Below are 57,671 nucleotides of genomic sequence, written 5' to 3' on the forward strand. Positions count from 1 at the left end.
GCTCACCGGCGCGCTCGGCGACACCCCGGCCGGCCTCGGCGAGCACCTGCACGCGCGCCTGGCCGCCCGCGCGGCGATCGTCGGACTCGACGACGCGGCGCTGCTGCGCATCCGCTTCGCCCGGGCGGTGGACGTCACGGAGGAGCGGCACTACTGGCCGGGCGAGCCCGACCCGACCGTGCTCCTGCTGCGCCAGGGCGGCGGCTTCGCCCGCACGATCGAGGCCGGGACCGGCCTCGCCGCGCTCGTCGGCGCGAGCGACGGCGAGCTCGCGCTCGGTCAGCTCACGGCCGCCATCGCCGCCCTGCTCGAGGCGGACCCCGCAGCGCTCGCCGCGGAGCTCGCGGAGCAGGTGCGCGAGCTCGTGACCGCCGGCCTCCTCGATCCGCTCGTCGAGATCGCAGCCGGGGAACCGGCGTGAACGCGACGACGGCGCCCCTGGCCGGCATCGCCGCCGGGGCGGGCGACGCGGAGGCGGTGCTCGACGGCTTCATCGCGTGGAGCGCCGGTCGCGGCATGCCCCTCTACCCGGCGCAGGAGGAGGCCGTGCTCGCGCTCGTCAGCGGCGAGCACGTGGTGCTGAGCACCCCCACCGGCACCGGCAAGTCGCTGGTGGCCGCCGCCGCGCACCTCGCGGCGCTCGCCGAGGGCGCCGCAGCGTCTACACCGCGCCGATCAAGGCGCTCGTGAGCGAGAAGTTCTTCGCCCTCGTCGAGCTCTTCGGCGCCGAGAACGTCGGCATGATAACCGGCGACAGCGCGGTGAACGCGGACGCGCCGATCCTCTGCTGCACCGCGGAGATCCTCGCCAACCTGGCGCTGCGCCAGGGACCGGACGCGCCGGCCGACCTTGTGATCATGGACGAGTTCCACTTCTACGGCGAGCCCGAGCGCGGCTGGGCCTGGCAGGTGCCGCTGCTCGTGCTCGAGCGCAGCCAGTTCCTGCTGCTCTCGGCGACGCTCGGCGACGTCACGTGGCTGCGCGAGGACCTCGAGCGCCGCACCGGCCGGGGCGTCACCCTCGTCACCGGCGTCGACCGTCCCGTGCCGCTGCACTTCCGCTGGGCGCTCACCCCCGTGCACGAGACGGTCGAGGAGCTGCTCGAGACCCGCGAGGCGCCCGTCTACGTCGTGCACTTCGCGCAGGCGGCGGCCGTCGAGCGGGCCCAGGCGCTCCTCAGCGCCAGGGTGGCCAGCCGCGAGCAGCGCGATCGCATCGGCGAGGCCATCGCCGGCTTCCGCTTCGGGCCCGGCTTCGGGCAGATCCTCGGCAAGCTGCTGCGCGCCGGCATCGGCGTGCACCACGCCGGCATGCTGCCGAAGTACCGCCGCCTCGTCGAGCAGCTCGCGCAGCAGGGCCTGCTGCGGGTGATCTGCGGCACCGACACGCTGGGCGTGGGCATCAACGTGCCCATCCGCACCGTGCTCTTCACGGCGCTCACGAAGTTCGACGGGCAGCGGATGCGCCGCCTGAACGCCCGCGAGTTCCATCAGATCGCGGGGCGCGCCGGCCGCGCCGGCTTCGACACCGCGGGCACGGTGGTGGCGCAGGCGCCCGATCACGAGGTGGAGAACGCCCGCCTGGTGGCGAAGGCGGGTGACGACCCCAAGAAGCTCAAGCGGGTGCAGCGGAAGAAGGCCCCCGAGGGGTTCGTGTCGTGGAGCGAGGCGACCTTCGAGAAGCTGCAGGGGGCCGAGCCCGAGGCGCTGACGAGCCGGATGACCATCTCGCACGCGATGCTGCTGAACATCATCGGCCGCGGCGGCGACGTCGTCGCGAACGTGCGCACGATCGTCGAGGGCAACCACGAGCCGCGCCGGAGGCAGCTGGCCCTGGCCCGCCGCGCGCTCGAGCTCTACCGCTCGCTGCGGGCCGCGGGCGTCGTGGAGCAGGTGCCGGACGGCTCGGGCGGCACCTCCATCCGCCTCACCGTCGACCTGCAGCCGAACTTCGCGCTCAACCAGCCGCTCTCGCCGCTCGCCTACGCCGCCTTCGAGCTGCTCGACCCGGAGAGCTCGACTTACGCGCTCGACATGATCTCGATCGTCGAGGCGACCCTCGACGACCCGCGCGCGGTCCTGAGCCAGCAGGAGTTCAAGGCCCGCGGCGAAGCCGTCGCGGCGATGAAGGCCGAGGGCATCGAGTACGAGGAGCGCATGGCGCTGCTCGACGAGGTCACCCACCCGAAGCCCCTCGACGAGCTGCTGACGGCGGCCTACGAGGAGTTCAAGTCCGTGCAGCCGTGGGTCGGCGACTACGCGATCAGCCCCAAGAGCGTCGTGCGCGACATGGTCGAGCGGGCCATGAACTTCTCCCAGTACGTGCAGTACTACCAGCTCGCCCGCTCCGAGGGCCTCGTGCTGCGCTACCTCTCCGACGCCTACCGCACCATGCGGCAGACGATCCCGGAGGACGCGAAGACCGAGCCGCTGCACGAGCTCATCGACTGGCTCGGCGAGCTGGTGCGCCAGGTCGACTCGAGCCTGCTCGACGAATGGGAGCAGCTCGCGAACCCGACCGAGGCAGCGGCGCAGCAGCAGGAGGCCGCGCCGCCGAGCGCCCGCGGCGTCACCGGCAACGTGCGCGCCTTCCGCGTGCTCGTGCGCAACGAGCTCTTCCGCAGGGTCATCCTGCTGTCGCGCGGCGACGTGGACGCGCTCGGCGCCCTCGACGGGGCCGACGGCTTCGACGCCGACGCCTGGGACCGCTTCCTCGACGACTACGAGGGGAGTACGACGCGGCGGTGCCGGACGGACCGGCCGCGCGCGGCCCCGGCCTGCTGCTCCTGGAGGAGGGCCGCGACCGCTGGACCGCCCGACAGGTCATCGACGACCCCGCGGGCGACCGCGACTGGGGCTTCAGCGCCGAGGTCGACCTGGCCGAGAGCGACGAGCAGGGCGTCGCCGTGGTGCGCGTGACGGCCTTGGGGCGGCTGTGAGGCGCGCCGCCGCTGCGCTCGTCGCCGCGGCGGCGCTGCTGGCGGGCGCTCCGGCCGCCGGGGCTCCGGCCGCTGGCGGCCCCGAGCTGGGGCTGCCGGAGGACGGCCGCGCCCTGGACGCCGCCGAACGGCTCGCCGCGATGACGACCGAGGAGAAGGTGCGCTCGCTCCTCGTCTTCCACGTGCCGGGCACCGACCCCGCGGCGATCACCGCCGCGATCGACGCCCAGGGGCTCGCCGGCGTCATGCTCATGGGCGACAACGTGCCCGAGGGCGGCGCGCCGGGCCTCGCGGCGATGACCGAGCGCATCCGCCCGGCCGACGGCCTGCCGCCGATCGTCGCCATCGACCAGGAGGGCGGCCCGGTCGCCCGCCTGCGGCCCGACCCCGGGCGGGCACCGGCCGAGCTGCGCGGGGAGCGGCCGCCGACGTGCGCGAGTCGTCCCTGCGACGCGCGGCGGCGCTCGAGACGGCCGGCGTCGACCTCAACTTCGGCATCGTGGCCGACGCGACGGCCGACGAGTCCTCGTTCATCCGCTCGCGCGTGCTCGGCGATACGGGCGCGCAGGCGGCACCGCTGGTGGCCGCGGCCGTCGAGGGCGAGCGCGGCACGGTGCTCAGCACGCTCAAGCACTTCCCCGGCCACGGCGTCGTGTCGGGCGACTCGCACGTGAGCGTGCCCGTCTCGCCGCTCGATCTGGACGGCTGGCGAGCGGATGCGGCCCTGCCGTTCGCCGCGGGCGTGGACGCGGGTGCGGAGGCGGTCATGACCGGCCACCTGCGCTTCCCCGCGGTCGACGCGGCCCCGGCGAGCCTCTCGCCGGTCTGGCACGACCTGCTGCGCGAGGAGCTCGGCTTCTCCGGCCTGATCGTCACCGACGACCTGCTCATGCTGCAGGCGAGCGGCGACGCCGAGTTCGCCGATCCGACGGAGAACGCGGTGCGGGCGCTCGCAGCGGGTGCCGGGCTGCTGCTCTACGCGATGCCCGCCGACCCGGCTGCTGCCGGCGTCGATGTGCCGGCGCTCGTCGCGGGGGTCGTGGACGAGGTCGGCGGCCGGATCGATCCCGCAGCGCTCGACCTGGCGGTGCTCAGGGTGCTGCTGCTGCGCGCCTCGCTGGAGGCGTGAGGCGAGCCGCGTCAGTCGTCGAGCGGGAGCGTGGGCAGCTCGCCGTCGACGGCCGCGCCGCCGGAGACGAGCGAGTGCTCCGCCGCGGGAGCTGGCGCCTGCTCGGCGGGCAGGGCGGCCGCCGTGCTGGCGAAGGCGGTGCCGGCGAGCAGCGCGAGGGCTGCCGCGGGGAGGGCGAATCGCTTCATGCGGTGTTCCGTTTCGGGTATGGAACGCTGCGCGGCCGGGTGGACGCGCGGGGTGGGACCGGTGCGGAGCGGGTACTCGCGCATCGGCGTGGGCCGTGTCGGGGAACACGGAGGCATCCTGGGCGGGATGCGGCTCGGGTAAGCTCCCCGAACCTAGCAGCGGGGGCTGCCGGGCGAACCCCTCGGGCGCACCCCAGTGCGGGGGAGCGGTGCGACCCGCCGCGTGAGGACTCCCTCATGGCCCGCGCGCCCGAGCTGGTGTTGACTGGGTGGATGGACAGCGATGCGGAGCTCCTCGCGCAGCCGCGGTCCGCTCTCGATGCGGCGCTCGCGGGCAGCGGACGCTCGCTGCGCGAGTGGCGGCTGAACCGCGTGGAGGCCTCCGGCGGCGGCCGGCTCATGGGCTTCGACGTCGACCTGGACCTCGAGGGCGGCGGCACCGAGACCGCGCTCGTCTTCCTCGACACCGGCGAGCGGCCCGTCGACACCGACCGCGTCCGCCTGCTGCAGCGCCCCGAGGGCGGCCCGCCCGTGCGCGCCTGGGTCTACCCGCAGGACCCGTACCTGCCCGCACTGCCCGCCGCGACCGTGCCCGAGGCCGCGGCGGTGCTCCTGGCCCGGCTCGGCGCCCCGCTGCCGGGAACGCCCGCGCTCGAGGTGCTCTCGTACCGACCCGGCAAGCGCGCCGTCGTCAGGGTGGCGGAGGGCGGCCGCGATCGCGGTTACCTCAAGATCGTGCAGCCGGAGCTCGCCTCGCACATCGCGGCGCTGCACGAGGCCTTCCTCGGGGCCGGGGTGCCGGTGCCCCGGGTGCTGGCGTGGAGTCGCGACGGCCTGCTGCTGCTCGAGGCGCTGCCGGGGGCGCCCGCGGCCAGCGTCATCGACCGGGTCTGCGGCAGCGACGCGTTCATCGACGAGCTCGACGGTCTGCGCCGGCTCGTGGAGCGGGTGCCCTGGGTCGAAGCCGCGCGGCCCGGCGCCGTGGAACGCCGCGACTGGTACCGCGACGCGCTCTGCGAGGCGCTGCCGGCCCGTGCAGCGCGCGTCGAGGCGGTCTTCGCGCGCCTCGAGCGGTCGCTCGCCCGCCATCCGGAGCCCGCGCCCACGACCGTGCACCGCGACCTGCACCTCGACCAGGTGCTCGTCGACCGCGACCATCCCGACCGCATCGTCGGGCTCATCGACATCGACACCGCGGGGCTCGGCGACCCGCGCAGCGACACCGGCGGGCTGCTGGCGCACCTCGCCGTGCTCGCGCACTGGCATCGCGACCACGACCGTGCGGAGGCGGAGTCGGCCGTGCGGCTGGGCGAGGCCATCCTGGCCAGGAGCGCGACCCGAGGGCGCTCGCACCCGTGCTCGCGGCGAACCTGCTCGCGCACGCCCTGAGCGCCGCGCTCGGCGGCGCCGACGGCGACGAGCGCGCGCTCGCGCTCATCGAGGACGCGGAGGGTGCGCTGCGCGTGGATGAGAGTCCTCTCATCCCGGTCTCCTCCGCGGCTCACCTGGCGCCGTGACGATGGTGGTCGAGCGGGGCACCATCCCCGTCACCCGAACCTCGCCCACCATCTGGACGTCATCAGGAGAACCCGCATGAACAGGAAGCAGTGGATCGCCGTCGGCAGCGCCTCGGTGCTCGGCCTCGGCATCTTCAGCACGGGCGCCGTCGCGACGGCCAGCACCCTGCGCTTCGACGACGTGCCCGGCCAGCGACTCGACCTCGAGGGCGTGCAGCCGGCCGGCGCGAGCACCCCGGCGACCGGGGAGCGGCCGGCGAGCGCGAGCGGACCCTCCGCCTCGCCGACGACCGAGCCGACCGACCCGGCCGCGACGCAGGTGCCGTCCGTCGTCGAGCCGGAGCCCGCGCCCGCCCAGCCGGCGCCAGCCCAGCCGGCGCCCGCCCAGCCGGCGCCGGCCCAGCCCGCGCCCGCCCCCGCGCCGCAGCACGTCTCGGCCGACAGCCCCGTCACGGCGGCGTCCCCGGCCAGCGCCGACTGAGCCCATCCGCTCCGGCGCATCCGAGCGGACGCCCCGACCGACGCCATCCCCTCCGTCGGCCGGGGCGTCCGCGCGTTCGCGCCCGCGCGCCTCAGCGCAGCCGGTAGCCCATGCCGCGGACGGTCTCGATCCGCTCGCTGCCGATCTTGCCGCGCAGGTAGCGCACGTAGACGTCGACCACGTTCGAGCCGGGGTCGAAGTCGTAGCCCCACACGCGGCTGAGCAGCTGCTCGCGGCTGAGCACCTGCTCGGGATGCCGCAGGAACTCCTCGGCGAGCGCGAACTCGCGCGCCGAGAGGTCGACGCTGAGATCGCCGACGGTGGCGCGGCGCGTGCGCAGGTCGAGACTGAGCCCGTCGTGCTCCAGGGCGGTCTCGCTGCGCCCGCCGGCGTCGCGCAGACGCGAGCGGATGCGGGCCAGCAGCTCGTCGAAGCGGAACGGCTTGGCCACGTAGTCGGCCGCTCCGCCGTCGAGCCCCGCCACCGTGTCGGCCGCGGAGTCGCGCGCCGTCAGCATGATGACGACGAGGTCGCTGCCCTCGGCCCGCAGCCGCCGCAGCACCTCGAACCCGTCGATGCCCGGCAGGCCGACGTCCAGCAGCAGCAGGTCGAAGGCCTCGCTGCGCGCGAGCTCGAGCGCCTCCAGGCCGTGACCGACCGTGCGCGTCGAGTAGCCTTCGGCGCGCAGCCCCTTGTCGACGAACGCGGCGATGCGCGACTCGTCCTCGGCGATGAGGATGCTCGTCATCCCTCGGTCCTCTCCTCGGCACCCGTGCGGACGGGCACCACGATCGTGAAGCGCGAGCCCAGGCCGGGCACGCTCTCGAGCTCGACCCGGCCGCCGTGCGAGGCGGCGATCGCCGCGACGATCGGCAGGCCGAGCCCGGAGCCCCGCACCCCGCGGCCGGTATCCACCCTGCCGAAGCGCTCGAAGATGCGCTCGCGGGCCTCCGGCGGGATGCCCTGGCCCTCGTCCTGCACCCAGCAGTGCAGCTCGCCGCCCTGCACCTGCGAGCCCAGGGTGATGGTGGTGCACTCGTCGGAGTACTTGGCCGCGTTGTCGGCCAGCTGCAGCCAGGCCTGCGTGATGCGGTGCGGATCGAGCAGCGCGCTGCCGGTGGCGCGCAGCTGCTGCGCCCACTGCCGGCACGGCACCACCGAGACCTTGGCGAGCACCTGCGCACCGAGCTCCTCGAGGTCGACCTCCTCGACCTGCGCCAGGTCCGCGTGGTCGGCGCGGGCGAGGGCCTCGATGTCCTTGACGAGCCGGGCCATGCGATCGAGCTCGTCGAGCGCGAGGTCGCGGGTCGCGCGCACGTCGTCGGGCTGCTCCGGGTCGAGCAGCTCCAGGTGCCCCTGCAGGATGGTGATCGGCGTGCGCAGCTCGTGCCGCACGTCGTCGAGCAGCTGGCGCTGCGCGGTCATCGCGCCGTCGAGGCGGTCGAACATGCCGTTCATGGTCCGGGTGAGCCCGGAGACGTCGTCGTTGCCGACCACCGGGATCCGCTCGCCGAGGTCGCTGGCGGTGATCCGCGCCGCCGTGCGCTCGAGTCGTCGGATGGGGCGCAGCAGCCGTCCGGAGACGAACCAGCCGACGATGGCGATCAGGGCGAGCGCGCCGATCGAGATGAGGGCGTAGATCGTGAACGCCGTGTCCACGTCGTTGAGCTCGGCGTCGAGGTCGACCGCGGTGACGTAGAGGCCGACCGCGGGGTCGCCCTCCACGCCGACGCGCATCGCGAGGTAGCGCAGCGAGCCGAGCTCCGGCGAGACGACCGTGCCGATCACCGCGCCGTCGGCCTCGGTCTCGACGAGCATCCGCGCGAGCATGTCCTCGTCCCGGCTGAGGTCGATGTCGGGTGCGGTCGGCGGCTTCCAGCGGATCGCCGCGTCGACGAGCGCGATCGAGCCGTCGTGCTGCAGCGGCGGGATGCGGGTCATGATCGACTCGAGCAGCTTCACCGTCGACTCGGCGGCGGGCGGCTGCTCGGCCGCGGAGTCGCCTGCCGCATCGGCGACGGGCATCCGCGTGACGATGCCCTCGACGCGCTGCGCGGTGGTGCGGAGGTGGTCGTCGACCTCCTGCAGCTCCACCTCGCGCTGCACGAAGAACGCGGTGCCGCTGGCGATGGCCATGCCGAGCGCCGTGACCACCAGGATCGATGCCAGGATGCGGACCCGCACCGACGCACGGCGCTGCGGCCGTCGGGTGGCGGGCTCGTCGGACATCACCTCAGTATCCCGGCGCGTCCGATGGGATGCGGTGCGGATGAGAGCACTCTCATCCGCTCGGCTCAGGCGGTCTCCCGAGGGTCGAGCAGGTCGATCTCGACGAGCTGCTCGGCCAGGCCGGCCCCGTCGGGCGCGGAGATCCACGGCACGCCGTCGCCGTGCTCGTCCGGTCGGGCGCGTCCTCCCGCCCACACGGCCTCGCCGATCGAGAGGTTCCGGATCGCGATCGCGGCCACGTTCTCGGGGTGCTGCTCGGCGAACTCCCCGTACAGCCCGGGGTCGTGCTGGCCGTCGTCGCCCACGAGCAGCCAGCGCACGTGCGGGAACTCCTCGGCGAGTCGCGCGAGGCTCGTGCGCTTGTGCTCCTGGCCGCTGCGGAACCAGCGGTCGGTAGTGGGGCCCCAGTCGGTGAGCAGCAGGGTGCCCGGCGGGTAGAGGTGGCGGCCGAGGAAGCGGTCGAGCGTCGGCGCGACGTTCCAGGCACCGGTGGAGAGGTAGACGAGGGGCGCGCCCGGGTGCGCGTGCTGCAGGCGGTCGTAGAGCACGTTGACGCCCGGCACGGGACGGCGGGCGTGCTCGTCGAGCACGAAGGTGTTCCACGCCGCGAGGAAGGGGCGGGGCAGGGCGGTGACCATGACCGTGTCGTCGATGTCGCTGACGATGCCGAACCGGGTGGCCGGGTCGACGACGAAGATCCGCGCGACGACCGGCTCGGAGCCCTCGCTGCTCAGCGTGATGTCGTTCCAGCCCGGGGGCAGGTCGGCGTCGACGACCGCGTCGACGACGCCGCCGCGGTCGGCGATCAGGGTGCGCTCGACCTCGCCGATGCGCACGACGACCTCGGCGCCGGCGACCGGCACGCTCGTGAAGCTGCGCCAGCCGCGGATGGAGGAGGGTCGGGGTCGCTCGTCGCGCTGCGGACGCGCGAGCAGTACCCGGCAGAGCACGCGCACCCAGCGGCCGTCGCCGTAGCCGGTGTACGGGACGACGACGGGCAGCTTGCCCCCGCGCCGCGCCCAGGCTTCGCGCCACCCGTGAATGCGGTCCTCGATGCGCGCCGCCCGATGCAGGATGGGCGCCGCGGCCCCGCGGGTCCGGCTCGAAGGAGTCATCGAGGCCATTCTGACACGGGGCGCCCCTCCCCGAACGGGGCATGCCCCAGAACGGGGTCGCATGTAGTGTGATCATCGAACTATCGAATCCAGCAGAAGGAGCGACGTGGTACCGGGTCTTGAAACGGGGATCTCGGGGGTTGCAAGAACGTTGAGGAACGAGCCGGTTCAGGCTCGCAGCGCCGCCAGGCTCAAGGCGCTGCTGGATGCGACGGCGGAGGTGCTCGACGAGGTCGGGTACGAGCGCTTGACGACGGCCATGATCGCCGAGCGCGCGGGGGCGTCGATCGGCACGGTGTACCGGTACTTCCCGGATCGCCTGGCCGTGCTGCAGGCGCTCGGGCGGCGCAATCTGGCGTCGTTCCAGTCGTCGCTGGCCGAGCGCTTCGCGGAGCGCGCACCTCAGCACTGGTCGGCGGTGTTCGACGCGCTGCTCGAGCTGCTCGAGCAGCGCTTCGCCGAGGTGGCCGGGTTCCGCTCCATCCGCTTCGGCGACGTGATCGATCTCGGCCTGACGGGTGACCGGGCGCAGGGCGGCGATGCGCTGGGGGCGCAGCTCGCCGAGCTCCTGGCCGCATCGGGGCTGGCCGACGGCCCCGAGCTGCGCTTCCGCTCGCGCTTCGCGCTGCAGATCGCCGAGGCGGGACTGACGCTGGCCTTCAGCGGGCCGGAGGAGCGGCGCGCCGAGGCGATCCGCACCACCGGCGCGACGCTCACGGGTTACTTCACGCACTTCCACCCCTGACCGGGGCGACGAGGGCGGCCGTCGTCAGCGCGACGAGCCGCCCTCGGGTGCCTGTGGGTCCGCATCAGCTGCATCGTGCATGTGCCGCGCGCTGAGCCTGCCGAGCAGGATCTTGAGCAGCCACGCGAGCACGAGGAACGCCGCGATGATGCCGACGAAGACGTAGCCCGCGCCGTGGATGCGGTCGCTCAGCTCCTCGTAGGTGCCCGCGGCCGCCCAGCCGATGGAGGCGTAGGCGAAGGCCCACACGAGGCAGGCCGGCACGGTCCACGTCATGAAGCGCCGATAGGGCATCGGGCTCATCCCCACCGTCACCGGGGTGAGCGCATGGAAGACCGGCAGGAAGCGGGATGCGAACACCGCGATGCCGCCGCGGCGCGCCACGAAACGCTCGGCGCGACCCCAGTTCTCGCCGCCGATGCGGCGCCCGAGCCGGCTGGCGCGGATGCGCGGGCCGAACCAGCGCCCGATGGCGAAGCCGACGCTCTGCCCGCCGAGGGAGCCGGCGATGACCACGGCGACGAGCCACCAGTACTCGACGGGCGAGGCGATCGCCGTGCTCGCCACGATGACCACGGTGTCGCCCGGCACGACGAGTCCGACGAGCAGCGAGGTCTCGAGGAAGATCGCGAGCCCTGCGACGATCGTGCGCAGCACGGGGTCGACGCCCTGCACGAAGCCGATCACGCCGTCGAGGATCTCGTTCACGCGCCGAGCCTAACGACGCTCGGGTGGACGCGGCCTGACCAGCGTTCTACCGGATGTAGAAAAAGTTCTACGTCGAGTAGAAACGACCTTCTACTTTCCGTAGAATCGGAGCGCGCCACCACCCCGGCGACGCTCGACCACCTCTCGAGAGGCACCCCCTTGAACGAGCTCCTCGACCCGCTGATCCTCGCCCGCTGGCAGTTCGGCCTCACCACGCTGTACCACTTCCTCTTCGTACCGCTCACCATCGGCATGGCCTTCCTCGTCGCCATCCTGCAGACCGCGTGGGTGCGCACCGACAACCCCGCCTACCTGCGCCTGGTGAAGCTGTTTGGCAAGATCTTCCTCATCAACTTCGCCATGGGCGTCGTCACCGGCATCGTGCAGGAGTTCCAGTTCGGCATGAACTGGTCCGAGTACTCGCGCTTCGTCGGCGACGTCTTCGGCGCCCCGCTCGCCATCGAGGGGCTCGCAGCCTTCTTCGTCGAGGCGACCTTCATCGGACTGTGGATCTTCGGATGGGACCGGCTGCCCCGCCTGCTGCACCTCGCCAGCATCTGGATGGTCTCGCTCGCGACCATCGCCTCGGCCTACTTCATCCTCGCCGCGAACGCCTTCATGCAGAACCCGGTCGGCTACGCGATGAACGCGGAGCGCGGCCGCGCCGAGCTGACCGACCTCGGCGCCGTGCTCACGAACCCCGTCGCCCTCGCGGCCTTCCCGCACACCATCTTCGCTTCGCTCATGTTCGCCGCGACCGTCATCGTCGCCGTGGCGGCCTGGCACCTGAAGCGCGGCCAGCACCTCGAGGTCATGCGCAAGGCCCTGCGGTTCGGGCTCTGGAGCAACATCGTCGCCTTCGTCGGCACCGCGATCTCGGGCGATCAGCTCAGCCTCGCCATGGTCGACGCGCAGCCGATGAAGATGGCCGCCGCGGAGGGGCTCTACGAGACGAGCGCCCCCGCGAGCTTCTCGATCTTCACCCTCGGCACCCCCGACGGTGCGAGCGAGCTGTTCTCCATCCGGATCCCCTACCTGCTGTCGTTCCTGTCGACCCACACGCTCGACGGCGAGGTGGAGGGCATCAACGACCTGCAGGCGCAGTACGCCGCGCAGTGGGGCCCGGGCGACTACACCCCCATCATCTGGGTCACCTACTGGTCGTTCCGCTGGATGATCGCGCTCGGCGGCCTGGCCGCGCTCGTCTCGGTCGTCGGCCTCTGGCTGACGCGCAAGGGGGCGAAGCGGCCCGTGCATCCGCTCGCCTGGAAGATCGCGATCTGGACGGCGCCGCTGCCCATGATCGCCGCGCTCGTCGGCTGGATCTTCACCGAGATGGGCCGGCAGCCGTGGATCGTGTTCGGGCTGCTCAAGACCGAGGCGGCCGTGTCGCCGAACGTCGCGGGCTGGCAGGTGCTCGTCTCGCTCGCGGTGTTCACCATCGTCTACGGCTCGCTGGCCGTGGTCGAGTTCAAGCTCATCACGAAGGCCGCCCAGGAGGGGCCGCCCGAGATCGAGGTGGACACGGACGCGGACGGCAGACCGCGCGTCGACCCCGACAAGCTCGCGATCGTCTACTAGGAGGACGTCATGGACCTCGCATACCTCTGGTTCGGCATCGTCGGCTTCTTCTTCATCGGGTACTTCGTGCTCGACGGCTTCGACTTCGGCGTCGGCATGAGCATCCCCTTCCTCGCGAAGGACGACACCGACAAGCGCCAGATCATCAACACCATCGGTCCGATCTGGGACCTCAACGAGACCTGGGTCATCGTCGCCGGCGCCTGCCTCTTCGCGGCGTTCCCCGAGTGGTACGCCACCCTCTTCAGCGGCTTCTACCTGCCGCTGCTGCTCATCCTGGTCGCCCTGATCCTGCGCGGCGTCAGCTTCGAGTACCGGCACCAGAAGGCGGAGTGGGCCGGGCGCTTCGACCGCATGATCGTGATCGGCTCGGCGCTGCCCGCCCTCCTCTGGGGCGTCGCCTTCGCCAACATCGTGCAGGGCGTCGCCCTCGACGAGGGCAGCAACTACACCGGCACCGTGCTCGACCTGCTCAACCCCTACGGCCTGCTCGGCGGCCTCACCACGCTCGTGCTGTTCTTCACCCACGGCGTCGTCTTCGTGGCCTTGAAGACGGATGGGGAGTGCGCGAACGCGCCCGCCGCCTCGCCGGGCGGGCCGGCCTCGTCACCGTGGCGCTGGCCGCCGCGTTCCTGGGCTGGACCGTGCTCGGTGCGACCGATGCGCCGCACTTCGCGCTGATCGCCGGCCTCGCCGCCGCGGCCGCGGGAGCGCTCGTGCTCGGCCTCATCGCCAACGCGGCCGGCCGCGAGGGCTGGGCCTTCGCCGGCCTCGCCGCGACGACCGCCCTCGCCGTCGGCACCCTGCTCGCAGCGCTCTTCCCGAACGTCATGCCCTCGACCAGCGGCGTCGGCGGCCTGACCATCGAGAACGCATCGAGCAGCGCCTACACGCTGCAGGTCATGAGCTGGGTCGCGCTCGGCATCTCGCCGATCGTGCTCGGCTACCAGGTGTGGACCTACTGGGTCTTCCGCAAGCGGGTCACCCGCGACCGCATCCTCGCGGCTGCGCACTGAACCGCCTCGATAGCCTGAAGCCATGAAACCGCTGGACCCCCGGCTGCTCCGCCACGCCGCCGGGGCCCGGCGCTTCCTCCTCCTGGGGGCCGCGCTCGGCCTCGCGCAGACGCTCGTCATCCTGGCCTTCGCCTGGCTGCTGGCGGATGCGATCACCGGCGCCATCGAGGGACGACCCGTCACCGCCTCGCTCGCGGCGCTCGCCGCGGTCGTGGTGCTGCGCGCCTCCATCGTCTGGGCGCTCGAGGCGGCCTCGGCGCGGGCGGCCGCGGTGGTGAAGAGCGAGCTGCGCGCGAAGGTCGCGGACGCCGTCGTGCGGCTCGGACCGGACTGGGCGGCGCGGCAGGGCTCGGCGAGGCTGCTCACGATCGCGGGCAGCGGGCTCGACGCGCTCGACGGGTACTTCGCCCGCTACCTGCCGCAGCTGCTGCTCACGGCCATCGCCACGCCCATCCTGGTGCTCGCGCTGCTGTCGCAGGACGTCGCCACCGCCGTGATCGTCATCGTGACGCTGCCGCTCATCCCCGTCTTCATGATCCTCATCGGGCTCGCCACGCAGGCGGTGCAGCGGCGGCAGTGGCGCCTGCTGAACCAGCTCGCGACCGCCTACCTCGACCTCGTCGAGGGGCTCGCGACCCTCAAGATCTTCGGCCGGGAGCGCCGGCAGGCCGGCACCGTGCGGGCCATCACCGACCGGTACCGCGGCTCGACGATGTCGGTGCTGCGGGTCACCTTCGTGTCGGGCTTCGTGCTCGAGCTCGCGGGCACGCTCTCGGTGGCGCTCGTCGCCGTGTCGATCGGCATCCGCCTCATCGAGGGCGACATCGGGCTGCTCGCCGGCCTCTTCGTGCTGCTCGTCACGCCCGAGGCGTTCCTGCCGCTGCGGCAGGTGGGCGCCCAGTTCCACGCGGCGGCCGACGGCGTCGCCGCCGCGGAGGACGTGTTCCAGGTGCTCGAGGAGGCGGAGTCGGCGCCCGCGGCGCCCGCAGCGCAGCCCACCGGTCGCGGGGATCTGCTCTTCGCCGGCTTCTCCGTGCGCCGCGGCGGGGAGCGCGTCGTGGAGGGCTTCGACGCGACCGTCGAGGCCGGAATGCTCACGGTGCTGGCGGGCCCCTCCGGCGCGGGAAAGTCGAGCATCGTCGCCGCGCTGCTCGGCTGGGCGCCGTCCGCCGGCACCGCCACGCTGGGCGGGGCGCCCGTCGGACCCGCGCAGCTCGCCTGGGCCGGACAGCGCCCCGGCCTGATCTCGGGCAGCGTCGCGGACAACGTCGCCCTGGGCGACCCGGAACCTGACGCCGGTCTGATCCGCCGCGCGCTGGACGAGGCCGGCCTCGACCTGGACCCCGGCATCGAGCTCGGCGCGGGCGGCTCCGGGCTCTCCGGCGGGCAGTCGCAGCGCGTCGCCATCGCCCGCTCCCTCTACCGGCTGCGCCGCCGCGACCTGCCGGCGCTGATCCTCGACGAGCCGAGCGCCGCGCTCGACGCCGGCACGGAGGCGGCGCTCGTGGCGCGGCTGCGCGCGGTCGCGGCGGAGGGACGGGTCGTGCTGGTCGTCAGCCACCGGCCCGACGTGCTGGCCGCCGCCGATCGCGTCGTCCTGCTCGAACCCCGGGCGGTGACCGCGTGAGCGCGCCGCTGAGCCCGCGGGCGAAGGCCGTCCTCCGCCTCGCCCAGCCCGCGCCGCGCCGGGCGTGGCCGGGCATCGCCCTCGGCGCCCTCAGCGCGGTCTGCGCGGTCGCGCTCATGGCTGCGAGCGCCTACCTCATCACCCGCGCGGCCGAGCAGCCGCCCATCCTCTACCTCTCCCTGCTCGTCGTCGGGGTGCGGGCCTTCGCGCTCGGCCGCGCGTTCCTGCGCTACCTCGAGCGGCTCGCGAGCCACGACGCCGCCTTCCGCAGCCTCGCCGACCTGCGCGTCGGCGTGCTGGAGCGGCTCATCCCGCTCGCGCCCGCCGGGCTCGCCCGCCGGCGTCGCGGCGATCTGCTCACGCGGCTCGTCGCCGACGTCGACCAGCTGCAGGACCTGCCGCTGCGCATCGTGCAGCCGCTGGTCGTCGCCGGGCTCGTCTCGCTGCTCGCCGTCGCGGGCGTCGCCTTCGTCTCGCCGCTCGCCGCCGCGGGGCTCGTCACGGCCCTCGCCCTCGCGCTCGTCATCGGCGGGCTGCTCAGCCGGGTGCTCGCGGCGCGCGCCGAGCGCGCCGTGGCGCCCCTGCGCGCCGACCTCGCCGACCGCCTGCTCGACCTCGTGCAGAACCTCGAGACCCTGCTGGCCTTCGACGCGGCCCCCGCCGCCCTCGCCCGGGTGCGCGACGCCGACGCCGCCCTGCGCACCGCGACGCTGCGCCGAGCCGCCGGAGCCGGGCTCACCGCCGGGGTCGTCTCGCTCGCGGCCGGAGCGGCCACCCTCGCCGCGCTGCTCGCCGGCATCCCCGCGCTGCAGCCCAGCGCACCGCTCGGCCCGGAGTTCGCGCCGTCGCCGGGCGTCGTCGACGGTCCCATGCTCGCGCTCATCGCGCTCACGCCCATCGCCGTCTTCGAGGTCTTCGCGAGCGTGCCGCTCGCGCTGGCCTCCTGGCGTCAGGTGCGCGTCGCGGCCGAGCGGGTCGCCGAGACCGTTCCCGACGCGGTGCCGGCCGGGATCCCGCTCGACCGGGGCACGGCGGCCGCGCCGGCCGATGCGACCATCGTGCTGCGGGACTTCGCGGTGACCTGGCCCGGTGCATCCGCCGCCGCCCTCGCCCCCGTCGACCTCGTGCTGCGCCCGGGGGAGCGGATGCTCGTGACCGGGCCCAGCGGCGTCGGCAAGACGAGCCTGGCGAACGGCCTGGTGCGCTTCCTCGAGCACAGCGGCGAGTACACGATCGGCGGCGTGCCCGCCCGCGAGCTCACGTTCGAGGCGGTCCGCTCCACGGTCGGGCTCATCGAGCAGCGGCCGCACCTCTTCGCCGGCAGCCTGCGCAGCAACCTGTCGTTCGCCGACGACGAGGCCGACGACGAGCGGCTGCTCGACGCCCTCGATCGCGTCGGACTGCGCACCTGGGCCGAGTCGAGGGGCGGACTGGATGCGGAGCTCGGCGAGCGGGGCGCCCTCGTCTCCGGCGGCCAGGGCCAGCGCATCGCCCTCGCCCGCGCGCTGCTCGCGGGCTTCCCGGTGCTCGTGCTCGACGAGCCCACCGCGAACGTCGACCCGGACCGTGCGGACGCGCTGCTGCGCGAGCTGCTCGGCGCCGTCGGCGACGAGCGCGCCGTGCTGCTCATCGCGCACACGGCGGTGCCCGACGAGCTGGTCGACACGCGGCTGCACCTGACCCCAGTAGGCTGAACCACCGGGTGGAGGCGCCCTCGCGCCCGCCCGCAGACCCCCCAGCGACGAAGTGTGAGCACCCCAGTGTCAGAAGAGCAGCGCGACGCCATCGAGTACGACGTCCACGCCCTCCAGGTGAAGTGGCAGTCGTACTGGGACGAGCACGGCACGTTCCGCACCGACGACCCCGCCGACACGCGGCCGCGCAAGTACGTGCTCGACATGTTCCCGTACCCCTCCGGTGACCTGCACATGGGCCACGCCGAGGCCTTCGCCTTCGGCGACATCGTCGCGCGCTACTGGCGCCAGCAGGGCTTCAACGTGCTGCACCCGATCGGCTGGGACAGCTTCGGCCTGCCCGCCGAGAACGCGGCCATCAAGCGCGGCGTCGACCCGCGCGACTGGACCTACGCGAACATCGAGCAGCAGAAGACGAGCTTCCGCCGCTACGGCACCAGCTTCGACTGGAGCCGCGAACTGCACACGAGCGACCCCGAGTACTACAAGTGGAACCAGTGGCTGTTCCTCGAGATGTTCAAGAAGGGCCTCGCGTACCGCAAGGCGAGCTGGGTCAACTGGTGCCCGAACGACCAGACCGTGCTCGCCAACGAGCAGGTCGTCGAGGGTCGCTGCGAGCGCTGCGGCGCCGTCGTCGAGAAGCAGAAGAAGACCCAGTGGTACTTCAAGATCACCGACTACGCCGACCGCCTGCTCGACGACCTCAAGCAGCTCGAGGGCAGCTGGCCGGCCAAGGTCATCGCGATGCAGCGCAACTGGATCGGGCGCTCCACGGGCGCGGAGGTCGACTTCGCCATCGAGGGCCGTGATGAGAAGGTCTCGGTCTTCACCACCCGCCCCGACACGCTCTTCGGTGCGACGTTCATGGTCGTCGCCCCCGAGAGCGATCTCGCCGCCGAGCTCGCCGAGGGCAGCACGGATGCGGTCAGGGCCGCCTTCGCGGACTACCGCCAGCAGGTGCAGCAGTCGACCGAGATCGAGCGGCAGGACGCCAGCCGCCCGAAGACCGGTGTGTTCCTAGACCGCTTCGCGATCAACCCGGTCAACGGCGAGCGCCTGCCCGTCTGGGCCGCCGACTACGTGCTCGCCGACTACGGCACCGGCGCCGTCATGGCCGTGCCGGCGCACGACCAGCGCGACCTCGACTTCGCCCGCGCCTTCGACCTGCCGGTGCGCGTGGTCGTCGACGTCAACGCGCCCGTCACCGGCGCGATCCCGGTCATCGAGCTCGATGAGCAGGGCGACCCGATCCTGCCGGAGCTGCCGGACCTGAACCCCGCCGCGACCGGCGAGGCGCTGGCCGGCGAGGGCCGCCTGATGAACTCCGGCCCGCTCGACGGGCTCAGCAAGCAGCACGCCATCAAGCGCATCATCGAGCAGCTCACCGCCGACGGCACCGGCCGCGCCGCGAAGAGCTACCGGCTGCGCGACTGGCTCATCTCGCGGCAGCGGTACTGGGGCACCCCCATCCCGATCGTCCACGGCGCCGACGGCTCGCTGCACCCCGTGCCCCTCGAGCAGCTGCCGGTCGAGCTGCCCCGCACCGAGGGCCTTGACCTGCAGCCGAAGGGCCAGTCGCCGCTCGGCGCGGCGACCGAGTGGGTCGAGACCGTGAACCCGGTCGACGGCTCGCCCGCGCTGCGCGACACCGACACGATGGACACCTTCGTCGACAGCTCCTGGTACCCGCTGCGGTTCCTCAGCGCGAACGACGAGACCCGCGCCTTCGACCCGGCCGAGGCCGAGAAGTGGTCGCCCGTCGACCAGTACGTCGGCGGCGTCGAGCACGCGATCCTGCACCTGCTCTACTCGCGCTTCATCACCAAGGTGCTCTACGACCTCGGGCACATCACGTTCACCGAGCCGTTCAAGGCGCTGCTGAATCAGGGCATGGTGCTCATGGACGGCGCGAAGATGTCGAAGTCGAAGGGCAACCTCGTCGAGTTCGTCGAGCAGCTCGACCAGTACGGCGCCGACGCGATCCGCGTCACCATGGCCTTCGCGGGCCCGCCCGAGGACGACATCGACTGGGCCGACGTGTCGGCCAACGGCAGCGCCAAGTTCCTGGCCCGCGCCTTCCGTCTGGCCAAGGACGTCACGAGCGAGCGCGACGTCGTCTGGAAGGGCGGCGACGAGAAGCTGCGCCGCCAGACCCACCGCCTGCTCGCCGACGCGCCCGGCCTCACCGAGGCGTTCAAGTTCAACGTCGTCGTCGCGCGCCTCATGGAGCTCGTCAACGCGACGCGCAAGACGATCGACTCGGGCGCCGGCGCGGGCGACCCCGCCGTGCGCGAGGCGACCGAGGCGATCGCCCTCGTGCTCAGCATCTACGCGCCCTACACGGCCGAGGAGATGTGGAGCGTGCTCGGTTACGAGGGCTCCATCACGTCCTTCGGCTGGCGCAAGGCCGACCCGACGCTGCTCGTCGAGCAGAGCGTCACCGCGGTCGTGCAGGTCGACGGCAAGGTGCGCGATCGCGTCGACGTGCCCCCGACGATCGACCCCGACGCGCTGCAGGCGCTCGCGCTCGAGACCGCGGGCGCCAAGCGCGCCATCGGCGACAAGGCGATCGTGAACGTGGTGGTGCGCGCCCCGCGCATCGTGAGCATCAGCACCAAGTAGCGCCCGGGCGGCCGGTTCGGCCGCTCCCGCATCCCGCCCTCCACCGGCGCCGGGCCCCGCGCTCGGCACCGATGGAGGGCGGTGCCGTTCCCGCATCCGCCCCGCTGCCTAGCGTGGCCGCCATGTCGACGGATGCACGGAGCCTGCTGGCGGCGCCCGGCGCCCCCGCGGGCGGTCGCGGGCGCAGCGCCCTGCGGCGCATCGGCCTCGGCGCGCTGGTGCTGCTCGGGCTGGCGGCCGCGGTCGGTGCGGTGCTCGTCGGCGCGCTGCGCGGCGGGGGCGCCGCGAGCTCGGTGCCGTTGGCGCCGGCGACCAGCAGCCCGGCTCCCGCCGCCCCGTCGCTCGTGCTCGTGCACGTGCTCGGCGCCGTGGCGCGGCCCGGCCTCTACGAGCTCGCCGAGGGCGACCGCGTGGTCGACGCCGTCGCGGCGGCCGGCGGCTTCACCGCGGAGGCCGATCAGGCGGCGCTGAACCTGGCGCAGGTGCTCGCCGACGCGCAGCAGGTGCAGGTGCCGCGGGTCGGGGAGGCGCCGCCGGCCCCTCCCGGCGGCGCGGCTGCGGGCACCGCCGCGGGCGGGCTCGTGAACCTCAACACGGCGGATCTCGCGGCGCTCGACACCCTGCCGCGCGTCGGCCCGTCGACGGCGCAGAAGATCCTCGACTGGCGCGAGTCGAACGGGCCGTTCACGAGCGTCGACGATCTGCTCGCGGTGAGCGGCATCGGCGAGGCGACGCTCGAGGGACTGCGCGACCTGGTGACGGTCTGACGTGCTGGACCGCTTGCGCCCGGAACCCGCGCAGCTGCGGGTGGCGTTGCCCGCCGGCCTCGCCTGGGGCGGGGCGGCGCTGCTCATCGGAGCGCCGTCCCTCGTGCCCGCCGTGGTCGTCGGCGCGACGGTCCTGGCCGCCGGCGCCGTGCTGCTCCTTCACCGCGGCAGACGTGCGCCCGGGTCGCGCTGGGGCGCGCCGGCCGCCCAGACCGTGCTCGAGCACGCCGCGCTGACGTTCGCGCTGCTGGCCGCCATCGCCATCGCCACCGGATTCGGCGCCGCCCGGCGCTGGCCGCCGGCCCTCGACGACGCGGCGGACCGGCCGGTCGAGCTCGTCCTGCGTACGGAGGAGACCCTCCACCCCGGCGACCAGGCGCCCTGGGCCGCGATGGTCGTGCTGCTGGACGGCGCCCCGGCCGAGGTGCCGGCGCTCGTGCTCGACACGCGTCCTTCGCTGGATCGCGCGGTGCCGATCGGCGCGGAGATCGCGCTGCGCGCCCGGGCCGTCCCCACGGAGCCGGGGGAGGAGCGGGCCGTGCTGCTCGACGTGCTCGGCGACGCGATCGTGGCCGCCGAGCCCGGCGGCGTCGCGGGGCTGCGCACGCCCTCCGCGAAGGCTTCCGAGCCGCCGCGGCAGACCTGCCCGGCGACGGCGGCATGCTGCTGCCCGGACTCGCCATCGGCGACACCGCCGGGCTCGACGCGGAGCTGGAGGAGGCGATGCGGGTCTCGTCGCTCTCGCATCTCACCGCGGTCTCCGGGGCGAACTGCGCGGTCGTGGTCGCGCTGATCATGCTGCTGGGCGGCGCGCTCCGGTTGCCCCGTGCGGTGCGCATCCTGCTGTCGCTCGCCGCCCTCGGCGGCTTCGTGGTGCTCGTCACCCCCGAGCCCAGCGTGCAGCGGGCGGCGGCGATGGCGGCGCTCGTGCTGCTCGCCCTCGCCCGAGGGCGGCCAGCGGGTGGCCTGCCGATGCTCGGGGCGGCGGTGGCGCTGCTCCTGCTGTTCGACCCCTGGCTCGCCCGCAGCTACGCCTTCGCCCTGTCCGTGCTCGCGACCGCCGGGCTGCTGCTGCTCACGGGCCCCCTGACCGCGCTGCTGTCGCGCGTCCTGCCGACCGCCCTCGCCGCCGGCCTCGCGGTGCCCGCGGCGGCCCAGGTCGCCTGCCAGCCGGTGCTGCTGCTGCTCGATCCGGTCATCCCCGTCTACGGTGTGCCCGCCAACCTGCTCGCCGCCCCCGCCGCGCCGATCGCCACCGTCGTCGGGCTGCTCGGCTGCCTGGCGCTGCCGCTGCTGCCGGCCGTGGGCGTCGCGCTGCTCCACCTCGCCTGGGCCCCGGCGGCATGGATCGGCTCGGTGGCGCGCACGGCCGCCGCAGCGCCTTCGCCGTCGCTGCCGTGGCTCGACGGTGGGCTCGGGGTGCTGCTCTTCGTGCTCGCGGCCGTCGCAGGCCTCGCGCTGCTGCTCGGCCGGCACCGTCGACGCGAGCGCTGGTACCGGGCACTGCTCGGCGGCAGTGCCGGACTGCTCGCGCTCGCCGTGTCGGTCGCCGCGGGCGGCGCCCTGGGTCGCGCCGTCACCCGACCCGCCGACTGGTCGATCGCGCTCTGCGACATCGGACAGGGCGACGCGGTGCTGCTGCGCAGCGAGGGCGCGGTGGCGCTCGTCGACACCGGCCCCGATCCGGAGCCGCTCGCGGACTGCCTGGACGAGCTCGGCATCCAGCGCATCGACCTGCTCGTGCTCACACACTTCGACGCCGACCACGTGGGCGGTGCCGAGGCCGTGCTCGGCCGGGTGGAGCGGGTGGTCAACGGCCCGCCGTTGGAGGCGGATCACCATGCCCTGCTCGAGCGGCTCGCGGCCGGCGGGGCGGCGGTGCAGCAGGGTGCCAGCGGCGACACGGGTGCGCTGGGCGCGCTCGACTGGCTGGCGCTCTGGCCGCCCCCGGGCGGTCTCGGCATGCACGAGGGCAACGACCTCAGCCTGGTGCTGCGCTTCGCACCCCGCCCCGGTGCGGCGGGCGCAAGCGTGCTCCTGCTGGGCGACCTCGGCGAGCTCGCGCAGCGGCTGATGCTCGGTCGCGCCCCGCCCGGTTCGCTCGACGTCGACGTGGTCAAGGTGTCGCACCACGGCTCCGCCGATCAGGCGCCGCCGCTCTACGCCGCGGCGAGCCCGAGCCTGGCGCTCATCGGCGTGGGCGAGAACGACTACGGCCATCCTGCGCCGTCGATCCTCGACGAGCTCGACGCCCTCGGCGCGGAGGTGCTGCGCAGCGACACCGACGGCCTGGCGGTGGTCGCGGTCGAGGACGGCGTGCTGCGCCTCTGGACCGAGCGGGGCGGATGAGCGGACGAGCGGATGCGGCGTGCCGCGCCCCTGGACCGAGCGGGGCGGCCGAGCGGGGCGGCGTGCCGCGCCGTCGACGTCCGGGCGCCGGTCCGACGCGCGGGTGCCGGTCCGATGCGCGGGCGCCGGTCCGACGCGCGGGTGCCGGTCCGATGCGCGGGCGCCGGTCCGATGCGCGGGCGCTGGCCGGACGCGCGGGCGCCGGCTCGATGTCCGGGCGTCCGGCTCGACGCCCGGTGTCGGCTCGATGCCCGTGCACCGGCTCGACGCCCGGTGTCGGCGGAGCCCCGTAGGCTGGACGCACCGGCGCGGCGCCGGTCGGAACGGAGGCCCGCGTGGCGGCGACAGCAGCTCGGTCGGGTGCGCGGGGCGGTAGGGCGACGGCGGCGAAGGCCGCCGCGAAGATCCCGCAGCTCGCCTGGAACGAGGCGCGCAGCGCTCCGGTCGTGCTGGTCTCGGGCGGCGAGTCGTTCTTCGCCGACCGTGCGATCCGTCGCATCCTCGACGCCCAGCGCGCCGCCGACCCCAGCCTCGAGGTGCACCGCATCGACGCGGACGCGTACGGGCCGGGCGAGCTGCTCACCCTGGCCAGCCCCTCGCTCTTCGCCGAGCCCCGGCTCATCCGCGTCGACAAGGTCGAGCAATGCACCGACGCGTTCCTCGAGGAGATGATCGCCTACCTCGAGGCGCCCGCCGATGAGGTCGTCGTCGTGCTGCGTCACGGGGGCGGCGTGCGCGGCAAGCGCCTGCTCGATGCCGTGCGCTCAGGCCGCGGCGGCGGCGTGGAGGTCGTCTGCGCCGAGCTGAAGAAGGACGACGAGCGCCACGCCTTCGCGGCAGCCGAGTTCCGCGACGCCGGTCGCCGCATCCAGCCCGGCGCCCTGCGCGCGCTGCTCTCCGCGTTCACCGGCGACCTCGCCGAGCTGGCCGCAGCCTGCCAGCAGCTGCTCGCGGACGCCGCGGAGGAGATCTCCGAGGCCACGGTCGAGCGCTACTACGGGGGCGCGTCGAGACGAACGCCTTCAAGGTGGCCGACGCCGCGGTCGCGGGTCGCTCCGGCGAGGCGCTGATCCTGCTGCGCCACGCGCTCGCGAGCGGCGCGGATCCCGTGCCGATGGTCGCGGCCTTCGCGATGAAGCTGCGCGTCATGGCCAAGCTCTGGGGCGCGCACGGCAGCGGCGGCGAGCTCGCCAGACGCTTCGGTGTGGCCCCGTGGCAGGTCGACCGCGCCCGCCGCGACAGCCAGGGCTGGTCGGAGGAGGGCCTCGGCCGCGCCGTGCAGTGCATCGCCGCCACCGACGCCGCCGTCAAAGGCGCCTCCCGCGACGCCGTCTACGCCCTGGAGCGCATGATCGTCCTCGTCGCCCGCCGGGGCCGCTGACCCGCCCGCCCGACGCGCACCCGCCGACCCGAGCCCACCCCCCGCCCATCGCGAGGAATGCAGGCGTTCAGCACGCTCATCCGCTCGTCCGGGCGCCGCACGGCCGGCCCCTCCGACGAACCTCCTGCGTTCCTCGCCTCGAGCCCCGACCCCAGCGCCGATGCGAGGAACGCAGGATGAGCGCGCTCGCGCTGCCGAGTGACCGGGCAGGTCGGGGGAGCACCGTGACGAGGCTCCTGCGTTTCTCGCCCCGGGGCGTGTTCCCGTTGACGGAGAAAGGGCCCCGTCCGAATGGACGGGGCCCTTCCTGGAAGCGCTGAGCTCAGAGCGCGGCGGTCTGCTTCGCGAGCGCCGACTTGCGGTTCGCGGCCTGGTTCTGGTGGATGACGCCCTTGCTCACGGCCTTGTCGAGCTTCTTCGAGGCGTTCTTGAGGGCGGCCACGGCCTTGTCCTTGTCGCCCGAGGCGATGGCCTCGCGGCTGGCGCGGACGGCGGTCTTGAGCTCGCTCTTGACGGCCTTGTTGCGCTCCTGCGCCTTCTTGTTGGTGAGGATGCGCTTGATCTGCGACTTGATGTTCGCCATGCGGATGACTTCCTAATGCTTCGAGTGGATGTGTGTTCTGCGGCCGGGCACCGGGTGTGACGTGGGGACTCCCGGCCGCGATCCGCGTCGACGGCCGAGAGGGGACCGGACGCGCAAGCCAACAGGAGACGATACCAGGGACGACGCAGGCGGGGCAATCCCGCCGCTCGGCAGGCCGTCGAGGGTGCGTGGCGGGACGGCGCGCCCATCGCATCCGCTCCCACCTACGCTCGTGCCATGCCCTCGCTCTCGCCGCACATCGGCTCGGTGCCGCCCTCCGGCATCCGCCGCATCTTCGAGCTCGCGCAGCATGTCGACGACGTCGTGCTGCTGGCGGTGGGGGAGCCCGACGTGCCGGTCGCCCCGCACATCATCGCCGCCGCGCGTCAGGCGTGGGCGCGGGACGACACCGACTATTCGCCGAACGGCGGCATCGCCCCGCTGCGCCGCGCGATCCAGGGCAAGCTCGCGCGCGAGAACGGCACCGAGGTCGACGTCGAGCAGATCTGGGCCACCGCCGGCGCCACGCAGGGCCTGCACCAGGCGATGGGGCTGCTGCTCGATCCGGGCGACGAGGTGCTCGTGCCCGATCCCGGCTACACGACCTTCACCATGAACGCGCGCATGCTCGGCGCCGTGCCGGTGCCGTACGCGCTGCGCCCGGAGCTCGGCTTCCTGCCGGACCTCGCTGAGCTCGAGCGGCTCGTCACGGCCCGCACCCGGGTGCTCATCGTCAACTCGCCGTCGAACCCGCTCGGCCGGGTGTTCCCCGAGGCGACCCTGCGCGCCCTGCTCGCTTTCGCGAGCGCCCGCGACCTCTGGGTGATCAGCGACGAGGTCTACGAAGCGTTCACGGGGTCCGAGCGGCACGTCTCGCTCGCCGCGCTCGACGTCGAGGACCGGGTCTTCACCGTGTTCTCCCTGTCGAAGACCTACGCGATGACGGGCATCCGGGTCGGCTACCTGGTGACGCCGCCCGGCCTGACCCGGGTGATGAGCACCGTGCAGGAGGCGGCGATCAGCTGCGTGAGCATGCCGGGCCAGTACGCCGCCCTCGCCGCGATCGAGGGCGAGCAGTCGCACGTCGCGGCGGCCGCGGAGCACTACCGCGCCAATCGCGTGCTCGCGGAGGGCCTGCTCGACGAGCGCGGCATCGCCTACCTGCGCGCCGAGGGCGCCTTCTACCTGTGGCTGGACGCCTCGCCGTTCAGCGATGGCGACGTGAGCGGATGGGCGGAGCGGCTGCTCCTGCAGCAGCGCGTCGCGCTCGCCCCGGGTCGGGCCTTCGGCGTGCAGGGCGAGGGGTGGGCGCGCGTCTGCCTCGCCGCCCATCCGGCCGCGCTGCGCACCGGCCTCGGACGCCTCCCGTCCCTCCGCTGACTTCCTCGCCCCCGCGCCGTGCGAGGAATGCAGGCGCCTCGCATCCGTCCTCGTGCGATCGCGGCGTCCAGCGGCGCGGGCGCGCGCATCCGTCCTGCATTCCTCGACCTCGCGTCGATGCCCAGCCCCGTGCGAGGAATGCAGGCGCCTCGCACGTGCATCCGCTCCACCGCGATGGAGACGAGCGGATGCGGGCGCACGGCACCTGCATTCCTCGCACCGCACCCGCCACGGGTCGCACCGCACCCGCCACGAGTCGCACCGCACCCGCCACGAGTCGCGCGGGATTCGCCGCCGACCCGAGGGGATGGGAGAATGGCTCGATCCCGCGCCACCGTGCGCATCCGCTCCGCCATCGATAGGTCCCCGTGAGCCCCAGAGCCGCCCGTCCCCTCGAGCCCGCCCGCACCGCGCCCGAGGCGATCCGCAACTTCTGCATCATCGCCCACATCGACCACGGCAAGTCGACGCTCGCCGACCGCATGCTGCAGATCACCGGCGTCGTCGCCGATCGCGACATGCGCGCGCAGTACCTCGACCGCATGGACATCGAGCGCGAGCGGGGCATCACGATCAAGAGCCAGGCCGTGCGCATGCCGTGGGAGGTCGATGGCCGGACCTTCGCGCTCAACATGATCGACACCCCCGGCCACGTCGACTTCACCTACGAGGTCAGCCGGTCGCTCGCCGCGTGCGAGGGCGCCATCCTGCTCGTCGACGCGGCGCAGGGCATCGAGGCGCAGACCCTCGCCAACCTGTACCTGGCGATGGAGAACGACCTCGAGATCATCCCGGTGCTCAACAAGATCGACCTGCCCGCGGCCGATCCGGAGAAGTACGCGGCCGAGATCGCGGGCCTGATCGGCGGCGATCCCGAGGACGTGCTGCGCGTCTCGGGCAAGACCGGCATGGGCGTCGAGGCACTGCTCGACCGCGTGGTGCAGCGCATCCCGAACCCGGTCGGCGATGCCGACGCGCCCGCCCGCGCGATGATCTTCGACTCCGTCTACGACCCCTACCGGGGCGTCGTCACCTACGTGCGGATGAAGGACGGCCGGCTCAGCCCGCGCGAGAAGGTGCGGATGATGAGCACCGCCGCCACCCACGAGCTGCTCGAGATCGGCGTGAGCGCGCCCGAGCCGAAGCCCAGCCAGGGCCTCTCGGTCGGCGAGGTCGGCTACCTCATCACGGGCGTGAAGGACGTGCGCCAGTCGAAGGTCGGCGACACCATCACCAACGCCGCGAAGCCCGCCGAGGATGCGCTGCCGGGCTACACCGAGCCCAAGCCCATGGTCTTCAGCGGCCTGTACCCGATCGACGGCGCCGACTACCCCGACCTGCGCGAGGCGCTCGACAAGCTCAAGCTGAGCGACGCGGCGCTCGTCTACGAGCCCGAGACCTCCGTCGCCCTCGGCTTCGGCTTCCGCTGCGGCTTCCTCGGCCTGCTGCACCTCGAGATCATCACCGAGCGCCTGCAGCGCGAGTTCGGCCTCGACCTCATCGCGACCGCGCCGAGCGTGTTCTACGAGGTGCGCGCCGAGAACAAGGACCTCATCCACGTCACCAACCCGAGCGAGTTCCCCGAGGGCAAGATCGACGCGGTGATCGAGCCGATCGTCAAGGCGACGATCCTCGCGCCGAAGGACTACGTCGGCACGATCATGGAGCTCTGCCAGAGCCGCCGCGGCGTCATGGAGGGCATGGACTACCTCAGCGAGGACCGCGTCGAGCTGCGCTACACCCTGCCGCTCGGCGAGATCGTCTTCGACTTCTTCGACTCGCTCAAGAGCCGCACCCAGGGCTACGCGTCCTTCGACTACGACGTGAACGGCTCGCAGGAGGCCGATCTGGTGAAGGTCGACATCCTGCTGCAGGGCGAGAAGGTCGACGCGTTCAGCGCGATCGTGCACCGCGACAAGGCCTACGCCTACGGGGTGCTCATGGCCGGCAAGCTGCGCGAGCTCATCCCGCGCCAGCAGTTCGAGGTGCCCATCCAGGCGGCGATCGGCGCGCGGATCATCGCCCGCGAGACGATCCGCGCCATCCGCAAGGACGTCCTCGCCAAGTGCTACGGCGGCGACATCACCCGCAAGCGCAAGCTGCTCGAGAAGCAGAAGGAGGGCAAGAAGCGGATGAAGATGGTCGGCCGCGTCGAGGTCCCCCAGGAGGCCTTCATCGCCGCGCTCTCCTCCGGCGAGCCGACCAAGGAGAGCAAGAAGTAGTGGAACCGATCCGACGACGCTCCGGTGGCGAGCCGGCGGGCGAGCCGACGACCTACGCGGCCGTCGGCGGCACCCAGGCGGCCGATCTGCTCACCTACCCGCCGGCCGGATTCCGTCCGATCGAGCGCCGGGTGCGCATCGGCCACGGCCCGGAGCGCTTCGAGGCCGCGAGCCTCGCGGTCCTCTCCTGGCAGGTGCAGCTGCGCAGCGGCATGACCGTCGAGATCGAGAGCCGACCGGATGCGGAGCAACGCGGCTACCGTCCCGTCGGCTTCGACGAGGACGGCGCCGCTGTCGAGCCCGCCTCGCTCGAGCGCAGCGAGGTGCAGTACGGGCCCGATGGCTCCGAGCTGCTGGTCGCCGGCGAGACCGTGCGCCTCGGCATCCCGTTCCTGCTGTGGCGGGTCGGGGCCAGGGCGCGCGTGGTCTACGTGATCGACGAGCCGACCGTGCGCGGCTTCGCCTACGGCACGCTGCAGGGCCACCCGGAGAGCGGCGAGGAGGCCTTCCTCGTCGAGCTGCACGACGACGGATCGGTGTGGTTCGTCGTACGCGCCTTCTCGCGCGGCGCGACCCGCTTCTACCGTTTCGTCGGACCCGTCCTGCGCATCACCCAGTGGCACTACACGCGCCGCTACCTGCGCGCCCTGCTCGGCCCCACCGAGGAGCGCGGCCCGGGCACCGAGGTCGTCCGCGCCGGCTGATCCACGCCGCCGCGTGCTCCGAGCGCGCCCCTCCACGCCGTTGCGAGAAACGCAGGAGCATCGCGGCACGGCACCCGCGGATCGAGTCCGTCCGCGCCGGCGCGCAGGCGTCCGTCCTGCATTCCTCGCACGCGCGCTCGAGACGGGCCCCTGCGAGAAACGCAGGGGCATCGACCCGTGTCGGGGCCCCTGCGAGAAACGCAGGAGCATCGACCCGTGGCGCCCGCACGACCGGCCCGAGCGCGTCCGAGCGGATGCGTGTGTCCTGCATTCCTCGTAACGAGCGGATGCGGGGTCGCTATCAGGGTGCGCGTCACGCCGCGCGGGCGCCGGGTGGGAGAATGGTCTGATGCCCTCCGCCCTGCCGCTCGCCGATCCCGCGCCCGCCGACGGGGCGCTGCCCGCGAGCGTCGTGGAGGGCGCGGCCGAGCGCGACTTCGGCGTCTACCTGCACGTGCCCTTCTGCCGGGTGCGCTGCGGCTACTGCGACTTCAATACCTACACGGGCGACGAGCTGCGCGGCGCGAAGCGCGAGGACTACGCCGACGAGGCCGCCCGCGAGGTGCGCCTCGGGGGACGGGTGCTCGAGGCCGCCGGCCTGCCGCCGCGCGCGGCCCGCACCGTGTTCTTCGGCGGCGGCACGCCGACGCTGCTGCCCGCATCCGACCTCGTCCGCATGCTCGACGCGGTGCGCGGCACGTGGGGCCTCGAGAGCGGCGCCGAGATCACCACGGAGGCGAACCCCGACAGCGTCGACGAGCGCTACCTCGCGACCCTCGCCGAGGCCGGCTTCACCCGGGTGAGCTTCGGCATGCAGTCGGCGGTGCCGTCGACGCTGGCGACGCTGGAGCGCACGCACGACCCGGCGCGCATCCCGCTCGTGGTTCGCTGGGCGCGCGAGGCGGGCCTCGACTGCAGCCTCGACCTCATCTACGGCAGCCCCGGCGAGACCCTCGACGAGTGGCGCACCTCGCTCGAGGCGGCGATCGCCGAGCAGCCTGACCACCTCTCCGCCTACGCGCTCATCGTGGAGGACGGCACGAAGCTGGCTCGCCAGATCCGGCGCGGCGAGGTGCCCGAGCCCGACGACGACCTGCACGCCGAGATGTACGAGCTGGCCGACCGGATGCTCGCCGACGCCGGCTACGACTGGTACGAGGTGAGCAACTGGTCCCGTGGCCGCGAGCACCGCAGCCGGCACAACCTCGCCTACTGGCGCGGCGCGGACTGGTGGGGCGTCGGTCCCGGCGCGCACAGCCACGTCGGCGGCGTGCGCTGGTGGAACGTCAAGCACCCGGCCGCCTACGCGCAGCGCATCGCGGCGGGGGAGAGCCCGGCGGCGGGTCGCGAGACCCTCGATGCCGCCACGCAGCACCTCGAGCGCGTGCTGCTCGAGGTGCGCCTGGCCGACGGCCTCGACCTTTCCGCGCTGGCGCCGGGCGCGCGCCGCGCGGTCGCCGGGCTCATCGCCGACGGGCTCGTCGAGCCCGGTCCCGCGCTGCGCGGCACGCTCGTGCTCACGCTGCGGGGCCGCCTGCTCGCCGACGGGGTCGTGCGCGAGCTGCTGGAGGCGGAGGAGTCCGCAGCGGATGCGGGAGCGTCACTGCTCTGAGCGGCGGCGCATCCGCTCGGACCGGATGCACGCCCGCGGGAACGCCGACGGGCGCCGGCTCCGAGGAGCCGACGCCCGTGCGCGTTCCGGTCGCGGTTACTTGATGAACTGGATCGCGATCGGGTAGCGGTACATCTCGCCCTTGTTCGCGGCGATCGCGGCGATGATGCCGAAGATCAGCGACAGGACGCCGGCGGCCAGCGTGATGAGCGCGCCCACGAAGATGACAGTGAGGATCGCACCCGCCACGTAGCCGATGAGGATCGTCAGCTGGAAGTTGAGCGCCTGCCGCGTGTGCTCGCGCACGAACGGACCGCGGTCCTTGAACACGAGGTAGGTGATGAGCGGCACGACGAAGGTGAAGAGGATGCCGCCGACGTGGGTCAGGGTCGACCACAGCTTCTCGTCCGAGGGGCTCAGCGGCTGCTGCGGCTGCTGGTACGCGCCGGGCTGCTGGTACGGCTGCTGCGGTCCCGGCTGGTAGGGCTGCTGCGGTCCGGGCTGTCCGGACTGTCCGGGCTGCTGGTTCGGCTGGCCGTTGGGCGGGGGTGCGTCGGTCATGCTTCCTCCAAGGTCGTGGGCGGTCGGTGCTGCGTCGTCACGCTCATCATGGCGCACACGGGCCTACTTGAGCAGCCTTACCGCGAAGGGGTACCGGTAGCCGGGCGCGCCCTGCCCCATGCGGATCCCGCCGACGACCGACAGCGCGACGTTGACGAGGTACAGCAGCCACGGCACGAGCGAGAGCAGTGCCTGCACCGTCCAGCCGAAGCCGGGCAGCAGGGCGGCGAACAGGCCGCCGACGACGCCGACGAGCGAGACCTGCACGGCGAGCGCCGCCAGGCACCAGGTGATCTGCCAGTTGAGCGCCTCCTTCGACTCCTCCCGCACGAGCGGGCCGCGGTCGCGGAACGCCAGGAAGAGGATGAGCGCAGGCAGCGGGCCGAGGATGCCGCCGAGGTGCGCGGCCAGCGCGACCGTGCGGTCGGTCTCGGCGCCGAAGGCGGGGCTCGGGACGGGGACGGATGCGGTGGTCGGGGTGGGCTCGGACACGACCGGCGGCCTTTCTGCAGCGCTCCGGGCCACGGATGCGGGGCCCGGCCGCCACGGCATCCCCTTCCGGGGGCCGGGTGCCGGGCGACGCATCACTGTACCGCCGCGGCGCGCCGGTCGCGGCGCCGTGCGGGGCCCGTGTCGCCGCGCGGTACGATTGGCAATCACCCCGACCGAGTGCCAGCGAGCGGAAGGAGCGGCCGAGATGGTGTCACCCCGCGGACTGCAGGTGCTCAGCGCGATCGTGCAGGACTACGTCGCGTCCCGCGAGCCCGTCGGCTCGAAGTCGATCGTCGACCGCCACGCCTTCGGCGTGAGCGCCGCGACCATCCGCAACGACATGGCGCTCCTCGAGGAGGAGGAGCTGATCGCGGCCCCGCACACCTCCTCCGGTCGCGTGCCGACCGACAAGGGCTACCGGCTGTTCGTCGACCAGCTGGCCGACCTCCGTCCGCTCTCCGCGGCGCAGCGCACGGCCATCGAGACCTTCCTCGACCAGTCGGCCGACCTCGACGACGTGCTCGGGCGCACCGTGCGGCTGCTCTCGCAGCTGACCCAGCAGGTCGCGCTCGTGCAGTACCCGACCCTCGGTGCGGCGAAGGTGCGGCACATCGAGCTGGTGCCGCTGGCCGACACCCGCATCATGACCGTGCTCATCACCGACACGGGGCGGGTCGAGCAGCGCATCGTCGAGCTGCCCGCGGCCGTCGACGAGGTGTTCCTGGGCGAGCTGCGCGCGAAGGTGAACGCGGCCGCCGACGGCCTGGGCCTCGCCGAGGCGGCGCAGGTCTTCGCCGCCCTCGCCGAGCGCTTCGCGCCCGAGCGGTCGGGCGTCGTCGAGCGCCTCGCCGCCGCCCTCGTCGAGCAGGTCGCCGCCAACCGGCAGGACCGCCTGGTCATCGCCGGGGCCGCCAACCTCGTCCGCGACGAGCGCGACTTCGACGGCAGCGTCGTGCCCGTGCTCGACGCGATCGAGCAGCAGGTCACCCTGCTGCGCCTCTTCACCGAGATGGAGGCGGAGACGGCGATCGCCGTCACCGCCCGGATCGGGCGCGAGAACGAGTCCTTCGGGCTCGGCCAGACCTCCGTGCTCTCGACGGGCTACTCTGTGCCGGGCGCTGGGCTCGGACGGCTCGGCCTGCTCGGTCCGACCCGCATGGACTACCCGAACAACATGGCCGCCGTCCGCGCGGTCGCCCGCTACCTGTCCCGCCAGTTCGGCGAGGACCAGTAAGGAATCCCCAACCCGTGGCAGACCACTACGAAGTCCTGGGCGTCGAGCGCGACGCGAGCCCCGAGCAGATCAAGAAGGCGTACCGGCGCCTCGCCCGCGAGCTGCACCCCGACGTGAACCCGGGCACCGAGGCGTCCGAGCGCTTCAAGTCGGTGACGCACGCCTACGACGTGCTCAGCGACCCCAAGCAGCGCCAGCAGTACGACCTGGGCCCGCAGGCACAGGGCGGCTTCGGCGGCGGCAACTTCGGCGGCTTCGGCGACATCTTCGAGACCTTCTTCGGCGCGGGCGCCGGCGGTCGGGGCGGGCCCCGCAGCCGCCGCGAGCGCGGCGAGGACGCGCTGCTGCGCCTCGACGTCGAGCTCGACGAGGTCGTCTTCGGCACCACCCGCGAGCTCGAGGTCGACACCGCCGTGCTCTGCGACACCTGCAACGGCTCCTGCTGCTCGCCCGGCACCTCGCCGGTCACCTGCGACATCTGCCACGGCAGCGGCCAGATCCAGCGCGCCGTGCGCAGCCTGCTCGGCAACGTCATGACCTCGAGCCCCTGCGGCACCTGCCGCGGCTACGGCACCGTCATCCCGCATCCCTGCGTCATCTGCCAGGGCCAGGGTCGCGTGCGCGCCCGCCGCACCATCCCGGTGGAGATCCCGGCCGGCATCGAGACCGGCCTGCGCCTGCAGCTGCCCGGCCAGGGCGAGGTCGGCCCCGCCGGCGGCCCGAACGGCGACCTCTACCTCGAGGTCAAGGTGCGCCACCACGACGTGTTCAGCCGCGACGGCGACGACCTGCTCGCCACGCTCGAGGTGCAGATGACGGATGCGATCCTCGGCACCACCGCGACCGTGCACTCCCTCGACGGCGACGTCGAGCTCGAGGTGCGCTCGGGGGTGCAGTCCGGCGACGTGCTGACCATCAAGGACCGCGGCATCACCCGCCTGCGCGGCACCGGCCGCGGCGACCTGCGCGTCGGCGTGCAGGTAGTGACGCCGACGAAGCTCGACCACAAGGAGCGCCAGCTGATCGAGCAGTTCGCGGGCAGCCGCAGGCACGTCGACCCGCAGCTCGCGCAGTTCCAGCAGGGCCTCTTCGCCAAGCTGCGCGACCGCTTCACCCGCGGCTGACGCCGACGGGGCCCACGGACGAGACGAACGCAGCGGAGACGAGCGGATGGCGCACCGGTACCTCGACGAGAGCCTGGCCGCGACCGAGGTCGGCGCGGTCGTCGAGCTCGTCGGCGACGAGGCGCGGCATGCCGTGCAGGTGAGCCGCGTGCGTGCCGGCGAACGGCTCGAGATCGGCAACGGCCGCGGGCTGGTCGTGTCGGGCGAGGTGCTCTCCGCCGAGCCGGGGTCGCTGCGGCTCGAGGTGGTCGAGCTGCGCGAGGAGGCGTCGCCGAGCCCGGAGCTCTGGCTGGTGCAGGCCCTCGCCAAGGGCGACCGCGACGAGCTCGCCGCGCAGGCCGCCACGGAGCTCGGCGCCGCGGGCGTCGTGCCGTGGGCGGCCGCGCGCAGCGTCGTGCGCTGGGAGGGCGCGAAGCGCGACAAGGCGGTCGCCCGCTGGCGCACGATCGTGCGCGAGGCGGCCAAGCAGTCGCTGCGGGCGCACCTGCCCGAGGTGGCGCCGCTCGCCAGGCTCGCCGACCTGGTGCGCCTCGCCGGCGAGCACCGCGTCGTGCTGCTCGATCCCCGCGCGGAGACCCCCATCGACCGGCTCGACCTCGACGGCGTCGGGCGCGTCTACCTCGTCGTCGGACCGGAGGGTGGCATCGCACCGGAGGAGGTCGCGGCGCTGCTCGCGGCGGGCGCCGTCCATGCCCGGCTCGGCGGCAACGTCCTGCGGGCCTCGACGGCGGGCCCGGCGGCGATCGCGGCCCTGTCCGGGCCGTTGGGGCGCTGGTAGGCGCGCGCATCCGTCCGTCGCCCCAGCGCCGCCGCCGTGAGCGAACGGCGCCGCGGCACCGGGGCTCGCGCCGCTTAAGATAGGTGCATGACGACTGACGGCCCTTCGATCTTCACGCGCATCATCGGGGGCGAGATCCCCGCCGACGTCGTGCTCGACACCGAGCGCCTCATCGCCTTCCGCGACATCGCCCCGCAGGCCCCCGTGCACCTGCTCGTCGTACCCAAGACCGACGCGTACGCGACCGTGGCCGAGCTGGCGGCGGGCGACCCCGCGCTGCTCGCCGAGCTCGTCGCCACGGCGAGCGCCCTCGCCGCCGAGCACGCCGACGGCGACTACCGACTCGTCTTCAACTCCGGCCCCGCCGCGGGCCAGACCGTCTTCCACGTGCACGCGCACGTGCTGGCCGGCGGTCTCGAGGAAGGAACCCTTGCCCACTGAGCATGAGCCCGTCGACGAGTCCGTCACGGGCATCGACCCGGCCGCGGACGCGGCGCGCACCCTCCGCATCGAGGTCGACGGCGTCGCCATGGTGCGCCTCCTCGGCCCGCAGGACCGTCTGCTGAAGACGGTCGAGCAGCGCTACCCCCTGGTGCAGGTGCTGGCGCGAGGGAATCAGATCACGCTGAGCGCCGGTCCCGGTGGCGAGCAGCAGTTGGATGCAGCCGGGGAGCTGGTGGAGGAGTTGATGCGCATGGTCGGCGACGGAGTGGAGCTGGAGCCGGCGGAGGTGGCCACCTCCGCGCGCATCCTGGACCGCAAGGACGGCAGCCGTCCCGCGGCGGTCATGGGCGAGGCGATCCTGTCCAGCCGCGGCAAGACGATCCGCCCCAAGACCCTCGGGCAGAAGCAGTACGTCGACGCCATCGAGGACTTCACGATCACCTTCGGGATCGGCCCCGCCGGCACCGGCAAGACCTACCTCGCGATGGCGAAGGCCGTGCAGGCGCTGCAGCGCAAGGAGGTGGACCGCATCATCCTGAGCCGTCCGGCGATCGAGGCCGGTGAGCGGCTCGGCTTCCTGCCCGGCACGCTCACGGACAAGATCGACCCGTACCTGCGGCCGCTCTACGACGCGCTGAACGAGATGATGGACCCGGAGCTCGTGCCCAAGCTGCTCGCCGCGGGCACGGTCGAGGTCGCGCCGCTGGCCTACATGCGCGGTCGCACCCTCAACAACGCCTTCGTGGTGCTCGACGAGGCGCAGAACACGACGCCCGAGCAGATGAAGATGTTCCTCACCCGGCTCGGCTTCGGCTCGAAGATGGTGGTCACGGGCGACATCACCCAGATCGACCTGCCGACGAACGCGAGCGGGCTGCGACTGGTCACCCGGGTGCTCGATCACGTCGACGACATCCACTTCGCCCACCTGACGAGCGAGGACGTGGTGCGCCACACCCTCGTCGGCCGCATCATCGACGCGTACACCGAGTACGACGCCGAGCAGCAGGCGCGCCAGTACGAGCGCGACCACGGCGGAACCGGCGAGGGCGCGAACCGCGCCGAGCGCCGCAGCGGCATGGGCCGAGGCCCCCGGGACCGGCAGCAGCGCCGGGGAGGACGAGCATGAGCATCGAGGTCAACAACGAGAGCGCCATCGAGGTCGACGAGGCCACGCTGCAGCGCCTGGCGGTCTTCGCCCTCGATCATCTGCACGTGCATCCGGATGCGGATCTCGCCATCGTGCTGGTCGACGAGGGCGCCATGGAGCAGCTCCACGTGCAGTGGATGGACGAGCCCGGTCCCACCGATGTGCTCAGCTTCCCGATGGACGAGCTGCGCCCCGGCAGCGAGGACGAGCCGGCGCCCGCCGGGCTCCTCGGCGACATCGTCGTCTGCCCGCAGGTCGCGGTCGAGCAGGCTCGGGCGGCCGGACACAGCCCGCTCGAGGAGATGCTGCTGCTCACCACCCACGGCATCCTGCACCTGCTCGGTTTCGACCACGCCGAGCCCGAGGACGAGAAGGAGATGTTCGGCATCCAGCGCGACGTGCTCCTCGGCTTCGCCCTCTCGGAGCGGGCACGCCGAGCGTGATCGCGCTCTTCCTCGTCGCCGCAGCGCTGCTCGTCGCCCTCGGCGGCCTGCTCGCGGCGGCCGATGCGGCGATCGGCGCGCTGAGCCGCAGCGACCTGCTTGAGGTCGCCGTCTCCGCGCGGGCGAAGCGCTCCATCGCCGCGATCGCCGCGGACCCCGGTCCGCACGCGAACGCCGTCAACTTCCTCCGCATCGTCGCCGAGACCACGGCCGCCGTGCTCGTCGCGATCGCGCTGCTCGACGCCTTCGACGACCTGTGGCTCGCCCTGCTCGTCTCCGCCCTCGTCATGACCGGCGCGAGCTTCGTGCTCGTCGGCTCGAGCCCGCGCAGCGTCGGGCGGCAGCACGCCCGCTCGGTGGTCCGCGCCACGGCGCCGCTCGTGCGCGGCATCCGGGTGCTGCTCGGTCCCATCGCGGCGGCCCTCGTCGCCCTCGGCGACCGCGTGACCCCGGGGCGCACCGGCGGCGCGAGCGGCGTGTCCAGCGAGGAGCACCTGCTCAGCATGGTCGACGAGGCCGCCGAGAACGACGTGCTCGAGGAGGACGACCGCGAGCTCATCCACTCGATCTTCGAGTTCAACGAGACCTACGTGCGCGAGGTCATGGTGCCCCGCACCGACATGGTCACCCTCGAGGGCGATGCGGGCCTCGACGAGGGCTACGCCACGTTCTTCGAACGGGGCGTCTCGCGCATCCCGGTCATCGGCGGCGACGTCGACGACGTGCTCGGCGTGCTCTACCTGCGCGACCTGGCGCGGCTGCTCCGGGGCGGCGAGACCCTCGCGGTCGCCGGCCTCGCCGAGCTCGTCCGCCCCGCCGTCTTCGTGCCCGAATCGATGCGAGCGGATGCGCTGCTGCGCCGCATGCAGATCGAACGCAACCACCTGGCCATGGTCGTCGACGAGTACGGCGGCATCGCCGGCCTCGTCACGATGGAGGACCTCATCGAGGAGCTCGTCGGCGAGATCTCCGACGAGTACGACCGCGCGGTCAGCGAGTCGGAGCAGCTCGGCGATGGACGCTGGCGAGTGCCCGCCAGGCTGCCGGTCGACGAGCTCGGCGAGCTCTTCGACCTCGAGCTGGAGGACGACGACGTCGACTCGGTCGGCGGCCTGCTCGGCAAGGCGCTCGGCAAGGTGCCGGCCACCGGCGACACCGTCGTCGTGTCGGGCATCGTGCTCACCGCCGAGCGCACCGGCCGCCGTCGCCGCCTCGAGACCGTGGTCGCCGAGGCCGACCAGAGCCTGATCGACGTGCGGGCGGCCTTCGGTCGCAGCCGCGACGGAGGAGAGAACGCATGACCGAGAACAGCACCGCCCCCGAGGGCTTCCGAGCCGGCTTCGTGAGCTTCGTGGGCAGGCCCAACGTGGGCAAGTCCACGCTGACCAACGCCCTCGTCGGCGAGAAGGTGGCGATCACCTCCTCGAAGCCCCAGACCACCCGTCGCGCCATCCGCGGCATCGTGCACCGCCCCGACGGCCAGCTCGTCATCGTCGACACGCCGGGCATGCACCGGCCCCGCACCCTGCTCGGCGAGCGGCTCAACGCCGTCGTGCAGAACACGCTCGCCGACGTCGACGTGATCGGCTTCTGCGTGCCCGCCAACGAGAAGGTCGGGCCCGGCGACAAGTTCATCCACGAGCAGCTCGAGCAGTTCCCGCGGGCCAGGAAGGTCGCGATCGTCACCAAGATCGACGCCGTCGCCCGCCCGGTGGTGGCCGAGCGGCTGCTCGCGGTCTCGGCGATGGGGGACTGGGAGGCGATCGTGCCGATCTCCTCGACCAGTCGCATCCAGCTCGACGTGCTCGGCAAGGAGCTCGTGCAGCTGCTGCCCGTCTCCGAACCGCTCTACCCCCGCGAGATGACGACCGAGGAGACGCTCGAGGCCCGCATCGCCGAGCTCATCCGCGAGTCCGCGCTGGAGGGCGTGCACGACGAGCTGCCGCATTCGCTGGCCGTCACGATCGACGACATCGTCGAGCGCGACGACAAGGACCTGGTGGAGATCTACGCGAACCTGTTCGTGGAGCGCGACAGCCAGAAGGGGATCGTCATCGGCAAGGGCGGCGAGCGGCTGCAGCGCATCGGCGCGGAGTCGCGCGCGCAGATCGAGCCGCTGATCGGGCGGCGGGTGTTCCTGTCGCTGCGCGTCAAGATCGCCAAGGAGTGGCAGCGCGACGCCAAGCAGCTCGGCCGCCTCGGGTTCTGAGCCGCCCCATCCGCTCGACCGCTCATCCGGCCGGATGATTCTGCCGAGCGGATGCCGGGGCGCCCGCCCCGGTCGCCTAGCGTGGTGGGCATGAACCGACGCCTGCGCCCGTGGCAGTACGCCATGGACGTCGGCATCGCGATCGTCTACCTCGTCTTCACCGTGCCCGGGCAGCTGACGGCGTCCGGCTCGCCCACCGCAGGCATCGCCGTGCTCGCCGTCTACGCGATGGCGCTCCTGCTGCGACGGTTCAGCCCGGGGTCGGCGCTCGGCATCGCCTGGGTGGGCGCCATCACGCAGGTCGCCTTCGACGTCTACCCGAACCTGTTCAACGTCGCGGTGCTCGCGGTCGTCTACACGACCGCCGCCTACGGCGGACGGGTCGTGCGCTGGCTCGGACTCGCCTCGGTCGGACTCGGCGCCATCGTCGCCAGCTGCTACTTCCTGCTGCGGCAGGAGGTGATCGGCGGGGCCGACATCTTCGCCTGGAGCGGCCTGCCCACGGCCGTGCTGCAGTTCGGCGTGAGCGCCGCGACGCTCGTCACCGTGATCGGCCTGCCCTGGCTGCTCGGCCTGCTCGTGCGCGCGATCGTGCGCACCCGGGAGAGCGGACGCGCCCGCGAGGCCGCGGAGCGCGACGTCGCCCTGGAGCAGGAGCGGGGTCGCATCGCGCGCGACATGCACGACATCGTCGCCCACTCCCTCGCCGTCGTCATCGCCCAGGCGGACGGCGCGCGCTACGCCGCCAGGGCAGACCCGACCGCGGTCGACACCGCGCTCGCCACGATCGCCGGCACGGCCCGCGAGGCACTCGGCGACGTGCGCGTCATGCTCAACCAGCTGCGCCACTCCCAGAACGACGCCCCTCAGCCCGTGCTCAGCGACCTCGGCCGCCTCATCGAGCAGGTGCGCGCCTCCGGGCTCGACGTGCGGCAGGTCGAGCACGGCGAGCCCGCCCCGCTCGGCGCCGCCCGCGAGCTCGCCGTGTACCGCATCGTGCAGGAGGCGCTGACCAACGCACTGCGCCACGGCGACCGGGAGCGGCCGGTGGAGCTGCTGTTCGACTGGCACACGACCGAGCTGCGGCTGGACATCAGCAACTGGCTGCGCCCGGAGGCGGTGCTCACCGGCACCGCGACGGGCAGCACCGGCCACGGCCACGGGCTCGCCGGCATGCGCGAGCGCGCCGCGCTGGCCGGGGGAGCGGTCGAGCTCTCCGCGCAGGGCGGACGTTTCCGGGTGCGCCTCGCCGTGCCCGTCTCCGCGACCGCCGCGATCGCCATCCAAGCCCCGGCTGGTACGGGGCCCACCGTCCTCGTCGCACCGGCCTCGCCGCGGACGCCTGGGTCGCCGGCCACCGCGCCCGGTCTCCTGCCCTTCTGGGCCGGCGCCGCATCCGCGCATGCCCAGCCCGACGACAGCCGCCCGCCCGTCTCCGCGCCGTCCGGCCCGGACCGCACCGAAGGAAGCAGCACCCCGTGACCCAGAACACCCCCATCCGCGTGCTGCTCGTCGACGATCAGGCGCTGTTCCGCACGGGCATCCGCATGCTGGTCGACTCCCAACCCGACCTCGAGCTCGCCGGCGAGGCGGGCGACGGGCAGGAGGGCATCCGGGTCGCCGCGCAGACGAGGCCCGACGTGGTGCTCATGGACATCCGCATGCCCGTGCTCGACGGCATCGAGTCGACGCTCGGGATCCTCGGCGGCGCCGAGGCGCGCGGCGAGCAGCCGCCGAAGGTCATCGTGCTCACCACCTTCGACCTCGACGAGGCGGCGGCGCGGGCGATCCGCGCCGGCGCGAGCGGTTTCGTGCTCAAGGACGCCGACCCCGAGTTCCTGCTCGCGGCGATCCGCACCGTGCACGCCGGCAGCGCGGTCATCGCCGCCTCCGCCACCCGCGAGCTCTTCGAGCACTTCGACGCGCGCGCGGCCGCGGCCGCCGTGCCCGAGACCTTCGACGCCCTCACCGCCCGCGAGCGCGAGATCTTCCTGCTCGCCGCCCGCGGCCTCAGCAACTCCGAGATCGCCGGCCGGGAGTTCCTCAGCGAGGCGACCGTGAAGACCCACATCAGCCGCATCCTCGGCAAACTCGGCCTGCGCGACCGCGTGCAGCTCGTCGTCTTCGCCTTCGAGCACCGCCTCGTCGACTGACCCCGGCCTCCGGGTCGGGGTTCTCCCTGAGACCGGATCATCCGGCGGGACGAGACCGCGGCGTCCACGGGCCGACGCCCCGCATCCGCTCGGCTCCGTAGCGTCGAGGGCATGCACACCCTCCGCCGACCCGGCGCACGCGATCGCCCGGGTCGAGACCCTCAGCAAGACCTACGGCCACGGCCGCACCGGCGTCACCGCGCTGCGCGACATCGACCTCGAGCTGCGCCGCGGCGAGTTCACCGCCGTCATGGGCGCCTCCGGCAGCGGCAAGTCGACGCTCATGCACATCATGGCCGGCCTCGACTCCGCGACGAGCGGACGCGTCTGGTTGGGCGACACCGAGATCACCCGCCTCGACGACGACCAGCTCACCCTGCTGCGCCGACGCCGGGTCGGCTTCGTCTTCCAGGCCTTCAACCTCGTGCCCACGCTCGACGTGCTCGGCAACATCCGGCTGCCCTTCGAGCTCGACGGCCGCGAGCCGAACCCCGACGAGGCCGCCCGCATCGACCGCCTCGTGCAGACCCTCGGGTTGGAGGAGCGCCTCCGCCACCGTCCGCACGAGCTCTCCGGCGGACAGCAGCAGCGCGTCGCGATCGCGCGGGCGCTGGCGACGCAGCCCGACCTGATCCTCGCCGACGAGCCCACCGGCAACCTCGACTCGCGCACCGGCCGCGAGGTGCTCGCGGTGCTCTCCGCCGCAGCTCGCGATTACGGCCAGGCCATCGCCATGGTCACCCACGACCCGGTCGCGGCGAGCTTCGCCGACCGCATCGTCTTCCTCGCCGACGGCCGCATGGTCGAGGAGCGCGGCCGCTCCAGCGCCGAGCAGATCAGCGCGATCATGCTCGGCATGGAGGCCGCGCGATGAGCGCCGCGCTGCGCGAGCACCGCTCGAGCCTGCTCGTCGCCGGCCTCTCCTCCGCCTTCGGCGTCGTGCTGCTCTCCATGATCGGCGCGATCGACACGGCGGCACGAGCGGATGCGGTGGTCGGCGCGAGCGACACGGCCAGCGCGCTGCTCCTCGTCGCAGCGAGCCTGTTCATCGGCATCGCGCTGTACGTCAGCGCGGTGGTCACGGCGAACACGGTCGCGACCATCGTCGCCGGCCGCACCCGCACGATCGCCCTGCTGCGCCTGCTCGGCTCGTCGGCGCGGCGGCAGCGCAGCGCCGTCACGCGCGAGGGCCTGGGCGTCGGCCTGATCGGCGCGGCGCTCGGTGCGCTCGCCGGCGAGGCGCTGCACCTGCTGCTCGTGCTGGTGCTGCGCGAGACGGGCGTCCTGCCGCCGGCGGACTACCCGCTCATCGCCCCGGTCGCGCTGCTGCCGGTCATCGCCGTGGTGCTCACCACCTGGGCGGCGTTCCGCACCGGCTCGCGCCGGGTGCTCGCCGTGCGGCCGATGCAGGCGCTCGGCGCCGCGGTGGAGCGCAGCGGCGAGGAGGTCGGCCGCCGTCCGGTGCGTCACGGCATCGCGGTCGTGCTCGTCGCCCTGGGCACGCTGCTCCTCGGCGGCGGGGTGGCCGCAGGGCTGGTCTCGTCGTTCGGCGTCGTGATCGCCTTCTTCGGCGGCATCCTCTCCTTCACCGGCATCGTGCTCGCCGCCGACCTCGTCATGCCGCCGCTGCTGCGCCTCGTCGGCCGCGCCATGGCTCGCACCGCCACGGGTCGTCTCGCCGCCGAGAACGCGGTCCGGTCGCCGGAGCGCAGCGCCCGGACGACCATCGGGCTCGTCATCGGCGTCGCGCTGGTCACCACTTTCGCCGTGGGTCTCCAGTCGTACATCGACATGCTGGCCCGCGCGCAGGCGAACGACCCGGCCTACTACGCCGGCATCGACGAGGCCTTCGCCATGACGGTGGCCGTGTTCCTGGTGCTCATCGGCTTCAGCGCGGTCATCGCCGCGGTCGGCATGGCCGACGCCCTGTCGCTGAGCGTGCTGCAGCGCGGCCGCGAGCTCGGCCTGCTGCGGGCGCTCGGCTTCTCGAAGGGCCAGCTGCGCCGCATGATCCTCGCCGAGAGCGCGCAGCTCACCGTCACCGCCTCCGCCTTCGGCGTCGTCCTGGGCATCGGATACGGATGGGCGGGCGCGCAATCCCTGTTCGGCTCGATCGAGGGCGGCGGCCTGGTGCCGCCCGGCATCCCCTGGCTGCTCGTGCTGCTCGTCGTCATCGGCACCGGCGCCCTCGCGGCGATCGCCGCGGTCGCCCCCACCCGCCGCGCCGTGCGCGTCACCCCGATCGAGGCCCTGGCCGCGCCCTGACCCGCGCCCGCGCCCGCCCTCGACTCGACCGGCCGCGCTCGCCCCTCCGCGCCGCGCCGCCCGGCGCCGGCACCCCGCACCCAAGCCCGCGCCGCGCCCAGCCAGGCCCGCGCCGCGCCCACCCAAACCCGCGCCGCGCCCACCCAAGCCCGCGCCGCGCCCACTCAAGCCCGCGCCGCGCCCACTCAAGCCCGCGCCGCGAGAAATGCAGGAGCCTCGCCCCCGGGGGCGCGGTGCTCCTGACGAGCGCCGCGGAGGCGCGTGCGAGACTCCTGCGTTTCTCGCAGCGCGCCGCCGTCGTCTCGTGCGGGCCGGCCGCGCTGGCAGCGCGCGAAGTCCGCTCGCACCGACTCGTGCATCCGCTCGCAGCGGTGTCCGCTCGCACCGACCCGCGCATCCGCTCGCAGCCGCCGAGCGAGGAATGCAGGTGTCGCGCACCGCGCCATCGAGCCGAGCGGATGCGCCGGGCAGGTCGAACGCGAGGCTCCTGCATTCCTCGCGGGGCGGCACCCGCGTCGCTCGCGCCACCGCGGCAGCCCGCGCCACCGCGGCAGCCCGCGCCACCCCGGCAGCCCGCGCCACCCCGGCAGCTCGCGCCACCAGGCCCCCGGTGCTAGCCTCGGACGGATGGCACTCCACCTCCTCCTCCTTCGCTGCCGCGACGAGTCCTAGTCCAGGCCTTACTCGTCGCGGAGTCCGTCGTGGTCAGCAACGAGAACGCGAAAGAGTCGAGATGAAGAACAACCAGCAGCCCTCGGGCATGCCGATCCAGAAGTACCGTCCCTTCCACGAGCAGATCGTGGTCGATCTGCCCGACCGCACCTGGCCGACGAAGCGCATCACGGAGGCGCCGCGCTGGTGCGCCGTCGACCTGCGGGACGGGAACCAGGCACTCATCGACCCGATGAGCCCCGAGCGGAAGCGGATCATGTTCGACCTGCTCGTGAGGATGGGCTACAAGGAGATCGAGGTCGGCTTCCCGAGCGCCAGCCAGACCGACTTCGACTTCGTGCGCAGCCTCATCGAGGAGGGCGCGATCCCGGACGACGTCACCATCCAGGTGCTCACCCAAGCCCGCGAGCACCTCATCAAGCGCACCTACGAGTCGATCGCCGGCGCGAAGCAGGCGATCGTGCACCTCTACAACTCGACGAGCGTGCTGCAGCGCGAGGTCGTCTTCCGCACCGACCGCCAGGGCATCATCGACATAGCGATGAACGGCGCCCGCCTCTGCCGCGAGTACGAGAAGACCGTGCCCGAGACCGACGTGTACTACGAGTACTCGCCCGAGTCCTACACCGGCACCGAGCTCGAGTTCGCGCTCGACATCTGCAACCAGGTCGTCGAGGTGCTCGGCGCGACCCCCGAGCGCAAGGTCATCGTCAACCTGCCGGCCACCGTCGAGATGGCGACGCCGAACGTCTACGCCGACTCCATCGAGTGGATGAGCCGCAACCTCGCCAACCGCGAGAGCATCATCCTGAGCCTGCACCCGCACAACGACCGCGGCACCGGCATCGCGGCAGCCGAGCTCGGCTACCTGGCCGGCGCCGATCGCATCGAGGGTTGCCTCTTCGGCAACGGCGAGCGCACCGGCAACGTCGACCTCGTCGCACTGGGCCTCAACCTGTTCACCCAGGGCATCGACCCGCAGATCGACTTCAGCGATCTCGACGGCATCCGCCGCACCGCGGAGCACTGCAACCAGCTCAAGGTGCACGAGCGCAGCCCCTGGGCCGGCGACCTCGTCTACACCGCCTTCAGCGGCTCGCACCAGGACGCCATCAAGAAGGGCTTCGAGGCCATGGCGGTCGAGGCATCCGCGAAGGGCGTCTCCGTCGATGAGATCGAGTGGGCCGTGCCGTACCTGCCCATCGACCCGAAGGACGTCGGCCGCAGCTACGAGGCCGTCATCCGCGTGAACTCGCAGTCCGGCAAGGGCGGCGTCGCCTACCTGCTGAAGACCGATCACAACCTCGACCTGCCGCGTCGCCTGCAGATCGAGTTCAGCGGCGTCGTGCAGTCGAAGACGGATGCGGAGGGCGGCGAGGTCTCGAGCGAGCAGATCTGGACCGTCTTCCAGGACGAGTACCTGCCGTCGAGCGCGGACCACGCCAAGTGGGGCCGCTTCGAACTGCTCTCGACCCGCACCGCGAGCGAGATGACCGGCAGCGTCACGCTGCAGGCCCGCGTGCGCGTCGGCGACGACGAGCTCGACCTCGAGGCGACCGGCAACGGGCCGATCGCGGCGTTCATCCAACTGCTCGGCGCTCAGGGCGTCGACGTGACCCTCAACGATTACGTCGAGCACGCGCTGAGCGCCTCCGGCGACGCGCTCGCCGCGGCGTACGTCGAGCTCAACGTTGAGGGCACCGTGCTCTGGGGCGTCGGCATCGACGCCGACATCTCCACCGCCTCGCTCAAGGCCGTCGTCTCGGCGGTCAACCGCGCGGTGCGCGTGCGGCAGCACGACCTGGAGGCCGTCGCGTCCTGACGCGTCGACCCCATCCGCTCGACCCGAGGGGCGGCGCCGACCGGTGCCGCCCCTCCGCCGTCCCGTCGTCCGTGGACGTCGCCCCGCCGCCGCCGCATTGCGGGAAACGCAGGAGTCGAGCGGATGAGGGTGCGCGCCTGCGCTGATCCTGCGTCCGGCCGTCCGCACTCCACCTGCATTCCTCGCGCAGGTTCCGGGGTTCCCCCGTCCTGGAGGCACCCCTAGGCTCGTGTCGACCCGCAACGACGCGAGCGACAGGAGTCCGACGATGGCCGAACCCCGATCCACGAGGCAGTTGGAGCAGGACCCGGCGCTGCCGCCGGTCGCCGCACCCGAGCCGAGAAGGGGTTGGACCCCGCCGAAGGTGCTGCTGTGGGTGGCCATCGCACTGCTCGGCGGCGTCGCCTGGACGATGCTCGCCATCGTGCGCGGCGAGACCGTCAACGCCATCTGGTTCGTCTTCGCGGCCTGCTGCTCCTATCTGATCGGGTACCGCTTCTACTCGAAGGTGATCGAGCGCTTCATCACCAGGCCCGATGACCGACGCGCGACCCCGGCGGAGTCGAAGGCCGACGGCAAGGACTACGTGCCGACCGACCGCCGCGTGCTCTTCGGGCACCACTTCGCGGCCATCGCGGGCGCCGGTCCGCTGGTCGGGCCCGTGCTGGCGGCGCAGATGGGCTTCCTGCCCGGCACGATCTGGATCGTCGTCGGCGTCATCTTCGCCGGTGCGGTGCAGGACTACGTGGTGCTGTTCTTCTCGATGCGGCGCGGCGGCCGCTCGCTGGGCCAGATGGCGCGCGACGAGCTGGGGCGCATCGGCGGCACGGCCGCGATCCTCGCGACGCTGCTCATCATGATCATCATCGTCGCGATCCTCGCGCTCGTCGTCGTCAACGCCCTCGGCGAGAGCCCGTGGGGCGTGTTCAGCGTCTCGATGACCATCCCGATCGCCATCTTCATGGGGCTGTACCTGCGTTTCATCCGCCCGGGCCGCATCACCGAGGTGTCGGTCATCGGCTTCGTGCTGCTCATGGCCGCGATCATCGCCGGCGGCTGGGTGGCCGAGACCGACTGGGGCGCGGCGATGTTCACCCTCGACCGCACGACGATCGCGTGGGGCATCATCGTCTACGGATTCGTCGCCGCCGTGCTGCCGGTGTGGCTGCTGCTCGCGCCGCGCGACTACCTCTCCACCTTCATGAAGATCGGCGTCATCGTGATGCTGGCCGGCGCGATCGTGGTGGTGCGCCCCGAGATCGAGGTGCCCGCCTTCAGCGAGTTCGCCGGCGGCGAGCTCGGGCCGGTGTTCAGCGGCTCGCTGTTCCCGTTCCTCTTCGTCACGATCGCCTGCGGCGCGCTGAGCGGTTTCCACGCGCTCATCGCGAGCGGAACGACCCCGAAGCTGGTCGAGAAGGAGAAGCAGACCCGCTTCATCGGCTACGGCGGCATGCTCATGGAGAGCTTCGTGGCGATCATGGCGCTCGTCGCGGCGATCTCGCTCGACCGCGGCATCTACTTCGCCATGAACTCCTCGGCCGCGGCCACCGGCGGCACCGTCGAGGGCGCGGTCGCGTTCGTGAGCTCGCTGGGGCTGACCGGTGTCGAGGTCTCCGCGGAGCTGCTGCAGACCACCGCCGACAACGTCGGGGAGGAATCGATTGTCAGCCGTACGGGCGGCGCGCCGACGCTCGCCCTCGGTCTCGCGCACATTATGCAGCAGCTCATCGGCGGCACCGCGATGATGGGCTTCTGGTACCACTTCGCGATCATGTTCGAGGCGCTGTTCATCCTGACCGCCGTCGACGCCGGCACCCGGGTCGCCCGCTTCATGCTGCAGGACTCCATCGGCAACGTCGCGCCGCGCTTTAAGGACACCGGGTGGCGTCCCGGGGTCTGGATCACGACCGCGATCATGGTGGCCGGATGGGGAGCGATCCTGATCATGGGCGTCACCGATCCGCTCGGCGGCATCAACACCCTGTTCCCGTTGTTCGGCATCGCGAACCAGCTGCTCGCGGCGATCGCCCTCGCCGTCTGCTTGGCGATCGCCGCGAAGCGCGGGGTGCGCTCGTGGCTCTGGGTGGTCGCGGTGCCGTTGGCGTTCGCCTCGGTGGTCACGATCACCGCCTCGATGTTCAAGATCTTCTCGCCGGTGCCGGCGGTCGGCTACTGGGCGAACCACGTCGCCTTCCGCGACGCGCTGGCTGCGGGCGAGACGACCTTCGGCACCGCGACGAGCGTCGAGGCGATGGAGGCCGTCGTGCGCAACACCCTCGTGCAGGGCACGCTCTCGATCGTCTTCGTCAGCCTGGCGATCGTCGTGATCGTCGCGGCGCTCATCACCACCGTGCGCGCGCTGCGCGGACGAGCGGCGCCCGAGGCCGAGGACGCACCGCAGCCCTCGCGTCGCTTCGCCCCCGCGGGGCTGATCGCCACGGCCGAGGAGCGCGTCATCCAGCGCGAGTGGGACGCCCGCGGGCCCCGCGAGCCGCGAGGGGGCCACTGATGGGCCGCGCAGGATCCGCCGTGGTCGCCGCGCTGCGGCGCGCGGTCCGGGGCTTCGGCGCGGTCCTGGGAGAGGGCGCCTACCCGGCGTACGTGGCGCATCACCGAGCCGCGCACCCGGGCGTCCCGCCCCTGGACGAGCGGACGTTCTGGCGGGAGCGCTACCGCAGCCAGGACCTCGAGCCCGGCGGCCGCTGCTGCTGAGCGGGCCGCCGCCCGCCGCATCCGCCCGCCCTGACGCTCCCGTCCTGCCGTGCGCACGCCGCGCATCCGCCCGCCTCGACGCTCCCGTCCTACGAGAAACGCAGGACGAGCGGACGACCACGGCCGCCGTTCAGGCCCGACCACCGGCTCCGGGCGACGCTCCTCCTGCATTCCTCGCACGCAGCGCACGCGCAGGCGAGGAACGCAGGAGGAGCGGATGAGCGGATGCGCGCCCGTGGGCGCCCCGCGGACGTCGCGCGACGCTCCACCTGCGTTTCTCGCAGGGCGAGCGGAAGGCGTGCTGGGGTCGGCCTCAGGCCGCGCCGCCCTCCTGGCGGCGTCGGCGCAGCTGGAGGGCCCGCTGCTCGGGCAGGCTCCAGCCGAAACGGACGGCGAGGATGCGGATGAGGGCGGTCACGATCACGCACACCGCCGCAGCGACGGCGATGGGCGCCCCGGCGACGGCGAGGCCGAGCAGCGCGGCGCTGCCGGCCGCCGCGGGGATCGCGTAGATCGGCCCGACGTGCATGATGCCGATGGGCAGGCCCAGGAGCACCTCGCGCACGATGCCTCCGCCGACCGCCGTGATCACCCCGAGAAAGATCGCCGGCAGCTCGGCCGTGCCGAGGGTCAGCGCCTTGGTCGTGCCGATCGCGGCGAAGAGCCCGATGGCGAGCGCATCGAGCCCGGTGATCGCCCAGTCCACGCGTCGGAACAGCTGGCCGAGCGCCATGCCGGCGAAGGCCGCGAGGGTCGCGACGGTGAGGTACCAGTTGGTGGTGAAGGCCACCGGTGTGACGCCGAGGAAGACATCGCGCAGCAGCCCCCGCCGAGCCCGGCGGCGATGCCGATGACCGCCACGCCCAGCAGGTCGAGCCGGCGGTCGCGGTAGGCGGCCACCAGCAGGGCGCTCTGCAGGCTGCAGACGGCGATGGCGAGCAGGTCGGCCCAGAGGGGGACGACCAGGGCCTCGACGATCACGTGGCAACCGTAGCCGAGCGGCGCGGCTGCGGACGACCCGCAGCCACCGGGGAGGATAATCGCCGGGTGCCCCTCTACCGTGACGAGGCGGTCGTGCTGCGCACCCACAAGCTGGGCGAGGCCGATCGCATCCTGACCATGCTGACCCGTCAGCACGGCAAGGTGCGCGCGGTCGCGAAGGGCGTGCGGCGCACCTCGAGCCGCTTCGGTTCGCGCCTCGAGCCCTTCATGGTCGCCGATGTGCAGTGCTACGAGGGCCGCAACCTCGACACGATCACCCAGGCGGAGTCGCTGGCCAGCTACGGCGCGACGATCGCCGGCGACTACGGCGCGTTCACCGCGGCGAACGCGATGGTGGAGGCGGCCGACCGCCTCACCGAGGACGAGGGCTCGCTGCAGCAGTACCTGCTGCTGGTCGGTGCGCTGCGTTCCCTCAGCCGTGGTGAGCACGAGGCGGGTCTCACCCTCGACTCGTACCTGCTGCGTGCGCTCTCCATCGCCGGATGGGCGCCGAGTTTCGTCGACTGCGCCGTCACGGGAGCCCCCGGCCCGCACCGGTACTTCGTGCCCCAGCTCGGTGGCGTCGTGGCCGACGAGGTGGCCCCTCCGGGCTCCGCCCGGCTCGACCCCGGCACCCTCGACGTGCTCGGCGCACTCCTCGCGGGGGACTGGCCGGTCGCCGAGGAGGCGCCCGAGCGCAGCAGGGCGCAGGCCAGCGGCGCCGTCGCCGCCTACGCGCAGTTCCACCTCGAGCGCGGCCTGCGGTCGCTGCAGCACGTGGACCGCAGCGCATCGGAACCACCGCGCCGTGCATCCGTCCGTCCGCCCATCGGCTCCGTCGACCTCCTCCCCGTGCCCACGGTCGCAGCAGCGATCGATCGAGCGGACGGACCCCCGCGCCGGGCGCGAGCGACGCAGCACCGCCCACCACCGCCGCAGCGCCCGCAGGGCACCCCGAACCCCAGGAGCCCTCCGCGTGAGCCGCCGCACCATCCCCGCCGAGCCCTTCCGTCCGATCGACTGGACCGGCCAGACCCCGCCGGACCTGCCCGCATCCGCCGTGCCGCGGCACGTCGCGATCGTCATGGACGGCAACGGGCGCTGGGCGAACCAGCGCGGCCTCACCCGTGTGGAGGGCCACAAGGCCGGCGAGGCGGCGCTGCTCGACGTCGTCGCCGGCGCGCTGCAGCTCGGCATCCAGCACATCAGCGTCTACGCCTTCAGCACCGAGAACTGGAAGCGCAGCCCCGACGAGGTGCGCTTCCTCATGGGCTTCAACCGCGAGGTGCTGCACCGCCGCCGCGACCAGCTGAACGACTGGGGCGTGCGCATCCGCTGGGCCGGCCGCAAGCCGCGGCTGTGGCGCAGCGTCGTCGACGAGCTGCAGCACGCGGAGCGGATGACCGCGCACAACACGAGGCTGACGCTGACGATGTGCGTCAACTACGGCGGCCGGAACGAGATCGTCGACGCGGTGCGCGGTCTCGCCGAGGAGGTGGCCGCCGGACGGATGAAGCCCAGCGGCATCACCGAGAAGGCCATCCAGCGCGCGCTCTACACGCCCGATATGCCGGACGTCGACCTCTTCGTGCGCTCGAGCGGCGAGCAGCGCACGAGCAACTTCCTGCTGTGGCAGTCGGCCTACGCCGAGATGGTGTTCCTCGACACCCTGTGGCCGGACTTCGGCCGCGCCCAGCTCTGGCGGGCCGTCGAGCACTACGCCGGGCGCAACCGGCGCTTCGGCGGGGCGGTGGACGCTCCGACGGATACGCCGCTCGGCTGACGCCGGTGATCCTGCGCCGGCGAGGCGCGCAAGCCGGCACCCGCCCCAACCCTCGCACGCGAGGAACGCAGGTGCCTCGCGAGCAGGATGAGGCGCCCGGGCCCCGAACTGCGGACCTCACCGGCGCTTCACCTGCATTCCTCGCGATGAGACCGTCGCCGCTCGACTTCGAGTCACGATTACGCGAACTCCGGCGAACGGCGCTACGCTCGCTTCGAGTCACCCTGACCTGAACCCGGAAGCCCATGGACGAGCACCCCTCACTCGCCGTCTCGACGGTGATCTTCGCGCTGCGCGACAGCGAGCTCTGGACGCCGCTGGTGCGCCGCATCCGCCAGCCCTACCAGGACCGCTGGGCGCTGCCCGGCGGCTGGGTCGCGCCGCAGGAGGGCCTCGAGACCACCGCCGCGCGCAAGCTGCTCGAGACCACCCAGCTCGACCCCACCTACCTCGAGCAGCTCTACTGCTTCGGCGACATCGGGCGCTCGCCGAGCGGCCGCGTCGTCAGCGTCGTCTACTGGGCGCTCGTGCGGCCCGACCAGGCGGAGCGCTCCAGCGACGACGACAACGTCCGGTGGTTCCGAGCGGATGCACTGCCCGGCCTCGCCTTCGACCACAACCGCATCGTCGAGTACGCGCTCTGGCGGCTGCGCAACAAGATGGCCCACAGCTCCATCGCGCACGGCTTCCTCGGCGAGACCTTCACGCTCGCCGAGCTGCGCGGCGTCCACGAGGCCGTCCGCGGCGCCACCCTCGACCCCGCGAACTTCCGCCGTCAGGTGCTGGCGGGCGGCAGCATCGTGCCGACCGGTGAGCACGTCGTCGGCGCATCCCATCGCCCTCCGGCCCTGTACCGCTACACCGACGCGACGCTCGTCGATCAGGGACCGCTGCTCGCATCCGCGCTCACCGACAGGGAGGACTGACCGCCGTGTCATCCGTCGCCACCACCATCGAACGCATCCGCCTCGGCGCCGAGGCGGGCGAGACCTGCGCCCCCGAGCTCGCCGACGGCCCCTGGACGGTCGACCGGCTGCCCACGCCGACCTACGGGCCGGGTGCGTCGATGACCGACGTCATCCCGACCGGCTCGCCGCGGCAGGGCGCGCTCCCGCAGGGCTACCGCGACGCCTCGAACGACGAGCTGCACGCGCGCATCCGGGCCGCCAAGGCGACGCTGGGGGAGCGGGTCGTCGTGCTCGGCCACTTCTACCAGCGCGACGAGGTCGTGCAGCACGCGGACTTCCTCGGCGACTCCTTCCAACTCGCGAACGCCGCGCAGACGGTGCCGGATGCGGAGACGATCGTCTTCTGCGGCGTGCACTTCATGGCCGAGACGGCCGACATCCTCGCGCAGGAGGGGCAGCGGGTGATCCTGCCGAACCTCGCCGCCGGCTGCTCGATGGCCGACATGGCCGACATCGACAGCGTCACGGACGCCTGGGAGCAGCTCGAGGCCGTCTACGGCACGGAGCCGGATGCGGACGGGCGCGTGCCGATCATCCCGGTCACCTACATGAACTCATCCGCAGCGCTCAAAGGCTTCTGCGGCGACCACGGCGGCATCGTCTGCACCTCGTCGAACGCCGCGACGGTGCTCGACTGGGCGTTCGAGCGCGGGCAGCGCGTGCTCTTCTTCCCGGACCAGCACCTGGGGCGCAACACCGCGAAGGCGATGGGCGTGCCGCTCGAGCGGATGCCCATGTGGAACCCCCGCAAGGCGCTGGGCGGCAACGACGAGCAGGGGCTGCTCGACGCGCAGGTCGTGCTCTGGCACGGCTTCTGCAGCGTGCACAAGCGCTTCACGGTCGCCCAGATCGACCAGGCGCGGGCCGAGTTCCCGGGCGTGCGCGTGATCGTGCACCCGGAGTGCCCGATGGAGGTCGTCGACGCCGCCGACGAGGCCGGCTCGACCGACTACATCCGCAAGGCCGTCGCCGCCGCCACCGAGCCGACGACCTTCGCGATCGGCACCGAGATCAACATGGTGAACCGGCTCGCCGCCGACTTCCCGCAGCACACGATCTTCTGCCTCGACCCGGTCGTCTGCCCCTGCTCGACGATGTACCGCATCCACCCCGGCTACCTCGCCTGGGTGCTCGAGGAGCTCGTCGAGGGCCGCGTCGTCAACCGGATCTCCGTCGACGCGGCGGTGACCGCCGGTGCGAAGGTGGCGCTCGAGCGGATGCTCGCCGCACTGCCCACAGGGATCGCCCCGTCGGGCGCCGCGGCGCCGTCCGGAACCGAGGCGCTCACCACTGGGGCGGCAGGCCCTGCGGCGCCCTCGGGCGTCGCCGCACCAGGGTCGGGCACGGCGCGCACCACTGCAGCGCGGTAGACGGGACGAGCGGATGCGCGTCATCGTCGTCGGCAGCGGCATCGCCGGTCTCGTGGCCGCGATCCGCGCGGCCCGTCATCACGAGGTGCTGCTGGTGACGAAGGGCGCCCTGGAGGAGGGGAGCACCCGTCACGCGCAGGGCGGCATCGCCGCGGCGCTCGCCGAGGCCGCCGCCGACGCGCACATCGCCGACACGCTCGCGGCCGGGGCGGGCCTGTGCGACCCGGAGGCGGTGCGGGTGCTCTGCGAGGAGGGGCCGCAGCGCGTGCGCGACCTCATCGCCTTCGGCGTCGAGTTCGACCGCGACCCCTCGGGCGCGCTCGCCCGGGGCCTCGAGGCGGCGCACTCGGCGCCGCGCATCCTGCACGCGGGCGGCGACGCGACCGGTGCGGCGATCGAGGCGGCGCTCGCCGAGGCCGTACGCGCCACGGCCGTCGACATCATCGAGCACGCGATGCTCGTCGACCTCGTGCTCGACGACAGGACCCCGGACCACCCCCGCCCCTGCGACGAATGCAGGTGCCTCGCAAGCGGGACGCCCGCATCCGCTCGTCCCGACCTCCGATCCCCGACGAGGCTCCTGCATTCCTCGCGGAGCCGCTCGTCGAGTCGCCGCCCCTGGCTCCCCGGGGTCCGGAGGCTTCGGCGGGCCCTTCGGCCGGCGGAGGCTCCGTACCCTCGCCGAACCGCCGGGTCGTCGGCGTCGAACTGCTCGTCGAGGGCGCGCGGCGCATCGAACGAGCGGATGCGGTGATCCTCGCGACCGGGGGCGCCGGACAGCTCTACGCCCACACGACGAACCCCGGCGTGGCCACGGGTGACGGCATTGCCGCCGCGTGGCGTGCCGGCGCCGAGATCGCGGACCTCGAGTTCGTGCAGTTCCACCCGACCGTGCTGGCCGACGGGTTCCTCGTCTCCGAAGCGGTGCGCGGCGAGGGCGCGGTGCTGCGGGACGCGGAGGGTCGGCGCTACATGCCGGCCGTCGATCCCCGCGCCGAGCTCGCGCCGCGGGACGTCGTGGCCCGCGAGACCGCGCGCGTCATGACCCGTCAGCATGGCGCGCCAGCGCTGCTCGATGCCACGGCCGTTCTGCTCGACCTCCCCGCGCGCTTCCCGAGCATCCACGCTCATCTGCGCGATCTCGGCGTCGATTGGACGCGGGATGCGGTGCCCGTCACCCCGGCGGCCCACTACACGATGGGCGGCGTCTCGACCGATCTGCTCGGGCGCACGAGCCTGCCCGGACTCCTCGCCGTGGGCGAGGTCGCGCGCACGGGCGTGCACGGCGCCAACCGCCTGGCGTCCAACTCGCTCCTGGAAGGGCTCGTCTTCGCCTGGCGCGCCGCCGACGCGCTCACCCCCGAGGTCCTACCGCGAGCACCGCTCGCCCCCGACCGCACGGGCCTGCGAGAAATGCAGGCGTTCCGCAACGATCGCCCCATCGCTGCCGCTCGGGCGACGGCATCCGACCCCGAGGGTCCTGCATTCCTCGCACGAACCCGCCCCGCGACCCGAGCCGAGATCCAGTCGCTGGCGTGGCGGGACCTCGGACTCGTCCGCGACGGTGCGGCGCTCGCCGCGGCCGTCACCACCCTCGCCGGATGGCGTATCGAAGGAAGCACCGTGCACGATCTCGAGAACCGCAACCTGCTCGACCTCGCCCGTCTCATCGCCCGGGCGGCGCTCGTGCGCACCGGCAGCGTCGGCGCCCACCACCGCAGCGACGACCCCACCACGACGGCGGCCTCCGCGTGAGCGCCTACCGGGACGCCGTCGATCGCGTCGTGCGCGCCGCGCTCGCCGAGGACGCCCCGTGGGGCGACATCACGAGCGAGCACCTCATCCCCGCCGACGCGACGGCTCGAGCGGCCGTCGTGGCTCGCGAGCCCGGTGTGCTCGCCGGCGGTGCAGGGGTCGAGGCCGCGTTCGCGCAGATCGACCCGTCGATCGTGGTCGGCGATCTCGTCGCCGACGGCACGGCGTTCAGCGCGGGCGAGGTGCTGGCGCGCATCGAGGGACCTGCCCGTGGCGTGCTGCGCGGCGAGCGCATCGCCCTCAACCTCGCGCAGCGCCTCAGCGGCGTCGCCACCCTCACCGCCCGGTACGTCGCGGCCGTCGCAGGAACGGACGCCCGCATCGTCGACACCCGCAAGACGACGCCCGGGCTGCGCCTGCTCGAGCGCCACGCGGTGCGCGTCGGCGGCGGGCGCAACCACCGCTTCTCGTTGAGCGACGCCGTCATGGCGAAGGACAACCACCTCGCGGTGCTCGCCGCGCAGGGCATCGGCACCGCCGAGGCGCTGCGCCGCCTGCGCGCCCAGCTGCCGCACACCGTGCGGATCGAGGTCGAGGTCGACCGCCTCGACCAGGTGCCCGAAGCGCTCGACGGCGGCGCGGACATCGTCATGCTGGACAACTTCAGCCTCGACGAGCTCCGCGCCGGCGTCGCGCTCATCGCCGGCCGCGCCGTCGTGGAGGCCAGCGGCGGCGTGACCCTCGACACCGTCGCCGCGATCGCGGCCACGGGTGTCGACGTCATCTCGGTCGGCGCGCTCACGCACAGCGTGCGCGCGCTCGATCTCGGCCTCGACATGCGGATCGATGCCTGAGATCCATCTCGACCACGCCGCTACGACGCCGGTGCGGCGCGAGGCGCTCGAGGCGATGTGGCCCTACCTCACCGGCGCCTACGGCAACCCGTCGAGCCGGCACCGCCTCGGTGAGGAGGCGGCGCGCGCGCTCGACGACGCGCGCGAGCGCGTCGCGGCCGTGCTCGGCGCCCGGCCCGCCGAGATCGTCTTCACCTCCGGTGGCACCGAGGCCGACAACCTCGCGGTCAAGGGCCTCGCGCTCGCGAACCCACGCGGCCGTCATGCGCTCGTCGCGGCCACGGAGCACGAGGCCGTGCTCGAATCCGCCGCAGTCCTCGAGCGGATGCACGGCTTCGCCGTCGATCGCGTCCCCGTCGATGCTGACGGTCGCCTCGCACCCGCATCCCTCCGCTCCTCCCTCCGCGACGACAGCACCCTCGTGAGCGTCATGCTCGCGAACAACGAGATCGGCACCGTGCAGCCGGTCGCCGAGCTCGCCGAAGCCGCGCACGCCGTCGGGGCGCGGTTCCACAGCGACGCCGTGCAGGCCGCCGGCTGGCTGCCGCTCGACGTCGCCGCGCTCGGCGTCGACGCCCTGACGATCTCGGGTCACAAGGTAGGCGCGCCCAAGGGCATCGGAGCGCTCTACCTCCGTCGCGGTGCACGGGTCGAGCCCGTCCTGCACGGTGGAGGACAGGAGCGCGGCCGACGCAGCGGCACCGAGGACGTGGCCGGAGCGGTCGGCCTCGCCGTCGCCCTCGAGCTGGCCGAGCGCGACCGCCGAGCACGAGCGGATGCGATCGAGCGGATGCGGGACGCCTTCATCCGCTCGGTCCTCGCCATCGCGCCCGAGGCCAGACTCACCGGGCACCCGGCCGATCGACTCGCGGCGAACGCCTCGTTCTGCTTCCCGGGCACGGCGGGGGAGGCGGTGCTGCTGCAGCTCGAGGAGCGCGGCGTGCTCTGCTCGAGCGGTTCCGCCTGCGCCGCGGGCAGCGAGGAGCCGTCGCACGTGCTCACCGCGCTCGGCCTCGACGACGCCACTGCGCAGACGGCGGTGCGTTTCACGCTCGCCGCGAGCACCTCCGAGGCCGAGCTCGAGCAGGCGGTGCTCGCGCTGCGCGCCTCGCTCGATGCGCTGCGGGGGCTGGCGATGCGCTGAACGGGGGCCGCGACGGCCCGGGGCTAAGCTTGTCCCTCGTCCCGCACCCCATCGACCGCGCAGCCGGCGCGGCTGAACCTTTGGAGCTCTCCCCGTGGCATCCGCCCCCTCCCGTCTCGAGTCCGCCATCAACCTCGCGAAGCGCCGCGGGTTCGTCTTCCAGGCGGGG

47 protein-coding genes and 6 pseudogenes (2 of these 53 cut by a window edge) are annotated in these 57,671 nt (G+C 73.1%); 44 read left to right on the forward strand and 9 right to left on the reverse strand.

The annotated features are described in order from the left end of the window. From QQK26_RS01160 to QQK26_RS01170, 3 genes and pseudogenes are all read left to right on the forward strand, one after another. Window positions 1–421 carry the 3' portion of a DUF7059 domain-containing protein gene (locus tag QQK26_RS01160; RefSeq protein ID WP_284229189.1) on the forward strand. 1,124 nt of this gene lie to the left of the window's left edge, so 421 of the gene's 1,545 nt are visible here — the last part of the coding sequence; the start codon falls outside the window, past its left edge; its stop codon occupies window positions 419–421. Next, window positions 418–2,938, forward strand: a pseudogene (locus QQK26_RS01165) (DEAD/DEAH box helicase). Before QQK26_RS01160 ends, QQK26_RS01165 begins: the two are co-directional and overlap by 4 nt. A gap of 430 nt (window positions 2,939–3,368) precedes the next feature. After that, a complete protein-coding gene (locus QQK26_RS01170; protein ID WP_284229191.1) occupies window positions 3,369–4,067 on the forward strand; it encodes a glycoside hydrolase family 3 N-terminal domain-containing protein in 699 nt (232 codons plus the stop codon). Between the two features lie 11 nt (window positions 4,068–4,078). On the opposite strand, the gene QQK26_RS01175 is transcribed toward QQK26_RS01170, so the two are convergent. Beyond that, window positions 4,079–4,255 carry a hypothetical protein gene (locus QQK26_RS01175; RefSeq protein ID WP_284229193.1) on the reverse strand — a complete coding sequence of 59 codons (177 nt, stop codon included), beginning with the start codon at window positions 4,253–4,255 and terminating at the stop codon, window positions 4,079–4,081. Window positions 4,256–4,492: 237 nt separating this feature from the next. Here QQK26_RS01175 and QQK26_RS01180 point away from each other — a divergent pair, with 237 nt between their 5' ends. The 3 genes from QQK26_RS01180 to QQK26_RS01190 all read left to right on the forward strand — a co-directional run bounded on the left by QQK26_RS01180 (window position 4,493) and on the right by QQK26_RS01190 (window position 6,253). Then, window positions 4,493–5,644, forward strand: a complete 1,152-nt coding sequence (locus QQK26_RS01180) for a phosphotransferase family protein (protein ID WP_284229195.1) — start codon at window positions 4,493–4,495, stop codon at window positions 5,642–5,644. After that, window positions 5,611–5,772 carry a hypothetical protein gene (locus QQK26_RS01185; RefSeq protein WP_284229197.1) on the forward strand — a complete coding sequence of 54 codons (162 nt, stop codon included), beginning with the start codon at window positions 5,611–5,613 and terminating at the stop codon, window positions 5,770–5,772. The genes QQK26_RS01180 and QQK26_RS01185 overlap by 34 nt, the downstream gene beginning before the upstream one ends. A 76-nt stretch (window positions 5,773–5,848) precedes the next feature. Continuing rightward, entirely contained in the window at window positions 5,849–6,253 is a 405-nt protein-coding gene (locus tag QQK26_RS01190; RefSeq protein WP_284229199.1) for a hypothetical protein, read from the forward strand. Between the two features lie 91 nt (window positions 6,254–6,344). On the opposite strand, the gene QQK26_RS01195 is transcribed toward QQK26_RS01190, so the two are convergent. The 3 genes from QQK26_RS01195 to QQK26_RS01205 all read right to left on the reverse strand — a co-directional run bounded on the left by QQK26_RS01195 (window position 6,345) and on the right by QQK26_RS01205 (window position 9,597). After that, complete coding sequence (locus tag QQK26_RS01195) at window positions 6,345–7,001, reverse strand: response regulator transcription factor (protein ID WP_284229201.1); 657 nt, start codon at window positions 6,999–7,001, stop codon at window positions 6,345–6,347. Next, on the reverse strand, window positions 6,998–8,482 hold the full coding sequence (locus QQK26_RS01200; protein WP_284229203.1) for a sensor histidine kinase: 1,485 nt from the start codon (window positions 8,480–8,482) through the stop codon (window positions 6,998–7,000). The genes QQK26_RS01195 and QQK26_RS01200 overlap by 4 nt, the downstream gene beginning before the upstream one ends. Window positions 8,483–8,547: 65 nt before the next feature. Continuing rightward, on the reverse strand, window positions 8,548–9,597 hold the full coding sequence (locus QQK26_RS01205; RefSeq protein WP_284229206.1) for an App1 family protein phosphatidate phosphatase: 1,050 nt from the start codon (window positions 9,595–9,597) through the stop codon (window positions 8,548–8,550). A 151-nt stretch (window positions 9,598–9,748) separates the two neighbouring features. On the opposite strand from QQK26_RS01205, the gene QQK26_RS01210 reads away from it, so the two are divergent. Beyond that, a complete protein-coding gene (locus tag QQK26_RS01210) occupies window positions 9,749–10,342 on the forward strand; it encodes a TetR/AcrR family transcriptional regulator (RefSeq protein ID WP_284229208.1) in 594 nt (197 codons plus the stop codon). 24 nt (window positions 10,343–10,366) lie between these two features. On the opposite strand, the gene QQK26_RS01215 is transcribed toward QQK26_RS01210, so the two are convergent. Further along, window positions 10,367–11,050, reverse strand: coding sequence for a DedA family protein (locus QQK26_RS01215; protein WP_284229215.1), 684 nt, complete (start codon window positions 11,048–11,050; stop codon window positions 10,367–10,369). Between the two features lie 159 nt (window positions 11,051–11,209). On the opposite strand from QQK26_RS01215, the gene QQK26_RS01220 reads away from it, so the two are divergent. The 9 genes and pseudogenes from QQK26_RS01220 (at window position 11,210) to holA (ending at window position 24,087) form a co-directional block, all read left to right on the forward strand. Further along, a complete protein-coding gene (locus tag QQK26_RS01220; RefSeq protein ID WP_284229217.1) occupies window positions 11,210–12,631 on the forward strand; it encodes a cytochrome ubiquinol oxidase subunit I in 1,422 nt (473 codons plus the stop codon). Window positions 12,632–12,640: 9 nt separating this feature from the next. Further along, window positions 12,641–13,647: pseudogene (gene cydB / locus QQK26_RS01225) on the forward strand (cytochrome d ubiquinol oxidase subunit II). Between the two features lie 22 nt (window positions 13,648–13,669). After that, window positions 13,670–15,274: a thiol reductant ABC exporter subunit CydD gene (gene cydD, locus QQK26_RS01230; RefSeq protein WP_284229219.1), complete on the forward strand. Its 1,605-nt coding sequence runs from the start codon at window positions 13,670–13,672 to the stop codon at window positions 15,272–15,274. After that, window positions 15,271–16,968, forward strand: a complete 1,698-nt coding sequence (gene cydC / locus QQK26_RS01235; protein ID WP_284229222.1) for a thiol reductant ABC exporter subunit CydC — start codon at window positions 15,271–15,273, stop codon at window positions 16,966–16,968. Before cydD ends, cydC begins: the two co-directional genes overlap by 4 nt. 90 nt (window positions 16,969–17,058) lie before the next feature. Next, on the forward strand, window positions 17,059–19,590 hold the full coding sequence (gene leuS, locus QQK26_RS01240) for a leucine--tRNA ligase (protein ID WP_431308024.1): 2,532 nt from the start codon (window positions 17,059–17,061) through the stop codon (window positions 19,588–19,590). Between the two features lie 122 nt (window positions 19,591–19,712). Beyond that, entirely contained in the window at window positions 19,713–20,357 is a 645-nt protein-coding gene (locus tag QQK26_RS01245; RefSeq protein ID WP_284229226.1) for a ComEA family DNA-binding protein, read from the forward strand. A gap of 1 nt (window position 20,358) precedes the next feature. After that, on the forward strand, window positions 20,359–21,150 hold the full coding sequence (locus QQK26_RS01250; protein ID WP_284229227.1) for a hypothetical protein: 792 nt from the start codon (window positions 20,359–20,361) through the stop codon (window positions 21,148–21,150). Next, window positions 21,081–22,706: a ComEC/Rec2 family competence protein gene (locus QQK26_RS01255; RefSeq protein ID WP_284234382.1), complete on the forward strand. Its 1,626-nt coding sequence runs from the start codon at window positions 21,081–21,083 to the stop codon at window positions 22,704–22,706. The genes QQK26_RS01250 and QQK26_RS01255 overlap by 70 nt, the downstream gene beginning before the upstream one ends. A gap of 335 nt (window positions 22,707–23,041) precedes the next feature. After that, a pseudogene (holA, locus tag QQK26_RS01260) lies at window positions 23,042–24,087 on the forward strand (DNA polymerase III subunit delta). 322 nt (window positions 24,088–24,409) lie between these two features. Here the strand turns inward: holA and rpsT are convergent. After that, window positions 24,410–24,670, reverse strand: coding sequence for a 30S ribosomal protein S20 (rpsT, locus tag QQK26_RS01265; RefSeq protein WP_284229229.1), 261 nt, complete (start codon window positions 24,668–24,670; stop codon window positions 24,410–24,412). 237 nt (window positions 24,671–24,907) lie between these two features. Here rpsT and QQK26_RS01270 point away from each other — a divergent pair, with 237 nt between their 5' ends. The 4 genes from QQK26_RS01270 (at window position 24,908) to hemW (ending at window position 30,588) form a co-directional block, all read left to right on the forward strand. After that, window positions 24,908–26,050, forward strand: coding sequence for a pyridoxal phosphate-dependent aminotransferase (locus QQK26_RS01270; protein ID WP_284229231.1), 1,143 nt, complete (start codon window positions 24,908–24,910; stop codon window positions 26,048–26,050). A gap of 368 nt (window positions 26,051–26,418) precedes the next feature. Further along, window positions 26,419–28,272 carry a translation elongation factor 4 gene (gene lepA, locus QQK26_RS01275; protein ID WP_284229233.1) on the forward strand — a complete coding sequence of 618 codons (1,854 nt, stop codon included), beginning with the start codon at window positions 26,419–26,421 and terminating at the stop codon, window positions 28,270–28,272. Continuing rightward, the gene (locus tag QQK26_RS01280; protein WP_284229235.1) at window positions 28,272–28,976 is read left to right on the forward strand and encodes a DUF1990 domain-containing protein; all 705 of its coding nucleotides are present in this window, start codon (window positions 28,272–28,274) and stop codon (window positions 28,974–28,976) included. Before lepA ends, QQK26_RS01280 begins: the two co-directional genes overlap by 1 nt. 349 nt (window positions 28,977–29,325) lie before the next feature. Further along, complete coding sequence (hemW, locus tag QQK26_RS01285) at window positions 29,326–30,588, forward strand: radical SAM family heme chaperone HemW (protein WP_284229237.1); 1,263 nt, start codon at window positions 29,326–29,328, stop codon at window positions 30,586–30,588. Between the two features lie 96 nt (window positions 30,589–30,684). On the opposite strand, the gene QQK26_RS01290 is transcribed toward hemW, so the two are convergent. Together QQK26_RS01290 and QQK26_RS01295 are read right to left on the reverse strand one after the other, a co-directional pair. Then, window positions 30,685–31,149: a DUF4870 domain-containing protein gene (locus tag QQK26_RS01290; RefSeq protein WP_348519975.1), complete on the reverse strand. Its 465-nt coding sequence runs from the start codon at window positions 31,147–31,149 to the stop codon at window positions 30,685–30,687. A 63-nt stretch (window positions 31,150–31,212) separates the two neighbouring features. After that, complete coding sequence (locus tag QQK26_RS01295) at window positions 31,213–31,641, reverse strand: DUF4870 domain-containing protein (protein WP_284229240.1); 429 nt, start codon at window positions 31,639–31,641, stop codon at window positions 31,213–31,215. 205 nt (window positions 31,642–31,846) lie between these two features. Between QQK26_RS01295 and hrcA the strand changes: the two genes are divergently transcribed. From hrcA to QQK26_RS01370, 15 genes are all read left to right on the forward strand, one after another. After that, window positions 31,847–32,875 carry a heat-inducible transcriptional repressor HrcA gene (hrcA, locus tag QQK26_RS01300; protein WP_284229242.1) on the forward strand — a complete coding sequence of 343 codons (1,029 nt, stop codon included), beginning with the start codon at window positions 31,847–31,849 and terminating at the stop codon, window positions 32,873–32,875. Between the two features lie 14 nt (window positions 32,876–32,889). Next, the gene (gene dnaJ, locus QQK26_RS01305; protein WP_284229244.1) at window positions 32,890–33,999 is read left to right on the forward strand and encodes a molecular chaperone DnaJ; all 1,110 of its coding nucleotides are present in this window, start codon (window positions 32,890–32,892) and stop codon (window positions 33,997–33,999) included. Window positions 34,000–34,045: 46 nt separating this feature from the next. After that, window positions 34,046–34,777: a 16S rRNA (uracil(1498)-N(3))-methyltransferase gene (locus tag QQK26_RS01310; protein ID WP_284229245.1), complete on the forward strand. Its 732-nt coding sequence runs from the start codon at window positions 34,046–34,048 to the stop codon at window positions 34,775–34,777. Between the two features lie 87 nt (window positions 34,778–34,864). Next, entirely contained in the window at window positions 34,865–35,218 is a 354-nt protein-coding gene (locus QQK26_RS01315) for a histidine triad nucleotide-binding protein (RefSeq protein WP_284229247.1), read from the forward strand. An 88-nt stretch (window positions 35,219–35,306) separates the two neighbouring features. Beyond that, the gene (locus QQK26_RS01320; protein ID WP_284234386.1) at window positions 35,307–36,350 is read left to right on the forward strand and encodes a PhoH family protein; all 1,044 of its coding nucleotides are present in this window, start codon (window positions 35,307–35,309) and stop codon (window positions 36,348–36,350) included. Continuing rightward, window positions 36,347–36,814, forward strand: coding sequence for an rRNA maturation RNase YbeY (ybeY, locus tag QQK26_RS01325; RefSeq protein WP_284229250.1), 468 nt, complete (start codon window positions 36,347–36,349; stop codon window positions 36,812–36,814). The genes QQK26_RS01320 and ybeY overlap by 4 nt, the downstream gene beginning before the upstream one ends. Beyond that, window positions 36,814–38,115, forward strand: coding sequence for a hemolysin family protein (locus QQK26_RS01330; RefSeq protein ID WP_284234389.1), 1,302 nt, complete (start codon window positions 36,814–36,816; stop codon window positions 38,113–38,115). Before ybeY ends, QQK26_RS01330 begins: the two co-directional genes overlap by 1 nt. After that, entirely contained in the window at window positions 38,112–39,023 is a 912-nt protein-coding gene (gene era, locus QQK26_RS01335) for a GTPase Era (RefSeq protein WP_284229252.1), read from the forward strand. The genes QQK26_RS01330 and era overlap by 4 nt, the downstream gene beginning before the upstream one ends. A gap of 90 nt (window positions 39,024–39,113) precedes the next feature. Further along, a complete protein-coding gene (locus QQK26_RS01340) occupies window positions 39,114–40,505 on the forward strand; it encodes a sensor histidine kinase (protein ID WP_284229254.1) in 1,392 nt (463 codons plus the stop codon). Beyond that, entirely contained in the window at window positions 40,502–41,176 is a 675-nt protein-coding gene (locus QQK26_RS01345) for a response regulator (protein ID WP_284229257.1), read from the forward strand. Before QQK26_RS01340 ends, QQK26_RS01345 begins: the two co-directional genes overlap by 4 nt. 142 nt (window positions 41,177–41,318) lie before the next feature. Further along, on the forward strand, window positions 41,319–42,050 hold the full coding sequence (locus QQK26_RS01350) for an ABC transporter ATP-binding protein (protein ID WP_284234391.1): 732 nt from the start codon (window positions 41,319–41,321) through the stop codon (window positions 42,048–42,050). Beyond that, window positions 42,047–43,441 (forward strand): ABC transporter permease, encoded by a 1,395-nt coding sequence (locus QQK26_RS01355; protein WP_284229259.1) that lies wholly within the window; start codon window positions 42,047–42,049, stop codon window positions 43,439–43,441. Before QQK26_RS01350 ends, QQK26_RS01355 begins: the two co-directional genes overlap by 4 nt. 733 nt (window positions 43,442–44,174) lie before the next feature. Then, a complete protein-coding gene (gene leuA, locus QQK26_RS01360) occupies window positions 44,175–45,935 on the forward strand; it encodes a 2-isopropylmalate synthase (RefSeq protein ID WP_284229261.1) in 1,761 nt (586 codons plus the stop codon). A gap of 268 nt (window positions 45,936–46,203) precedes the next feature. After that, entirely contained in the window at window positions 46,204–48,444 is a 2,241-nt protein-coding gene (locus QQK26_RS01365; RefSeq protein ID WP_284229275.1) for a carbon starvation CstA family protein, read from the forward strand. Next, on the forward strand, window positions 48,444–48,647 hold the full coding sequence (locus tag QQK26_RS01370) for a YbdD/YjiX family protein (RefSeq protein ID WP_284229277.1): 204 nt from the start codon (window positions 48,444–48,446) through the stop codon (window positions 48,645–48,647). The genes QQK26_RS01365 and QQK26_RS01370 overlap by 1 nt, the downstream gene beginning before the upstream one ends. A 313-nt stretch (window positions 48,648–48,960) precedes the next feature. On the opposite strand, the gene QQK26_RS01375 is transcribed toward QQK26_RS01370, so the two are convergent. After that, window positions 48,961–49,437, reverse strand: coding sequence for a trimeric intracellular cation channel family protein (locus QQK26_RS01375; protein ID WP_348519976.1), 477 nt, complete (start codon window positions 49,435–49,437; stop codon window positions 48,961–48,963). A 257-nt stretch (window positions 49,438–49,694) separates the two neighbouring features. Between QQK26_RS01375 and recO the strand changes: the two are divergent. The 9 genes and pseudogenes from recO to QQK26_RS01420 all read left to right on the forward strand — a co-directional run. Continuing rightward, window positions 49,695–50,420 (forward strand): annotated as a pseudogene (recO, locus tag QQK26_RS01380) (DNA repair protein RecO); the annotation flags it as partial. 184 nt (window positions 50,421–50,604) lie between these two features. Beyond that, a complete protein-coding gene (locus QQK26_RS01385; RefSeq protein WP_284229279.1) occupies window positions 50,605–51,411 on the forward strand; it encodes an isoprenyl transferase in 807 nt (268 codons plus the stop codon). A 245-nt stretch (window positions 51,412–51,656) separates the two neighbouring features. Further along, window positions 51,657–52,337, forward strand: coding sequence for an NUDIX hydrolase (locus tag QQK26_RS01390; protein WP_284229280.1), 681 nt, complete (start codon window positions 51,657–51,659; stop codon window positions 52,335–52,337). 5 nt (window positions 52,338–52,342) lie between these two features. Next, window positions 52,343–53,614: pseudogene (gene nadA, locus QQK26_RS01395) on the forward strand (quinolinate synthase NadA); the annotation flags it as partial. A gap of 148 nt (window positions 53,615–53,762) precedes the next feature. Next, the gene (locus tag QQK26_RS16125) at window positions 53,763–54,503 is read left to right on the forward strand and encodes an FAD-dependent oxidoreductase (protein ID WP_348519977.1); all 741 of its coding nucleotides are present in this window, start codon (window positions 53,763–53,765) and stop codon (window positions 54,501–54,503) included. Further along, a pseudogene (locus tag QQK26_RS01405) lies at window positions 54,440–55,504 on the forward strand (L-aspartate oxidase); the annotation flags it as partial. The gene QQK26_RS16125 and the pseudogene QQK26_RS01405, both read left to right, overlap by 64 nt. After that, complete coding sequence (gene nadC, locus QQK26_RS01410; RefSeq protein ID WP_284229284.1) at window positions 55,501–56,358, forward strand: carboxylating nicotinate-nucleotide diphosphorylase; 858 nt, start codon at window positions 55,501–55,503, stop codon at window positions 56,356–56,358. The pseudogene QQK26_RS01405 and the gene nadC, both read left to right, overlap by 4 nt. After that, window positions 56,351–57,502, forward strand: a complete 1,152-nt coding sequence (locus QQK26_RS01415) for a cysteine desulfurase family protein (RefSeq protein ID WP_284229287.1) — start codon at window positions 56,351–56,353, stop codon at window positions 57,500–57,502. The genes nadC and QQK26_RS01415 overlap by 8 nt, the downstream gene beginning before the upstream one ends. 94 nt (window positions 57,503–57,596) lie before the next feature. Further along, window positions 57,597–57,671, forward strand: the 5' portion of a protein-coding gene (locus tag QQK26_RS01420) for a glycine--tRNA ligase (protein WP_284229289.1). The gene runs 1,314 nt beyond the window's last position; only the first 75 of its 1,389 coding nucleotides appear in the window; it begins with the start codon at window positions 57,597–57,599; its stop codon lies off the right edge, out of view.

It is taken from the genome of Arenivirga flava, assembly GCF_030161575.1.
In the GTDB taxonomy this organism is placed as follows: domain Bacteria; phylum Actinomycetota; class Actinomycetes; order Actinomycetales; family Microbacteriaceae; genus Arenivirga; species Arenivirga flava.

Bases quoted from the DNA above. Each gene is read 5' to 3' on its own strand.
- QQK26_RS01175 (WP_284229193.1), bottom strand. From the start codon at position 4,255: ATGAAGCGATTCGCCCTCCCCGCGGCAGCCCTCGCGCTGCTCGCCGGC.
- QQK26_RS01180 (WP_284229195.1), top strand. From the start codon at position 4,493: ATGGCCCGCGCGCCCGAGCTGGTGTTGACTGGGTGGATGGACAGCGAT.
- QQK26_RS01190 (WP_284229199.1), top strand. From the start codon at position 5,849: ATGAACAGGAAGCAGTGGATCGCCGTCGGCAGCGCCTCGGTGCTCGGC.
- QQK26_RS01195 (WP_284229201.1), bottom strand. From the start codon at position 7,001: ATGACGAGCATCCTCATCGCCGAGGACGAGTCGCGCATCGCCGCGTTC.
- QQK26_RS01200 (WP_284229203.1), bottom strand. From the start codon at position 8,482: ATGTCCGACGAGCCCGCCACCCGACGGCCGCAGCGCCGTGCGTCGGTG.
- QQK26_RS01205 (WP_284229206.1), bottom strand. From the start codon at position 9,597: ATGACTCCTTCGAGCCGGACCCGCGGGGCCGCGGCGCCCATCCTGCAT.
- cydD (WP_284229219.1), top strand. From the start codon at position 13,670: ATGAAACCGCTGGACCCCCGGCTGCTCCGCCACGCCGCCGGGGCCCGG.
- QQK26_RS01245 (WP_284229226.1), top strand. From the start codon at position 19,713: ATGTCGACGGATGCACGGAGCCTGCTGGCGGCGCCCGGCGCCCCCGCG.
- QQK26_RS01255 (WP_284234382.1), top strand. From the start codon at position 21,081: ATGCGGGTCTCGTCGCTCTCGCATCTCACCGCGGTCTCCGGGGCGAAC.
- rpsT (WP_284229229.1), bottom strand. From the start codon at position 24,670: ATGGCGAACATCAAGTCGCAGATCAAGCGCATCCTCACCAACAAGAAG.
- QQK26_RS01270 (WP_284229231.1), top strand. From the start codon at position 24,908: ATGCCCTCGCTCTCGCCGCACATCGGCTCGGTGCCGCCCTCCGGCATC.
- hemW (WP_284229237.1), top strand. From the start codon at position 29,326: ATGCCCTCCGCCCTGCCGCTCGCCGATCCCGCGCCCGCCGACGGGGCG.
- QQK26_RS01290 (WP_348519975.1), bottom strand. From the start codon at position 31,149: ATGACCGACGCACCCCCGCCCAACGGCCAGCCGAACCAGCAGCCCGGA.
- hrcA (WP_284229242.1), top strand. From the start codon at position 31,847: ATGGTGTCACCCCGCGGACTGCAGGTGCTCAGCGCGATCGTGCAGGAC.
- QQK26_RS01310 (WP_284229245.1), top strand. From the start codon at position 34,046: ATGGCGCACCGGTACCTCGACGAGAGCCTGGCCGCGACCGAGGTCGGC.
- QQK26_RS01315 (WP_284229247.1), top strand. From the start codon at position 34,865: ATGACGACTGACGGCCCTTCGATCTTCACGCGCATCATCGGGGGCGAG.
- QQK26_RS01320 (WP_284234386.1), top strand. From the start codon at position 35,307: ATGGTGCGCCTCCTCGGCCCGCAGGACCGTCTGCTGAAGACGGTCGAG.
- ybeY (WP_284229250.1), top strand. From the start codon at position 36,347: ATGAGCATCGAGGTCAACAACGAGAGCGCCATCGAGGTCGACGAGGCC.
- era (WP_284229252.1), top strand. From the start codon at position 38,112: ATGACCGAGAACAGCACCGCCCCCGAGGGCTTCCGAGCCGGCTTCGTG.
- QQK26_RS01340 (WP_284229254.1), top strand. From the start codon at position 39,114: ATGAACCGACGCCTGCGCCCGTGGCAGTACGCCATGGACGTCGGCATC.
- QQK26_RS01355 (WP_284229259.1), top strand. From the start codon at position 42,047: ATGAGCGCCGCGCTGCGCGAGCACCGCTCGAGCCTGCTCGTCGCCGGC.
- leuA (WP_284229261.1), top strand. From the start codon at position 44,175: ATGAAGAACAACCAGCAGCCCTCGGGCATGCCGATCCAGAAGTACCGT.
- QQK26_RS01365 (WP_284229275.1), top strand. From the start codon at position 46,204: ATGGCCGAACCCCGATCCACGAGGCAGTTGGAGCAGGACCCGGCGCTG.
- QQK26_RS01370 (WP_284229277.1), top strand. From the start codon at position 48,444: ATGGGCCGCGCAGGATCCGCCGTGGTCGCCGCGCTGCGGCGCGCGGTC.
- QQK26_RS01390 (WP_284229280.1), top strand. From the start codon at position 51,657: ATGGACGAGCACCCCTCACTCGCCGTCTCGACGGTGATCTTCGCGCTG.
- QQK26_RS16125 (WP_348519977.1), top strand. From the start codon at position 53,763: ATGCGCGTCATCGTCGTCGGCAGCGGCATCGCCGGTCTCGTGGCCGCG.
- QQK26_RS01415 (WP_284229287.1), top strand. From the start codon at position 56,351: ATGCCTGAGATCCATCTCGACCACGCCGCTACGACGCCGGTGCGGCGC.